41 protein-coding genes and 5 pseudogenes are annotated in these 45,191 nt (G+C 68.6%); 33 read left to right on the top strand and 13 right to left on the bottom strand.

Annotation, left to right across the window (positions count from 1 at the left end; translation table 11 throughout):
• Window positions 1–117: 117 nt before the first annotated feature.
• Window positions 118–576 (bottom strand): GNAT family N-acetyltransferase, encoded by a 459-nt coding sequence (locus SNE206_RS22110; protein ID WP_407915200.1) that lies wholly within the window; start codon window positions 574–576, stop codon window positions 118–120.
• Window positions 577–893: 317 nt separating this feature from the next.
• Between SNE206_RS22110 and SNE206_RS22105 the strand changes: the two genes are divergently transcribed.
• From SNE206_RS22105 to SNE206_RS22065, 9 genes and pseudogenes are all read left to right on the top strand, one after another.
• Window positions 894–1,334: a hypothetical protein gene (locus SNE206_RS22105; protein WP_407915199.1), complete on the top strand. Its 441-nt coding sequence runs from the start codon at window positions 894–896 to the stop codon at window positions 1,332–1,334.
• Entirely contained in the window at window positions 1,331–1,756 is a 426-nt protein-coding gene (locus tag SNE206_RS22100) for a hypothetical protein (RefSeq protein WP_407915198.1), read from the top strand. Before SNE206_RS22105 ends, SNE206_RS22100 begins: the two co-directional genes overlap by 4 nt.
• Window positions 1,757–2,586: 830 nt before the next feature.
• Window positions 2,587–3,342 (top strand): transposase, encoded by a 756-nt coding sequence (locus tag SNE206_RS22095; protein ID WP_407915197.1) that lies wholly within the window; start codon window positions 2,587–2,589, stop codon window positions 3,340–3,342.
• 458 nt (window positions 3,343–3,800) lie between these two features.
• Window positions 3,801–5,583 (top strand): annotated as a pseudogene (locus SNE206_RS22090) (reverse transcriptase domain-containing protein).
• A 108-nt stretch (window positions 5,584–5,691) separates the two neighbouring features.
• Window positions 5,692–5,817 (top strand): annotated as a pseudogene (locus SNE206_RS22085) (IS5/IS1182 family transposase); the annotation flags it as partial.
• 121 nt (window positions 5,818–5,938) lie between these two features.
• The gene (locus SNE206_RS22080) at window positions 5,939–6,403 is read left to right on the top strand and encodes a hypothetical protein (protein WP_407915196.1); all 465 of its coding nucleotides are present in this window, start codon (window positions 5,939–5,941) and stop codon (window positions 6,401–6,403) included.
• Between the two features lie 1,318 nt (window positions 6,404–7,721).
• Window positions 7,722–8,525, top strand: a complete 804-nt coding sequence (locus SNE206_RS22075) for an HNH endonuclease (RefSeq protein WP_407915195.1) — start codon at window positions 7,722–7,724, stop codon at window positions 8,523–8,525.
• Complete coding sequence (locus SNE206_RS22070) at window positions 8,518–9,816, top strand: GNAT family N-acetyltransferase (protein ID WP_407915194.1); 1,299 nt, start codon at window positions 8,518–8,520, stop codon at window positions 9,814–9,816. Before SNE206_RS22075 ends, SNE206_RS22070 begins: the two co-directional genes overlap by 8 nt.
• A gap of 214 nt (window positions 9,817–10,030) precedes the next feature.
• Entirely contained in the window at window positions 10,031–14,731 is a 4,701-nt protein-coding gene (locus SNE206_RS22065; protein WP_407915193.1) for a hypothetical protein, read from the top strand.
• 92 nt (window positions 14,732–14,823) lie between these two features.
• On the opposite strand, the pseudogene SNE206_RS22060 reads toward SNE206_RS22065, so the two are convergent.
• Together SNE206_RS22060 and SNE206_RS22055 are read right to left on the bottom strand one after the other, a co-directional pair.
• Window positions 14,824–15,609, bottom strand: a pseudogene (locus SNE206_RS22060) (tyrosine-type recombinase/integrase); the annotation flags it as partial.
• 32 nt (window positions 15,610–15,641) lie between these two features.
• On the bottom strand, window positions 15,642–15,791 hold the full coding sequence (locus tag SNE206_RS22055; protein ID WP_407915192.1) for a hypothetical protein: 150 nt from the start codon (window positions 15,789–15,791) through the stop codon (window positions 15,642–15,644).
• 208 nt (window positions 15,792–15,999) lie between these two features.
• Here SNE206_RS22055 and SNE206_RS22050 point away from each other — a divergent pair, with 208 nt between their 5' ends.
• A complete protein-coding gene (locus tag SNE206_RS22050) occupies window positions 16,000–17,547 on the top strand; it encodes a hypothetical protein (RefSeq protein ID WP_407915191.1) in 1,548 nt (515 codons plus the stop codon).
• A 324-nt stretch (window positions 17,548–17,871) separates the two neighbouring features.
• On the opposite strand, the gene SNE206_RS22045 is transcribed toward SNE206_RS22050, so the two are convergent.
• Window positions 17,872–18,588 (bottom strand): TetR/AcrR family transcriptional regulator, encoded by a 717-nt coding sequence (locus SNE206_RS22045; protein ID WP_407915190.1) that lies wholly within the window; start codon window positions 18,586–18,588, stop codon window positions 17,872–17,874.
• Window positions 18,589–18,788: 200 nt separating this feature from the next.
• On the opposite strand from SNE206_RS22045, the gene SNE206_RS22040 reads away from it, so the two are divergent.
• From SNE206_RS22040 to SNE206_RS22015, 6 genes are all read left to right on the top strand, one after another.
• Window positions 18,789–20,249, top strand: coding sequence for an MFS transporter (locus SNE206_RS22040; RefSeq protein ID WP_407915189.1), 1,461 nt, complete (start codon window positions 18,789–18,791; stop codon window positions 20,247–20,249).
• A 284-nt stretch (window positions 20,250–20,533) separates the two neighbouring features.
• Entirely contained in the window at window positions 20,534–21,292 is a 759-nt protein-coding gene (locus tag SNE206_RS22035) for a hypothetical protein (protein WP_407915188.1), read from the top strand.
• Between the two features lie 65 nt (window positions 21,293–21,357).
• Window positions 21,358–22,023 (top strand): VanZ family protein, encoded by a 666-nt coding sequence (locus SNE206_RS22030; RefSeq protein ID WP_407915187.1) that lies wholly within the window; start codon window positions 21,358–21,360, stop codon window positions 22,021–22,023.
• A 71-nt stretch (window positions 22,024–22,094) separates the two neighbouring features.
• Complete coding sequence (locus tag SNE206_RS22025) at window positions 22,095–22,409, top strand: hypothetical protein (RefSeq protein WP_405009642.1); 315 nt, start codon at window positions 22,095–22,097, stop codon at window positions 22,407–22,409.
• A gap of 146 nt (window positions 22,410–22,555) precedes the next feature.
• The gene (locus SNE206_RS22020) at window positions 22,556–22,792 is read left to right on the top strand and encodes a hypothetical protein (RefSeq protein WP_407915186.1); all 237 of its coding nucleotides are present in this window, start codon (window positions 22,556–22,558) and stop codon (window positions 22,790–22,792) included.
• Window positions 22,793–22,854: 62 nt separating this feature from the next.
• The gene (locus SNE206_RS22015; protein WP_407915185.1) at window positions 22,855–23,856 is read left to right on the top strand and encodes a YdcF family protein; all 1,002 of its coding nucleotides are present in this window, start codon (window positions 22,855–22,857) and stop codon (window positions 23,854–23,856) included.
• Between the two features lie 117 nt (window positions 23,857–23,973).
• Here the strand turns inward: SNE206_RS22015 and SNE206_RS22010 are convergent, their stop codons facing one another.
• Window positions 23,974–24,360, bottom strand: a complete 387-nt coding sequence (locus tag SNE206_RS22010) for a TetR-like C-terminal domain-containing protein (protein ID WP_407915202.1) — start codon at window positions 24,358–24,360, stop codon at window positions 23,974–23,976.
• Window positions 24,361–24,465: 105 nt separating this feature from the next.
• Here SNE206_RS22010 and SNE206_RS22005 point away from each other — a divergent pair.
• From SNE206_RS22005 to SNE206_RS21985, 5 genes and pseudogenes are all read left to right on the top strand, one after another.
• Window positions 24,466–24,843 (top strand): annotated as a pseudogene (locus tag SNE206_RS22005) (SDR family oxidoreductase); the annotation flags it as partial.
• Between the two features lie 149 nt (window positions 24,844–24,992).
• A complete protein-coding gene (locus SNE206_RS22000; protein WP_407915184.1) occupies window positions 24,993–25,439 on the top strand; it encodes a nitroreductase family deazaflavin-dependent oxidoreductase in 447 nt (148 codons plus the stop codon).
• A gap of 397 nt (window positions 25,440–25,836) precedes the next feature.
• Window positions 25,837–26,142: a GNAT family N-acetyltransferase gene (locus SNE206_RS21995; protein WP_407915183.1), complete on the top strand. Its 306-nt coding sequence runs from the start codon at window positions 25,837–25,839 to the stop codon at window positions 26,140–26,142.
• Between the two features lie 21 nt (window positions 26,143–26,163).
• Window positions 26,164–26,655, top strand: coding sequence for an OsmC family protein (locus tag SNE206_RS21990; RefSeq protein WP_407915182.1), 492 nt, complete (start codon window positions 26,164–26,166; stop codon window positions 26,653–26,655).
• On the top strand, window positions 26,648–27,607 hold the full coding sequence (locus SNE206_RS21985) for a pirin family protein (RefSeq protein WP_407915181.1): 960 nt from the start codon (window positions 26,648–26,650) through the stop codon (window positions 27,605–27,607). Before SNE206_RS21990 ends, SNE206_RS21985 begins: the two co-directional genes overlap by 8 nt.
• A 198-nt stretch (window positions 27,608–27,805) precedes the next feature.
• Here SNE206_RS21985 and SNE206_RS21980 read toward each other — a convergent pair whose 3' ends face one another.
• The 5 genes from SNE206_RS21980 to SNE206_RS21960 all read right to left on the bottom strand — a co-directional run bounded on the left by SNE206_RS21980 (window position 27,806) and on the right by SNE206_RS21960 (window position 31,534).
• Complete coding sequence (locus tag SNE206_RS21980; RefSeq protein WP_407915180.1) at window positions 27,806–28,483, bottom strand: DUF4232 domain-containing protein; 678 nt, start codon at window positions 28,481–28,483, stop codon at window positions 27,806–27,808.
• Between the two features lie 632 nt (window positions 28,484–29,115).
• On the bottom strand, window positions 29,116–29,328 hold the full coding sequence (locus SNE206_RS21975; protein WP_407915179.1) for a hypothetical protein: 213 nt from the start codon (window positions 29,326–29,328) through the stop codon (window positions 29,116–29,118).
• A 198-nt stretch (window positions 29,329–29,526) separates the two neighbouring features.
• Entirely contained in the window at window positions 29,527–29,940 is a 414-nt protein-coding gene (locus SNE206_RS21970) for a spore-associated protein A (RefSeq protein WP_407915178.1), read from the bottom strand.
• A 152-nt stretch (window positions 29,941–30,092) separates the two neighbouring features.
• The gene (locus tag SNE206_RS21965; RefSeq protein WP_407915177.1) at window positions 30,093–30,482 is read right to left on the bottom strand and encodes a peptidase inhibitor family I36 protein; all 390 of its coding nucleotides are present in this window, start codon (window positions 30,480–30,482) and stop codon (window positions 30,093–30,095) included.
• A 107-nt stretch (window positions 30,483–30,589) separates the two neighbouring features.
• Entirely contained in the window at window positions 30,590–31,534 is a 945-nt protein-coding gene (locus tag SNE206_RS21960) for a hypothetical protein (RefSeq protein WP_407915176.1), read from the bottom strand.
• Window positions 31,535–32,463: 929 nt separating this feature from the next.
• Here SNE206_RS21960 and SNE206_RS21955 point away from each other — a divergent pair.
• The 6 genes from SNE206_RS21955 (at window position 32,464) to SNE206_RS21930 (ending at window position 37,295) form a co-directional block, all read left to right on the top strand.
• Window positions 32,464–32,874, top strand: coding sequence for a spore-associated protein A (locus SNE206_RS21955; protein ID WP_407915175.1), 411 nt, complete (start codon window positions 32,464–32,466; stop codon window positions 32,872–32,874).
• Window positions 32,875–32,971: 97 nt separating this feature from the next.
• Window positions 32,972–33,415, top strand: a complete 444-nt coding sequence (locus tag SNE206_RS21950) for a peptidase M23 (protein WP_407915174.1) — start codon at window positions 32,972–32,974, stop codon at window positions 33,413–33,415.
• A gap of 241 nt (window positions 33,416–33,656) precedes the next feature.
• Entirely contained in the window at window positions 33,657–34,409 is a 753-nt protein-coding gene (locus tag SNE206_RS21945) for a hypothetical protein (RefSeq protein WP_407915173.1), read from the top strand.
• 433 nt (window positions 34,410–34,842) lie between these two features.
• Window positions 34,843–35,007, top strand: a complete 165-nt coding sequence (locus SNE206_RS21940; protein WP_407915172.1) for a hypothetical protein — start codon at window positions 34,843–34,845, stop codon at window positions 35,005–35,007.
• A 229-nt stretch (window positions 35,008–35,236) separates the two neighbouring features.
• Window positions 35,237–35,743 carry a hypothetical protein gene (locus SNE206_RS21935; RefSeq protein ID WP_407915171.1) on the top strand — a complete coding sequence of 169 codons (507 nt, stop codon included), beginning with the start codon at window positions 35,237–35,239 and terminating at the stop codon, window positions 35,741–35,743.
• A gap of 277 nt (window positions 35,744–36,020) precedes the next feature.
• Window positions 36,021–37,295, top strand: coding sequence for a hypothetical protein (locus SNE206_RS21930; RefSeq protein ID WP_407915170.1), 1,275 nt, complete (start codon window positions 36,021–36,023; stop codon window positions 37,293–37,295).
• Window positions 37,296–37,319: 24 nt separating this feature from the next.
• Here SNE206_RS21930 and SNE206_RS21925 read toward each other — a convergent pair whose 3' ends face one another.
• Together SNE206_RS21925 and SNE206_RS21920 are read right to left on the bottom strand one after the other, a co-directional pair.
• The gene (locus tag SNE206_RS21925) at window positions 37,320–38,573 is read right to left on the bottom strand and encodes an IS701 family transposase (RefSeq protein ID WP_407915201.1); all 1,254 of its coding nucleotides are present in this window, start codon (window positions 38,571–38,573) and stop codon (window positions 37,320–37,322) included.
• A 169-nt stretch (window positions 38,574–38,742) separates the two neighbouring features.
• The gene (locus SNE206_RS21920; protein WP_053647573.1) at window positions 38,743–39,093 is read right to left on the bottom strand and encodes a DoxX family protein; all 351 of its coding nucleotides are present in this window, start codon (window positions 39,091–39,093) and stop codon (window positions 38,743–38,745) included.
• A 96-nt stretch (window positions 39,094–39,189) separates the two neighbouring features.
• On the opposite strand from SNE206_RS21920, the gene SNE206_RS21915 reads away from it, so the two are divergent.
• The 3 genes from SNE206_RS21915 to SNE206_RS21905 all read left to right on the top strand — a co-directional run bounded on the left by SNE206_RS21915 (window position 39,190) and on the right by SNE206_RS21905 (window position 43,034).
• Window positions 39,190–39,621, top strand: a complete 432-nt coding sequence (locus tag SNE206_RS21915; protein ID WP_407915169.1) for a winged helix-turn-helix transcriptional regulator — start codon at window positions 39,190–39,192, stop codon at window positions 39,619–39,621.
• Window positions 39,622–39,666: 45 nt separating this feature from the next.
• Complete coding sequence (locus SNE206_RS21910) at window positions 39,667–39,957, top strand: hypothetical protein (RefSeq protein ID WP_407915168.1); 291 nt, start codon at window positions 39,667–39,669, stop codon at window positions 39,955–39,957.
• 1,103 nt (window positions 39,958–41,060) lie between these two features.
• A complete protein-coding gene (locus SNE206_RS21905) occupies window positions 41,061–43,034 on the top strand; it encodes a BTAD domain-containing putative transcriptional regulator (RefSeq protein WP_407915167.1) in 1,974 nt (657 codons plus the stop codon).
• A gap of 68 nt (window positions 43,035–43,102) precedes the next feature.
• On the opposite strand, the gene SNE206_RS21900 is transcribed toward SNE206_RS21905, so the two are convergent.
• A complete protein-coding gene (locus SNE206_RS21900; protein ID WP_407915166.1) occupies window positions 43,103–43,252 on the bottom strand; it encodes a hypothetical protein in 150 nt (49 codons plus the stop codon).
• Between the two features lie 455 nt (window positions 43,253–43,707).
• On the opposite strand from SNE206_RS21900, the gene SNE206_RS21895 reads away from it, so the two are divergent.
• The 3 genes and pseudogenes from SNE206_RS21895 to SNE206_RS21885 all read left to right on the top strand — a co-directional run.
• Window positions 43,708–43,854: a hypothetical protein gene (locus tag SNE206_RS21895; protein WP_407915165.1), complete on the top strand. Its 147-nt coding sequence runs from the start codon at window positions 43,708–43,710 to the stop codon at window positions 43,852–43,854.
• A gap of 281 nt (window positions 43,855–44,135) precedes the next feature.
• Entirely contained in the window at window positions 44,136–44,567 is a 432-nt protein-coding gene (locus SNE206_RS21890) for a hypothetical protein (RefSeq protein ID WP_407915164.1), read from the top strand.
• Between the two features lie 337 nt (window positions 44,568–44,904).
• Window positions 44,905–45,191, top strand: a pseudogene (locus tag SNE206_RS21885) (hypothetical protein); the annotation flags it as partial.

Genomic DNA, 45,191 nt, shown 5'->3' with positions numbered 1-45,191 from the left:
GGCCCGGGGGGCGGCCCCCCGCCCCGCGCCCCGCCCCCCCCCCCCCCCGGGGGGGGGCGGCCCCCCCCCCCGGGCCCCCCCGACCGCACCTCTCACCTCTCACCGGACCCTCTCGACTCAGACCAAGTCCTTCTGGAGAACCACGCTCTCGTAGTTGGTCACATCCCACCGCCACGTCCCGACCGGCCGGTAGCCCCGTCGGCGGTACCAGCCGACCAACTCGGCCGCCTCGACCGACGTGTCGATGACTGCCTCGGTCGCGCCGAGGGCTGTGATACGTGCCTCAGCCAGGGTCAACAGTCGTTGCCCGAGGCCCGTCCCTCGGTAAGTGGGAGCCACCGCCAGTTGCCAGAACGAGCCCGCTCCGGCCGGGGCTGGGTACCCATCCGGCGCCTCGCATAGGGCTGTCACTGTTACGGTTCCCACCAGCTCAGTCCCCTGCAGTGCCAACCAGCACTCACCCTTTCCTAGTCGGATAGCCGTGTCCTCCACCGACTGGTAGGAGGCAAAGAAGGCCCGCCCTGCGGCAGCGTGATCGGCATAGGCACGGTGCAGGAGGCTCGTCAGTTCCTTCACCGAGTCACCCTCAGCGAAGAGTCGCAGGGCAAGGGCCGCCGCAGGGTCGGAGGATGCCGAAAGGCGGGCTGGACGAGTGATCACGAAGTCAAGTGTCGGCCAGATTGTGGGTAGCTGCCTGTCGCACCGCGAGCGCCCTTTCGGCGGCAAAGGTTGAATACGCAAGCATGGCTCAGCCACCAAGACTGGCGACGATCGCAGATGTGACGCGCATCACAACGAAGGGCTTGTTGTCGATACGGGACTCGGCGGGTCGACGCCAGCGGTAAGTTCCTGGCTGTATCGGATCGACCGTGCCACCCGGGGGGAGACCGGAGATGCTAGATCCCGATCTAGTCGCGATAGCAACCGGCGCAGGCGGCAGCATTGTTGCATCGGTGATCACCGGGGGAGCCGTCGCCGCCCGTGCGCGGATCGCGACACTCTTCCGCAGAGGAACCCCTGGCGAGCAAGCCGCAGCCATCGATGCTTTCGACAATGACACGCGAGTCCTCGCAGAGTGGGCCCGCGCCACAGATCAGAACTCTGAGCTCGCGGCGGAGCTCGCCCGCGCCACAGACCAACTCTCACAAGAGTGGGCTCACCGTATGGCCGAATACGTCGCGGCCCATTCAGAGGCCCTTCCTGATCTCGAAGCCATCGCCACAGCGGCACCTTCCTCCAATTTCGGAGGCCAGCAAAACAATGGGTCGGGGACTTTTGTCAACGGGACCGTCATTGGAGGGGTGCACAACTCTTACGGCAAGGGAGCCCAATGATGCCTGTCGCCCCGGATGGTGAATTCTATGAGCAGCACAATACGGGACCTGGCACGTTTGTAAACGGAAACGTATTCGGCGGAGTACACAACTACGAGCTGCTCGACAAGGAGACAAAGGCCAACCTTGCACGGATCGCAGATACGTCACCCGGCCTGGCAAGCCTCCTTGCCGAAGCAGCCGCTCGAAGCGCACAGGACACTGAAACTGCCAACCTGATCGCCATGACTGCTAGCCGATTCCATCTCGCTGATTCCGTGGAGCTTTTTGCATCTGCCACTGGAGCCCTTCAACAAATGTCATTTACTGATTCCGTCGAGTTGCTCGCCTCTACCACGAGGAGTCTTGCGCTGCTTGCACCCAAGCTCCTCAATGCAGCCGACCAGCTTGGCCGGTGGGCTCATCGCGGCAGGGAGCAGTAGGCGCAGTGCCTGACTCCCAGCCCAGTGAGCAGCGCAATGAAGGTCCAGGCACCTTCATTAATGGAAATGTCGAGGGCGGCATACGGAACCTCTTCTTTTTCGGCTCCGCGGCGAGAAATAGCTCCAATCCCCGTCGGCCAGAAGGTCAAAGTCCGAAAGAGGAAAGCGAGGAGCAAGAGGATGACAGCCCCGGCAGTGCCCTGCTCGGTGCAATAGCACTGGCGTCAATGCCGTTCGGAGCAATCGCGCATTCCGCTGGCTTGATGTCGATAAGTGGCTGGTCAGATCACCCATCCATTCTCGAACGAATCATTGTCGGACTAGGCGGAATTGCCGGACTATTGCTTTGCGCAGCCTGCGCCCTCGCCAGGCTCGCCCAGATATTCGCACTGTGGGCAGGCAGGGCTTCTGGCTCGGCAAAAGCCAATGCACAGAGACACTGGCGGATTGCGGCTGGGAACGCGAGGACCGCCAGCTCGGCGGCATGGCTCGCCCGCACCGCGGCAGCACTCGCATCCGCACTCGCCGTACTCTTCGCATGGTTTTCTCTCGGCGGCACCGTCTCCACTAGGGCTCACGAAGCCAGCAGCGAAGCTACGGTGTGGGCAGCGGGGGCATGGACCCACGTACGGCGACACGCCTCCACCAAGGGCCAATAGGGAGCCGTTGAGCAGCGAGGCTTGGAGATCGCCGCTTCTGGCGACTGGGGCAGGAGCACCCCAGAAGGGCGCAGCGCCACTTAGGGCGTCCGCCAGTAGGTGCTGGCAGCAGGGCAGGCACGGTTCACCCGATCATGGAGTTCTCTACGCTTCATGATCACCGGGGGACCCGTGCCTGCTGTCCCATCATGCATTCTCGACCCGATCCGCGACCAGTTCCTCGCGCTTCTTCCCGTGCGCGAGGACCGGCACCCGCTGGGCTGCCACAACCCGAGGATCAGCGACGCCCTCGTCTTCGACCGGCTGGTACAGGTCCTGGTCTTCGGCTGCGGATACGAACGCGCCGCCGACGAACACTGCTCGGCCACCACCCTGCGCCGACGCCGCGACGAGTGGATCGCCGCCGGTGTGATGGAGAGCCTTCGGCTGCTCGCACTCGCCGCCTACGACCGCATGATCGGCCTCGAACTCGACCGCCTGAATGCCGACGGCTGCATCACCAAGGCGCCCTCCGGCGGTGAATGCGCCGGCAGAAGCCCGGTCGACCGCGCCAAACTCGGCCTGAAACGCTCACAGTTGACCGACGGCACCGGCATACCCCTGGTCACCGAGCCGGCACCGGCCAACACCCGCGACCACACCCTGCTGCCCGCCACCCTCGACCGCTTCACCGCTCTCGAACAGGCCCTCGGGCCGCTGCCGGAGCATCCGCGCCTCGCCCTGGACGCCGGCTACGACTACCGGATCGTCCACGACGACCTGGCCGACCGAAGGATCGACGCCCGCATCGCCCCGCGCGGCGCGAAGACCCCGATCCGGACCGGCGGCCGGTGGGTCGTCGAACGCACGAAGTGCGCCACGAGGCGCTCTGTTTGTATCCCCGGCTCAGCCGGGAGGAACTCGGAAGGAGGTTCCTGGGCCGAATGACTCACCTGGATCCGAAAGGCGAAGGGGACAAGAGCATGTCAGAAAACCGGTGATTGGGCCCAGTTGTCTGGGGCGATGTGCCGGGCGGCCCGCGCGATATGGCGAAGACTGGATTGTTTGAAGCCCAATCTCCAGAAGATGCAAGTTCCCATCCGTCGGAAAGGCAGCTGAAACCGACGCCGACCCTGCACCGGTTTCGATTGTGTCAACTGGTGCAACTTCCGGGGTTCGGAGCGATGTCCAGCGAGGACATTCAAGGAGATGAGTGGGACGCCTGTGTCGCGCTAGAACGTACAGACAGAGACGAACGTGGGATCGCCTACGGGACGCGAGTCCTATGGCGACGGAGGCCCCGTAGTAGTCGCCGGAGTCACGCCCGGCCAGGGAGGGCGGGAAAGCCGTCCGCAGGGCGAAGGGGGCCAGGTGATTCGGACACCCGGATATGGGAGGTATGCGAAATGCAGAGCGCCGCAACGGTGCTGGGTGTCCTGCGTGAGCGCGGCAGGCGCCACCTGCCGTGCGACGAACTGTATCGACAGCTGTTCAACCCGCAGTTGTATCTGCTGGCCTACGGACGCATCTACGCCAACCACGGCGCGATGACGCCCGGGGCCACACCGGAAACCGTGGACGGCATGTCCCAGCGGGAAGATCGACCGGATCATCGAGGCGATGCGCCACGAGCGCTACCGCTTCAAGCCGGTCAGGCGTGTGCACATCCCGAAGAAGAACGGGAGCACGCGCCCACTGGGGCTGCCGACCTGGTCGGACAAGCTCGTCGGCGAGGTGGTCCGCCTGCTCCTGGAGGCGTACTACGAGCCGACGTTCTCCGACCGGTCGCATGGATTCCGTCCCCGACGGGGCTGCCACACCGCACTGCGGGAGGTGGCCCACACCTGGACCGGGACGTCCTGGTTCATCGAGGGGGACATCGCCGACTGCTTCGGCAGCCTGGACCACCAGGTGCTGCTGTCGATCCTCGGCGAAAGGATCCATGACCAGCGGTTCCTGCGGCTGGTGCGCAACATGCTGGGCGCCGGATACCTGGAGGACTGGAAATGGGGAGCCACGCTCTCCGGAGCGCCGCAAGGCGGAGTGGCCTCCCCGATCCTTTCCAACGTCTATCTGCACCGGTTGGACGAATTCGTTGAGAAGGTTCTGATCCCGGAGTACACCCGTGGAGAGCGCCGGGCCAGAAACCCGGCATATCTGGAGTTGCAGAATCTGCTGGCGAAAGCCCGCCGGCGCGGCGACCGGGCCCAGGCCCGAACACTGCGTCAGCGGATGGTCAGCCTGCCGAGCGCGGATCCCAACGATCCGTCATACCGCAGGCTTCGCTATGTCCGCTATGCAGACGACCATCTCCTTGGATTCACCGGACCGAAAGCCGAGGCCGAGCAGATCAAGCGCCGTCTGGCAGATTTCCTGCGTGACAAACTCATGCTGGAACTCTCCTGGGAGAAGACGCTGGTCACCCACGCCCGCACCCGGGCAGCACGGTTTCTCGGCTACGAGATCACGACTCAGCACAACGACACGAAGAAGACCGGCCGCTACCGCAGGGTCAACGGTCAGATCGCTCTTCGTGTCCCAAGGGACGTGATCAAGGCCAAGTGCGAGCCCTACCTGGCTCGCGGCAAGCCCGCGAAGCGGACGGAACTGACCAACGGCAGCGATTATGCGATCGTGGCCACGTTCGGGGCCGTCTATCGGGGCATCGTCCAGTACTACCTGCTCGCCGGAGACGTCTTCCGGCTGCACAGGCTGCAGTGGGTCATGGAGACCTCCATGCTCAAGACCCTTGCAGGCAAGCACCGTTCGACGGTGACGAAGATGGCCGCCAGGCACAAGGCCAGAATCGACACTCCAGGCGGGCCCCGAGTCTGCTTCGAGGCCCGCATCGAGCGGACGAACAGGAAGCCGCTGGTGGCGAGGTTCGGTGGAATCCCTCTCCAGCAACAACGGTCGGCGAAGGTCGTCGACCGCCGGCCTGTCTGGGTGGACTATCCGCAGAAGGAGCTGATCACCCGGCTCCTGGCGGACACGTGCGAGGTCTGTGGGGCCACCGGTGATGTCCAGGTGCATCACGTCCGGGCCCTTGCCGATCTCGCCCGTGCCGGATGGCCGCCGTCCGACTGGGCGCGCGTCATGCTCGACCGGCGGCGCAAGACCCTCGTGGCCTGCGCTGCCTGCCATGACCGCATCCACGAGGCACGAACGGCCAGATCACACACGCCGTGATCACTGGAGAGCCGGATGACAGGGAAACCGTCATGTCCGGTTCGGCGGGAGGCCGCGCGGAAAAGGACCTGCCACGAGCAGGCACCTCGCCGCGCGGCCGACCCAACGTCCTGGCTGACCGGCTACCACCGACTCCACCACCGCTACGAACGCGATCCCCGCAACTACCTGGCCTTCCTCGGCCTCGCCGCCACGCTCTGCTGCTACAAACGCCTGATCCGCCTCACCACATAGGACACGGTCTTAACCACTCCAGTGGCGCCGGTCTACGGGAGTGTAGAGGCCTGCACCGGTGAGCGAGCCAGATATGTCCGAAGACGTGCACTAGGCAAGCCGCCAGGACTACTGTTCAGCTATGGCCACATCGTCAGCTGTCATTCGCCCCATTGAGTCGCCGAATAGTGCCACCCCACTTAATCTCCAGCACGACGTCGTAGTCCTCCCTCGCGAGGTTTCCGACAGTGGAGTTGGGGTCTACCATGACTCTGTCATCGACCTAGTGAAGGCCCTCCGGGCCGAGAACGTCGATGCAGACTTTGCACACGCCAAAGATGAGCGCCAATGGCTTGGCGAAAAAAGCGCCACTCAGCACCTGATCGAAGTTGCTGTAGGGATCGCTTCGAATGCAGGATGGGCCGGGATCTCTGCCGTATTCCGGCGACGCCATTCACAAGGCACCGTGCGGCTTAAATTGGTGCGCCGTATCAACGGCCCCGTCGGCGTGACGGAGGAATGGTTCGAGGTTGAGGGAACCGGAGCTGATGTTGCAGACGCTCTCGACCGATTCAACCAATCACACTTGCCGGAGCTGCCCGAGTGAAGCGACAGCAGCGTAAAGCACCCCAAGCATCCAGGGGGTACCGCATCGACGCACACGATGCCCCCGCCGAGGGCAGCGATGCTGGCCCCAGTGACGACCTCGACCACAGTTACCTGGCTCGCCAGATCGGCAAGCATAGATCCAACGCGCTGCGAGCGTTCGGTGACGCGCAGCGCCTCCTTTCGCACGACAGGAAACGGGCGGAGACTAGGGTTGTCGAAGCTCTGGATAGTGCAGCCAGAGCTTTCTGGTGGGCCGAAGAATCACCCTTCGAGGAGCGACAACACGAACTCCTCCATAAGATCGGTAGATGGCGGCGAAGAAATGAGATGGGCTGCTCGCTAGATTACGACGGCAAGTCATATTCACAACGGTGCCCCGCCGCGATCGCGCATAAGAAAATTGGATTTTCGATAGGATTCACAGCGGAGCGACTTTGCTCCATCTGCGGATTCGACCTTTCAGAGTGCCCCCATTTGCGCGACCGCAGCTATTGGGTGCGCGGAGGGTGTGCGATACGCGAATATTGCAGGGTGTGCGCCCAGCAAAATTGCCAGAGTCACCACCCGGATAGGCTCTACCGGGCTCGGCCGATTTCCATAATTGTCGAGGGCGAGATCCGCGAAGTAAGTATTGTCGCCAAACCGGCGCAACCGGAGGCGAGATTGAGTGCAGTCCCGATAGACATGAACGGACTGGCCGATCAGCTCGGACCCGGATTCATTCCCGGAGTACAGGTTTCGTGCGATCAATGCCTTGGCGGGTGCGTCGGCTTTTCCGGGATAGACGCCTAGATTGACCAGGACGCAACGAGTTAGTGCCGATGAGGGGTCGAGCATGGCGACGGGCATGCTGGCGCACGCCAGGAAGGCGACCCGACACGCGGCACGAGGTCGGCCTCAATGCAGCCGCTCAGCATCGGCAGGCCGACGCGGCGGCCGGACCGGACCCGTCTCAGTTTCCGTCTCATTCAGCTCCGTTCGCGGGCGTGCGGACGCACAAGCCAGACGGAACGACGCCCCGGTCGGAACCACTTTGGACACCCCTGAACGGCCACCCGGAGAATTGGAAAGCGTGTTGGGGGCAACCCCTCACGAGTTCGAATCTCGTATCCTCCGCCTTCGCCCGCCAGGGCAAACGTCGGCCCGGACCGCTGAGCGGTCCGGGCCTTCGTCGTCTCGTGGTTGCAGTTTTGGTTGCAGTTCCCGGGATCCACCGGGTACGGCTGGCCGCACGACCGCATCCGGCGGGCGAGTTCTCTGTCTGAGCCATCGCATTCGCACCCGCTGGGCACCGCTCCTCTGGCAGGGTGGTGTCCATGGCCGTGTCCGAAAAGACCCGGAAGATCATCTGGGGTGAAGCAGGCGGCAGGTGCGCGATCTGCCGGGTGCAGGTGGTGACACCCGGGACTGCCTGGGACGACCCCTCGGTCTTCGGCGAGGAGGCCCACATAGTCGCCCGCTCGAAGGGCGGACCGAGAGCCGGCTTGCTGGACGACGCATCCATCGACAGCCATACGAACCTGGTCCTGCTGTGCAGCAAGCAGCACAAGCAAATCGATGACCAACCAGGGCACTTCACGGTGGATCGACTGCGCGAGATCAAGGCCAAGCACGCCGCTTGGACGCGCTCGCTCGGCGAGTCAACGCCAGGCCGGCTGAAGTTGGTGCCCGACCCGGGGTTCCCGCAACCTCGGATCCTGAAGCTGATCACCCGCGGCAACCCGCTGTGGAACATGATCAAGTCCAGCGTCACCTTCGAGTACGCGCTGCCAGACGGTCTCCCCGAAGAGGATGAGGACCTCATTCTGGAGTTCCTGGGCCTGGTCCAGGACTACTGCGACATTGCAGCCGAGCTGCACAGTGTGCGCGAGAACCGCGACGCCGAGAAGGGGTTGCAGAGCTACCTGAGCAGGCTCGCCGAGCGCAACTTCCTGGTGGGCGCCTTCGTACGCCACATGCTCTTGGTCGATGGCCTCGATCAGGAGGGCACGCCCTGGCCCATGCTCCGCGTCGAGGTCCAGCCAGCTTCGCACGCCACGATCACGGACGAGGGCGGTAGGCCCTATCCCAACGAGCAGCCGAGCACGGGAGTACCTGGCGAGGAGAGAGCGCATGACTGAGCGAACGATCTACCTCGACCCCGATCGACGCGACCCCAGTTCTCGGAAGATCAATGTCCGGGCACACCGTTGGTACGCCATGGTCGAACTGGACCGAGATGGGTACGTCGATGCCTTGACTTGGCGGGGAGACTCCCCAGATCTTCCTACCGCTTACACGGAGGCCGTCACCAGGGCGCAGCACACGTCTTTCGATCGCATCCGGTACGACGGGAACCGGGGCACGCTCTCGTGCGGCAGCGGGCCAAGCTGGGTCAGTCTGCCTGTTCCCTTTGCCCAGATCGGGGTGGCAGTGGAAGCGCTGTGCAGTGCTGAGCTCAACCATGACTACAGCGGACTTCACGCCCTCGCTGACCGACTGGCGCTTCCCATCGAGGACTGGCTTGCGCCTGGCGAACGGGAGCTGGTCCGCGGCGTCGACTTTTCCGCACCACCCAGCGTTTTTCTGCACTTTCTGCGCGTCAGGGCCAAGCGGCACGGAGTGCGCCTCAACGGCCGGGCGACCGCAGGCAGCGTCTGGGTTCGCCCGACACTGCCTGCGTTCGAGAAGCAAAAGCGGGAGCTGTTTCCCGAGCAGCACCCCGGCTGGGTGGACCGATGGACCGGGTATGTCGAGCAGGACGGCACGCCGGTCCGGCCTTGGGTGGGCGGCGGAGATCGCAATCTCAGTTACGGCGCCGTTCCTGTCCAGTTCCGCAGCGTGGAGACCCCCAACGGAGGCAAGTGCCCCTGCGGCATGAGCCTGCAGGGCGACTTGGACGGCGGCAAGGAACACGCCTCTCACCATGGGGCATGGGCGTTCGGCGTCCGGGTGCCGAGGAACCTGGATTGGTGGGCCGACTTGGCCGTCGTAACGACGGAATCGCCAATCGCTTGGCGGAAGCTGACTCACCAGGTGGGGCAGATGCCGCAGAGGGAGAACCACTACGACTTCAACTCATGGTCCGACCTTGCTGAGCCCAGGAAGTCCCCAGAGAACGTACGGGCGTACTTGCTGAAGGCCAACGAGTACGTCATCGGTTACCTGGCCGCTCGCGACACCAACCAGCACCGCCCCTGGGATCTCGACGGCTCCGAGTTCGGCGACGAGGACGGCACTCTGCGCCCGCTCATCGACCTGATCTGGGTGGCGGACTCCTATCGCCGACAGGGCGTTGGCGCCAACCTCGTACAAGCCCTCGCCGACGACTTCGGGTGCCGGGTCACCGACGTGTCCTGGTCATGGCCAGTCAGCGCCGCCGGCCGCCGCCTCGCGCGCCGGGTTTCACCGGGCGGCATCTGGATCGGTTGAAGCGCCAGCATGCATCTTTCGCCAAGCCGCCGTCCGCCAATTGGGTGGCGCAGAGGGATGCTGCCTCCGTGACTCACCCATCGAAACCACAGGTCGGTTACACAGCTCCAGTCAGGTCCATCGATCTGCCGGCCTTCGACGACGACACCACATAGATCGTCCGGCGACGGAGATAGAGTCGACGCCCCGGGTGAAACTGATCGAGGAGCGGCCCGTGAACGAGAACTCGTCAGCGCGCTCGGACGCAGGTGGTAGTGCCGGAGCTGGCGGCTTTGACTTCCAGGAACGCGTCGCTGCATGGTTCGCCGTCGCCATCCTCGCCGGCGAGGCCGCAGCACAGGTGCAGGGCCTGTGGACCGGCGCGGTCGATCAGGTCGCGTGCGAGACCGGTGAGCCTGTCGACGACTGCAGGGTGCACACCACCGATGGCGTCACCCTGGTGCTCCAAGCCAAACGATCAATCACCTTGGGCACCACGGAAACCAGCGAACTAGCGAAGACCGTAGGCCAGTTCGTCACTCAGCACCTTCTACCTGGGCACGATGATGACCGCCTTGTCCTCGTGACAACCTCAGAGGCTTCCGGGGCAGTCAGGAACGACCTTGAACGAGCCCTCCAGCGACTGAGGAACAGCCCGGTCGGCTCCGACCTCGCCGCGCTCCAGCTCAACGCAAAACAGATGGCCGCGTACAAGGTGTTCACTGCTCATGCGGCAAGGGAGTGGCAGCAGCAGCGCGGCACAGCGCCTTCTGCTTCTGAGCTTGAAAGCTTCCTGGGGCAGTGCTACGTGTGGACCCTCGATGTGGAGGTGGGGGGCGTAGCTGAAGTAGGAGCTCTCGACCGGCTTCGCACATCTGTGGTCACCGAGACCGGGCAGGCAACCGCCGCATGGAATGTCCTGCTCAGCACCTGCAGACAGCTGGCCATCAACCACGCGGAAGCGGGACTGGAACGGCTGCAGGAATCGCTCGTCTCCAGTGGGATAGCTCTCGCGACACTCCCAGACTTCAAGGCAGACGTGGCTCGGCTGGTACAGCTCACCGACGAGACCATCGACCAGCTGAGCAGCGGGCTGACCACAATCCCCACGCCACAAGGAGCTGTGGCAATCAGGCGCAGCTCACTCTCGGGACTCGCCGACCGGTCCCGGGCGGAGTCCTTCGTTGTCGTCGGTGATCCCGGTACGGGCAAGACCGTCGTCCTCCACGAGATGGCATGCGCGGCGCGTGATACCCATCGCCCTGTTCTGTTTCTGCAGGTAAGCAGCCTTGCTGCGACCAGCAAGGGAAACCTGCAGTCCGAGCTGAGGCTTCAGCATCCGCTTCTGGATGTCCTGGCCCAGTGGTCCCCTGGTGAGACCGGGCTGCTCGTCATCGACGCTCTCGACGCGGCACGAACAGACTCGGCTTCCGGGCTCTGGAGATCGATCATCGTGGACGTGGGCCGTCGGCTCCCTCACTGGCGAGTCGTCGTCTCGATCCGCACGTGGGACCTGTCCCGCTCTCCCCAGCTACGCGCTGCCTTCCCGAGCCCAGCCGACGTGAACAACTTCGACGACGAGGAAGTCGCGCAGGTCAGCAGCTCCTTCCCTGAGTTCGCCCACCTGGTCGACAGCTCCGACGACCATCAGCGACGCCTTCTTCGGAACCCCTTCAACCTGCGGCTGGCAGCCGAACTGCTGCTGAACGGCGTATCCACTGCCGGACTCGCCGGCATCGGCAGCCGACTCGACCTCTTGGACCAGTACTGGCAGAGCCGGGTCAGTGACGGCCAAGAGGGAACCACACGTCAAGCCCTGCTCGCAAAGCTGTGCGCGGCCGCAGTGCGCGAACGACGTATGACCGTGCCTGTCCAGCAGATCCTTTCCGGCGACACCGCCGGAGCCACCGTTCTCGACTCGCTGATGTCTCGGTCTGTCCTGACCTCTGCGCCCAGCATCGCGGGCGGATCGACCCGAGGCCCACTGCAGTTCGCCCACCACGTGCTCTTCGACTATGCCATCGCGCTGGTGTACTTCGATTCGTTCGGCGGAGGCCTACCCGAGTGCCTGCAGGAAGACCCCGATCTCCTCCTGTTCGCCCGCCCCAGCATCGACATGTACCTGGACATGGCCTGGAACCTGGGGCCGGCAGTGTTCTGTGAGCTGGCCTTGAAGCTCGCCGCACAGGGTATGAGCCCGATGGCAGCGACCGCCGCCGCCGAGGTTGCGGCCCGCAACACGCTCAGCACCGCGGACCTCGAGCCCCTGCTCGAACACGCGTCGAATGCCATCCCCGCAGCAAAGCGCCTCATGCAGGCAGCTGCCATCGCCGTCTCCCTCAGGATCGCCAGCAAGTCGCTTCCAGATACGGGGGCATGGGCTGCCGTCGCCGAGCGACTTTCGCGCCATCCCGCGGCCACCGTCCAGGCCCTGGGCGACCTGGTCAGAGACCTTGCAGCGCAGTACGAGAGCCTGACACCCGACAATCAGCGTGCGTGTGGCCTCGCCGCTCGTAGGCTGCTGGAGTACCTGTGGACCCAGCCGCCCGTGCCTGGGACACGGCTAGTGATCAATGCCGTCCGCCAGACCGCAGCCAGCGATCCAGCTGCAGAGGCTTTGCTTCGCAAAGCCATCGCACCGGAACAACTCGCCGAACGCGGCTACCACGACCTCTTCGCCCTGACGGACAACGTCGCCCAGCTGGTCGAGCAGGTACCCGGAATCGTCGAGGATCTATATGTGGCGGTACTGGGTCACGAGGAGACCTCCTCCGACCCCACGCGAATCGGCTCTGGCGCAGTCCTCACATTGCAGTCCACACGCCAACAGGACTTCGACTCGTCCAAGTACAGCCTGGTCCAGAGCTACCACAAGGTATTGCAGTGGGACATCGCAGTCGCCCTGTCCATCCTCACCAGGCTCAGCCTCAAAGACCGCCCGGATGCACCGACCGCGTCGGTTCGACTTGCTGGCAAGTCCACCCAGATCATCGTTGACGACTCACGGCTGTGGGACTTCCCATTCAGTCCCGCAGGACGGGATCTACCGGAACTACTCGACACATTCCAGAGCCACACTGCCCATACGGACGAGGAGGGCTCCCAGACCATCATCGAGGCCGCGATATCCGCACCGTGCACTGCCAGTGTGTGGCGGCGCATTCTGCTGGCCGCAGCCACGAACCCGGCTCTGCGGCGACTCCTGGTCGAAGAGCCCGCCGCCTTCGTGACAGACCTGGTCCTCCCCGACCTCTTTGGTCCCGCAGCAACACTCGTCCGGGCAATCCACCCCGACCTCGATCCTGCGCAATCAGCCGCACTCAACGATGCTGTCCAGGCGCTGAAGCCCGCCGATGCGGATGGAAAGGAGGTCGAAAGCGACGCAATGGCCAGGCGCTACCAGATGTTCGCCGAGGCCATGTCGGTGGACCATCCCGCTAGAAGCGCCGACTGGTCGCATGAGCAGGACAGCTGGGACGACTGGGACAACACAGACCAAGCCTCATGGAAACCGACTCCCGCGGGCTCCCACGCAGATGAAGTCAGCTCGACTGCGGCTGCCGGAAACCTCATCGCTGCGCTTCACGAGTTCACCGAGCGGCACCTCAACGACGTTCCCGAGGTGTCCGACGTTATGTCCAGCCTCCCCGAGGCCACCGAGCTGTGGGGCATGCTCGACAGCGTCTCAGACGCGGTCCGCGACAGAGTTGAAGACCACCTCGCACGAGCAGCGGAGATCTGGACACGCAACACACAGGCCCCAGCCCACGTCCTGACGCTGGCACGGGACATGCTCCTGTTGTTCGCAACAAATCAGCGCCCCGAACCCACCGCGGAAAACGCCCACTTCGATACCTTCATCCCCCAAGGACCCCGCACCGACGCCGTGCGCGGCCTGCTCCAGCTGAGTCGACTGCCGGAGCAGTACGATCCGCAGCTCGCATCGGCCCTTCAGGAACTCGCTGCGGATCCGGTCGGTTGGATCAGACTCACCACCGCCCGGGCGGCAGGCTATCTACGCCACACCGACCCGGCCCTCGCCTGGGAGCTTCTGAACCGCTTGGCCGACCAAGACAGCGACGAGGCCGTACTCAGCGCGACAGTCGAATCGGCTTGCCGCTCCACGGGCGACTGGCGACGTGGAATGGAGTTGCTCACCCGCGTCATGGCGCGCGTCGCCCCGACGGCCAACCGAATCTCTGCAGCTGCCACATGTGCAACAACGGCTGGTCTCCTGTGGGTCTACCACGCGATGCCGGAGGCCGATAGCGCCGTAGCCCGCATGAGGGAATGCTGGCCAAGCGGAGAAGCATGGCTGACGTGCATTCATAGTCTGCGCGGTGCGCTCACCGACAGCCAACCTGCGGTCAGGACGCGAGCACTGGGCCTGTTCTTTCAACTGGCCGAGCCAGCCATGGCCAGAATCGTGTCCCTGCTCGGACGAGCCGAAGCGCTGACGGACGCCGAGCAGCAGGATCTACGGACACTACTCTTCCTGGCCGACACCATCGCCCTCCAGATCTACGCGGCCACCAAGCCGAGTGAATCCGGTGACGGCGAGCCCACACAGGAGCAGGTCAAGCTGGTCGACGAAGCCGCACCACTGATGCGCCTGCTCATGGCGGTCCCGATCGCAAAGGTCATCCACCACCTCGTCCAGGTCTACGAGCACGTCCTGGACCAACGCCCTCAGCAGGGCCTCATCGGCGTGCGAGACATCCTCACCAAGACCGGTACCCAAAGCGGGTACACGGCCGACTCCCTCGCCGTCGCCACCTGCGTCAGGTTCGCGGAACGCATCCTCGCCGACCACCGAGACATCCTCAAGGTCCCCGAAAACCTGACTGCCCTACGCGAAATCTGCGACATCTTCATCGAGGCCGGATGGCCCCAAGCCCACCAACTCGTCTTCGGCATCGAACAAGCATTCCGCTGATTCGACCGCTGCGGCTGCACTCACCGCCTTGGCAAGGCGAATGCTGCGGACCCGGACCACCAAGCTGATGGTCCGGGGCCGCATTACCAGTGCTACCAGTCGGAGCTGTCGCCGTACCTGCCCGGATTCTGGGCTCGGTCGGCCGCTTGCTCCCGTGCCTCCACGAACGCCGCCGCGACAGCGGACTTGTCCGTTCCGCGGACCTGAGCCTCGACAAAGTGCTCGGGACCGGGCCGGCGTGCCGTACGCCAGGGGACCGGGCGATCGGTGTAGAGGTCCACCTCGAAGTCCCACGCGGCCACCGCCCACTGCTCGGGCAGAGACAGGTCCACCTGTTCACCGCCTGGGCGGAACGCCGCGTAGTAGCGAACCTCTGCGGCCTTCAGCAGGTCCTTCCACCGGTGGTAGTCGGTGTTGAGGTTGAGCGGTTCGCCCACCTCTGAGGTAAGGACGTACCCCTTCTCGACCCACAGGTCGCGGGCACGCAGGCGCTCGCGGTCCTGCATCTCCTTGTCCTGGGCCAGGAGCTTCATCAGCTCCTGGGGCACGCCGATCGGCCGCTTGCCGGCCTTCGACTTGGTGGACTTGGTCTCGCGCCAAATATTGATCTTCGTCGGGCAGTAGCAGGGCTTGCGCCCGCAGCGGTCGCCGCAGCCGTGCTTGTAGCGGGGCCGCAGTCGTCCACGCCGCACCAGAATGACGCCGACCTCGAAGTCAACGTCCTCCCACTGCAGCCCGAGCACCTCGCACTGGCGGAGGCCCAGCGCGAGGGCGATGACCCAGCGGGCGGTGTTGCGAACCTTTGCCGCTTCGAGCAGGAGCCGCTGGACCTCTTCGACCGAGTACGGCTCGACCTCCGTTTCGTCCAGCTCCGGGGCGGCCTCGCACACGGTGCTCTCAGGCGGCAGCCTCACTCCCTATCCATGAGTTGGGCCAACAGCGCAACCACCGCGGTCGCTCCCACCATCGCGAACCCGAAGGTCGGTGCGCGCACGATGAGAACGACGGCGAGGATGCCCACCAGGAGAAGGAGGACGGTGCGGACGCTGAGCTGTTCCATGGGACTTGCCTTCCGTCTATGAACGGCCTACTGCCATTGCCACAGCCAGCGTGGGTCACCGGAAGCTGCCTCTGACGGCCCCGGACAGTCCCTGACGACATTGGCCAACCGGGGCCGCGAGCGCGCGGCCTGTGACAGAGTCTGATGATGGCTAGCGCCGTCGAGTGTTGGGCTGACGGCTTGTGAACTCCACCCCCGGGACGGAACCGTGAGTGCTCAGTTGTGGACGAGGCCGGATCTCTCCCATCAGCCCTGCCTGGAAAGGCTGAACGGCGATCTCCACGACCTCAGACTAGACGCGGGACTCCCGTCCGCACGAGGCATCCGCGATCGGATCGGCAAGGACGCACAGGGCTTCTGGATCGTCAACCACCAAGCGGTCCTGGATGCCTTCCAGAAGGCCGACCTGCCACCGCTAGGCCGCCTCGACCTCATCATCCGCGCCCTTGCCGAGATCGCCCGCCATGATGTCGACGCTGTGGCCGACCGGTTCAAGGAACTGTGGAAGCTGGCCGTCAGCGAGACGGTCGCCCAGGCGCACGCGAACCTCCAGGACGACGACACGGAGTCTGATGAGGAAGCGGACGACAACACGCCGGGCGACGCCGCCTTGGAATCATTGAAGGCCCTGATCATCAATGCGGCACAGTCGCTGTGGGACGACAAGGACGCACTCAGGGTCTTCCTAGGCGTGGTCCGCCGTAGCGAGGGATTCGCCAGGATGGCCGACGCGTTGGAAGAGCACCGCCCGGCGAATGCGACGTTCTACGGGGTGCAGAGCCATGAGTTCGAGGTGGCCCGCTCCCCCGCACGTCGGGAACTCGTCGCGGTGCGTCACTGCCTCGAAGAACACCGACTCAAACGCCGTTGGTCCTTCACAGAGCTGGAACAACAGACACGGGTCTCTGCAGACAGGTGGATCCGCTGGTACACCCACAGCGAACTGCCCGACCGCGACGCACTGGTCGCCTTCTCCAACGCGGCGCACCTGCAATTGGAGGACCACACGCTGCTGCTTGGGCTCTGGAGCGTGGCCTATGAGGCTCTGGAGCGACAGCGACGCTTCAACTCCCTACCCTCGGACATCGGCTTTGACGAAGCATGGGCGATGCGACCCCCAGCGGTACCACGGCTGTGGGCGCTCGCAGGTGTCGGAGGCGACCCCCTCTCCGCCCACGGGCCGGATCTCGCAACCGGATCCGCTCCCGCCTTCACTATTGCCGGACCTGCTGGTTCGGGGCGCTCCACCGCACTGACGACCATCGCGCGATCCTTGCTGACGAGCGATACCAGGCTCCTCCTAGTCGCCCCACGGCCTTCGCCGCTGCGCGAACTAGCAGAACAACCGTCTGTGCTGGCCTGCCTCGTTCAAAACGACGTCGAGCGTCAGACGCTTGAGGAGGTATTGGACACAGCCACGCGGGACGATCCCGTAGTGGTGGTGATGGATGATGCCGAGGCGCTGGCGGACTGCGGTGCATCCCCTGTGCTGAGGCAACTACTTCAACACGGATCGAGCGAAGGCGCAGCTCTGGTCGCAGCCGCCAACGAACGGGAGATCGACCACCCGATGAAGTGGCTGAGCGAACTGACCAACGCACGCCGGGGCCTCCTCCTCGCGCCGCAGACCTACGCATCCGGTAAGTTGATCGGTAGCGCCTCGGCAACCTCTCTCGCCGGTGTATCGTCCAGCCCAGGCCGCGGCTGGCTGCACCTCGGCGACGGCAGCCTCACAGCGGTGACCGTTCCCCGATAACAGGGCCCCTCGGCAAGTACGCCACCTCACCGGGCTCCGGCTCCAAAACCACTACCTGGCGATCAGCCTGAGCCCGGAGCCTGAGCCCGGAGCCTGTTCCCTCCGCAGCGCCACCGGGCTGGCCAGCGGTCGATGACGGGTGGTTTCAGTTTTGGTCTCATTCATCCCCGTCCAGCGGGGTCCAGGGGCACACCGGCGGTCGCTCCGCCGCAGGTCAGAACGGGTCCGAACCCCGGCGGACGCCGTTCGGGAGAATTGCAGAGCATGCGGCCGGCTCCTGCCCGACCGCCACGAACTCCCTGGTCACCGTCCCGAAATCCCGGGTCAGTGCTCGATGTAGGACTCCAGCCCCCGCAGGAAGACCTCGACCTTGAAGCGGAAGCGGTCGTCGCCGTCGCCGGTCGTCATGGTCTCCGCCATCGCGCTGATGCGGGGGAACCTGTCCTTGGGCAGTCGGCGGAAGTACTGGCCGACCTCGTCGAAGTAGGCCTCCAGGTCGATGCCGCTGCCGGCCTTCATGCCGTAGACGAAGGCCTCGTAGGCGTCGACGTCGATGAGCTGGCCGAGTCCGTCGAGTGCCCAGGCGGCGACCTGCCCGGGGATTCCGGCGCGGATCATCAGGTCGAGCATGAACTCGGCCGGGAGGAGCTTGTTGGGGCCGACGGGCATGCTGCCGAGCGAGACGACGGTGATGTCCCGGTGCCGGGTGTACACGTGCTGGGCGTCGAGGCAGAGCTGCAGGATCTGCTCCTTCCAGCGGTCCGGTTCGGGGTGGTCGGGCAGGGTGATCTCGCCGGAGATCTCCTCCAGCATGAGCTCCAGGAGCTCGTCCTTGTTGGAGACGTGGGCGTAGAGCGAGGCGGGCCCGGTGCCGAGTTCCTGGGCGACGCGTCGCATGGTGACGCCGGCCATGCCCTCGGCGTCGAGGATGCGGATGCCCACCTCGACGATGGCGTCCCGGGTGAGGGGCTGCCGTGGATCCGTGCGGCGCGGCTTGTGCCAGGGCACGGCGGGCATGTCCGCGTGGCCGTCCGAGGTCATGCGCGCCTCCTTCGTCGGGTGCGGGCGGGCGTGGTCGCCCGGTGCGTGCCCGGTGAACCCGGGCTGTCACGGTGGGCGACGAACATCGTACCTGTGGCGAACAATGTTCGGGGCGCCGACCTGCGGGCTTGACGGAACGAGGATCGCTCCGTAGAACAGTGTTCGTCAGCCAAACACCGTTCCAGACTCGGAGACCCCTCATGACCGACCCGTCCGCGCCCTACCGATGGCGGTGGGCCGCGCTCTTCGTGATCCTCGCCGCCGAGGTCATGGACCTCCTCGACTCGCTGGTCACCAACGTCGCCGCCCCGGCCATCCGGGCCGACGTCGGCGGCGGCGAGAGCACCATCCAGTGGCTCGGCGCGGCCTACACCCTCGCCATGGCGATCGGCCTCATCACCGGCGGCCGCCTCGGTGACATCTTCGGCCGCCGCCGCATGTACCTCGTCGGCGCCGTCGGCTTCACCCTCGGCTCCATCGCCTGCGGCCTCGCCCAGGGCCCCGAGCAGCTGATCGCCGCACGCGCCTTCCAGGGCCTGCTGGGCGCGATCATGCTGCCGCAGGGCCTCGGCATGCTGAAGGAGATCTTCTCGGAGAAGGAGCAGGGTACCGCCTTCGGCCTGTTCGGCCCGGTCATGGGGCTCTCCACGGTCGGCGGCCCGATCCTCGCGGGCTGGCTCGTCGACGCCGACCTCTGGGGCACCGGCTGGCGCATGATCTTCCTGATCAACATCCCGCTCGGCCTGTTCGCCGTCGCGGGCGGCCTGGCGTTCCTGCCCGAGTGGAAGAGTGCCCGGGCCGTCCGGCTCGACCTCGTCGGCGCCCTGCTCGCCGCCGTCGGCGCCGCGATGATCATCTTCCCGCTGGTGCAGGGCCGCGAGCACGGCTGGCCCGCCTGGTCGTTCGCGATGATCGGCCTCGCCCTCGCGGTCTTCGCCGTCTTCGCCTGGTACGAGAAGCGCATCAGCAGCTCCGGCCGCGACCCGCTCGTGGAACCGAGCCTGTTCCGCAAGCGCGGCTTCAGCGGCGGCATGGTGCTCGGCCTGTTCTTCTTCTCCGCGATGACCGGCTTCTGGCTGACCTTCAGCCTCTACACCCAGATCGGCCTGCACTACTCGCCGACCAAGGCGGGCCTGGCGGGCATCCCGTCGTCGATCGGCATGGTCGTCGCGTTCGTCGCCTCGCAGGGCCTGGTGAAGTTCGGCCGCAAGGTCATGCACGGCGGCCTGATCGGCATGGCCGCGGGCGTCGGCGGCGTCATCCTCACCCTCGGCCTGGCCGGGGAGAGCGTCACGCCGTGGCAGCTCGCCCCCGCCCTGGCCGTCACCGGCCTCGGCATGGGCTTCGTCATGGCGCCGTTCTTCGACACGGTGCTCGCCTCCGTCGAGCCGCACGAGACCGGCTCGGCCTCCGGCACCCTCACCTCCGTGCAGCAGCTCGGCGCCGCCCTCGGCACCGCGATCCTCGGCACGGTCTTCTTCGAGCAGATCAAGAGCGCCAGCTTCGTCCACGCCGAGCAGTTCACGCTCGGCGTCGAGATCGCCATGCTCGCGGTGGTCTTCCTCGCCGTCTTCCTGCTGCCGCAGCACGCCCGGCCGCAGGGCGACGAGGCCGCGGAGACCGGGGCCTCGGAGACCGGGGCCGAGAAGGTCCCGGCCTGACACGGGTTCCGGCCCGACACCGGCACACCGCCGCTCCCGTCCCGCACCGCAGGGGAGCAGCACCACCCGCACCGGGCCCGGGCCTGCTGCACGGCCGCACCGGCCGCGCGGCAGGCCCGGGCCCGTCGGCGTCCGCGGGCGGCCGGGCTCGGTGGCGGGCGCCGGGCAGGGGGGCGGATGCTGGAAGGAGCCTTGCCGAGCGGGAGGAGATCCTCGTGAACACCGCCACCGAGACCCGGACCGGCCGCAGAACCGGAGGCTTACTGGACAGCCCGATCATCGGGATGTCGCCGTGGATCGTCTTCTCGGTCGTCGTGGGTCCTGGCCGGTTCGAGATCGCCGTCGGCGCGGCCCTCGCGCTCGCGGTGGCCCTCGTCGTGATCGGCCGCATCCGTGCACCGGGCACCTCGTGGAAGATCCTCGAAGTGTCCGACGTGGTCTTCTTCGCCGGCCTCACCGTGATCGGCGCGCTCGCCTCGGCGGGCACGCTCGCCTGGCTGGAGACGTACGCCGGCGAGGTCTCCAACATCGCCCTGGTGGTGATCGCGTTCGGGTCGATGGCCGTCGGCACCCCCTTCACCCTGCAGTACGCCCGCGAGCAGGCACCCCGCAACCTCTGGCACACGCCCGCGTTCGTCCGCACCAACTACCTGCTGACCGCCGCGTGGGGCGCCGCCTTCCTCGTCGCGGCCCTCGCGGGCCTGTACGGCGACCTCGTGCTGCACAACCCGAACAACCTGTGGACGGGCTGGATCATCCAAATCGGCGCGATCATCGCCGCGGTGCGCTTCACCGGGTGGTACCCGGACGTCGTCCGTGCCAGGGCGGCCCGGGCGCACGGTGAGGACGTCGCGGTGCCGACCGTCCGCGGCTTCCTCCTGCCGCTCGCCGGCTACCTCGTGCCGGTGGGCATCGTGCTCCTCGCCGCCGACGAGGGCCCGGCGTGGATCGGCATCGCCCTCGTCGTGGGCGGGGTCGTCCTGACCCGCTCGCTGCGCCGCGCCGAGAGCGAGGAGGAGGGCCGGCAGCCGGGCCGCGTGTGAACGGCCTCGCGCCGGGTACACGGCCCGGGCGCCCGGTGGAGGCGCGGTGCAGACGAGGAGGGGTCATGGCGGCATTCCGCACGGCGAGACCGGTGGAGGCGGCGGTCGGTGAGGCGGGCGGCGGCGAGGCGGGCGGCGGGGGCGGCCCGGCGCCGAAGGGCACCGCACCCGGCCGCAGGCCCGGCCGCACGTGGCGCTCCCGCCGCACCGCACCCGAACCCGCCGGGGTGAAGCCCCCGCTGCTGCAGCGCCGCGGGCCGATCGCCGCGCTGCTGCGCGCGGTGGTGCTGCTGGTCGCCGTCGCGCTGACCGTGCTGTTCGCGGTGGCCCTGGCCCGTGCCACGCTGTCGCCCTCCCCCGCCTCGCGCGGCATCGCGCACACCAACCTGCAGCCCGGCGCCTCGCTCAGGGCCTACCTCGACCGGCCGGCCGTCCGCGAGGCCGCCCGCCAGGTGGGCGGCAACATCCTGCTCGGCGCCCCCTTCGGGGTGTTGCTGCCGCTGCTCTCCCGGCGCGCCGGAAGCCTGCTGCGGGTCACCGGCCTCACCGTACTGACCATGGTCACCGTGGAGGTCGCGCAGGCCGCCCTGGTGCCAGGGCGCGCCTTCGACGTCGACGACGTCATCCTCAACACCGGCGGGGCCCTGCTCCTCTACCTCCTCGTGGGCCGCCACCTGTCGAAGGCGCTGTACCGCTCCCGCTCCCGTCCCCGCGGCCCGGCCGAGGTCTGACCGCACCACCCCACCACGTGCCGCAGGCCGCCCGGAGGTTTCCCGGCGCCGCCTGCGGCGAGAAGGAAGACATGGGCAGCTACGTGATCACCATCCCCGGCACACTCCACCGGCCGCTCGACGACGGTGCCCGGAGAAGCCTCGTCGCCGGACTCCGCGGCGTGGACCCCGAGCAGGTCGGGGCCGAGGTGCCCGACCTCGACGTGCTGACCGTCGGCGAGCCCGAGGGCACCTTCGTCCTGCGCCTGGAGGTGGAGGCGGCGGACCGCACCGCCGCCGGCGACGAGGCCCTGCGACTCGCCCGGGACGCGTTCGCGGCGGTCGGCTTCACCGGTGACGACGTGGCCACCGGACGGCCCGCGATCACCGGCATCGACGTCGGGTAGGCGACGGATTCGCGGATCCGGGACCTTCGTCCCGCCGTGCCGGGCCTTCCGCCCCGGCGCGGCGGGGCGGCACGTCCGGGACGATGGACCGGCGGGGTGATCCCCCGCCGACCCCACCGCACCCGGACGAAGGGCCACCTCCTGCCGTGACCGACGCGATGAACGCCCACCGCCTTGTGGACGCCTTCTTCACTCACTGCGGGAACTGCGGCGGCCCGGCCGGCCCGCAGGGCCATGCGCACGCGGTCTGGCGCCTGTACTGCGACCTGGAACCCGCCACGGTCGACCGGCTGCGGGCCTGGGCGACGAGCCAGGAGTCCGGCCCGCTGAGGCCCGCCGAGCGCGCCGTCCTGCTCAACTGGCTGGACGCCCAGGAGGAGTGAACCGGCCCGGCGCGGCAGGAGCACCGGCCGGACCGTCGGCCCGCCCCCCTACGATCGGGCCCATGGTCGCCTACCTGCTCGCCGCACTGATGCTCGTGCTGTTCGCCGTCGGGGTACGCCGTGACCGCCGGAGGTTCAGCAACGCCGTGCTGCTCGGCCTGGCCGCCGTCCTCGCGGTCGTGGGCCTCGCCGGCGAGCTCGACCGGCTGCCCGACGAGGTGATCGACGCCGCCACGGCCGCCCTGCCCGCCGCCGCCCTGCTCGGTGCCGCCGCCACCGGGGCACTCCTGGTCGCCAACGGCGTGCACATGGTCCGCCAGGAGGGTGGCCGCCCCGCGAACCTGCTCTCCCTGCTCGCCGGACTGGCCGTGTTCGCCCTGATCGGCGTGTTGTGGGCCGCCGTACGCGTCGACTCCCCCGTCCTGCACGCCGTCGCCGCGAGCGCCCTGCTGCTGGCGGGCTACCTGTCGTTCCTGCTGCTCTGCTTCCTCGGCTACGCCGTCCTCTACCGCCGCCTCGGCACCCGGCGCGACGTCGACTTCGTCGTCGTACTGGGTGCGGGTCTGCTGAACGGCGACCGCGTGCCGCCGCTGCTGGCCGCCCGGCTCGACACGGCGCTCGGCGTGTACGAGGAGCAGGCCGCCCGGGGCCGGGCGCCGGTGGTGGTCGTCTCCGGCGGCAAGGGCGACGACGAGCAGGTGTCGGAGGCCGAGGCGATGGCCCGCCACCTCGCGGCCCGCGGCCTGCCGCCCGGGGCCGTCCGCCTGGAGGACCGCTCGGAGAACACCGCGCAGAACATGGAGTACAGCGCCGCCCTGATGGCCGCCGAACGGCCGGGCTACCGCTGCGTGGTCGTGACCAACACCTTCCACGTGCTGCGCGCCGCCCTCGCGACCCGCCGGGCGGGCGTCACCGGCCAGGTGATCGGCGCACCGACCGCGGGCTACTACTGGCCGAGCGCCGTGCTGCGGGAGTTCGCGGCGGTGATCGTGTCGTACCCGGCGACCAACGCGACGCTGGGCGTCCTGCTGGTGGCCCTGGGCGTGGAGGCCGGACGCCCGTAGCACCGGTGGCCCGGCGGCCGGGGACCGGTACGGCGCGCGTCGGGGCCGACCGGCGCGGTACGCGTCAGGGCCGACCGGCGCGGTACGCGTCAGGGCCGGTACGGCGGGGCGCCGTGTTCAGGCCAGGGCTGCCGCCGCGAGGTGGTCGGCGAGGGTGTCCGCCGCGGCGTCGTCGAGCGGCGCGTGGCCGACGAGCAGCCGGTACCAGAGGAATCCGTAGCCGAGTTCGACCAGGAGTGCCGGGTCGGCGCCGGCCCGCAGTTCGCCGCGTTCCCCGGCGCGCCGGAACAGTTCCAGCAGGGCGGCGCGGCGGCGGGCCGTGAAGTCGCCGAGCACTGCGGCCACGGCCGGTTCGCGCTGGGCGCCGGTGACGACCTCGCCGAGCAGCCGGACCATGCCGCGGTCGCGGAGGGCGGCGAAGCTCGCGCGGAAGAACGCGGCGAGGTCGCCGGTGAGTGCGCCGGTGTCGGGGAGGCCGACGGCTGCGGTCGCGGTGTCGGCCATGGCCTCGGCGACGACCGCGCCCTTGGTGGGCCACCAGCGGTAGATGGTCTGTTTGCCGACTCCGGCGGCCCGGGCGATCCGGTCGATGGTGAGCTCCTCCGCGCCGCACTCCCCACCCTCCGCGCGGACGGCTCCGCCACCTTCGTCACCGCGGCCTCCGCCCGGGCCGCCCTGCCCGGCTCGGCCGGGCTCGCCGCGGTCAACGACGCCCTGGAGTCGGCCGTGCCGCCGCTCGCCGCCGAGCTCGCACCCCTGCGGATCAACGCCGTCTCCCCCGGCGTCGTCGACACCGCCTGGTGGTCCGGCCTGCCCGAGGCCGACCGCACCGCGTTCTTCGCCGACATCGCCTCCCGCCTGCCGGTCGGCCGGGTCGGCACCGCCGACGACATCGCCCAGGCCGTCACCTACCTCGCGGGCAACGGCTTCACCACCGGCACCGTCCTCGACTGCTCCGGCGGCGCCGTCCTCGCCACCGGCCGCTGACACCCGCCGGCACCCGTTGCCGGGTGTCCCGGCCCGCCACGCCGGGACACCCGGCAACTCCGGTCACCCGAGGCCGCGGTGGTAAGCATGGTCGGGGCGGGCGGCCGCCCGCCCCGACGGCAGCCAGGCACGAACGGAAGTGGGGCGACATGCCGCTCAAGGGCGAGTACGAGCCGAGCCCGACCAAGTGGGTCCGCGACCAGGTGGAGCAGTACGAGAGTTCCGGAGGCACCGAGGGCACGACCATGCGGGACATGCCCGTCATCGTGCTCACCACACTGGGCGCCAGGAGCGGGAAGATCCGCAAGACGCCCCTCATGCGTGTGGAGCACGACGGCCTCTACGCGGTCGTCGCCTCCCAGGGCGGGGCACCCACGCACCCGGTCTGGTACCACAACCTGGTCGCCGACCCGCGGGTCGAGCTCCAGGACGGCCCCGTCCGGCAGGACATGACGGCCCGTGAACTCTCCGGCGACGAACGCGCGGTCTGGTGGGAGCGCTCGGTCGCGGCCTACCCGGACTACGCCGACTACCAGAAGAAGACCGACCGGATCATCCCCGTCTTCGTCCTGGAGCCCGCCGCCACCCCGCACTGAGCCCACGCCGCGGGAGGCACCCCGTGACGCCGCCGGCACCGCCGCTCCGTGCAGCCGTGCCGGCGGCGGCCACAACCCCGGCGCGCGGCAAGGCGTCCGGCACCCGGCGCCGCCGCCCTGAACCTTCCGGGCCCACTACGGGCCGCGGACAACCGCCACCGGACGCGGCGCACCAAGCCCCCCACCTCCGTGCCCCATCTCCGCACGCGGCCGACCGCTCCGGCGGTCAACCCCCCTGCCAGGGGCTCTTCTTGGCGGACACTTGGGCGACCACCTGGGCGGCCGGCCGCCCCACGGCACGCACGATGCAGTCCCCGACTTGATCCACAAGTAATTGAAGTCTAAACTACATCTGCGGCCACCGGGCCGGCCGGACGACGACGGAAGAGGGACCACGATGGGCATCCACGTGACGGACAACCAGGCCGCCTCACGCTTCGAGATCTTCGAGAACGACGACCTCGCGGGCTTCGCCGAGTACAACCGGCACGAGAGCGAGATCGCCTTCATCCACACCGAGATCGACCCCCGCTTCGGCGGCCTCGGCCTCGGCGGACACCTCGCCCGCACCGCCCTCGACACCGCCCGGGAACAGAACCTCACCGTACTCCCCTACTGCCCCTTCATCCGCGGCTGGATCGTCAAGCACCCCGAGTACGCCGACCTCGTGCCCGCCGACCAGCACGAGCGCTTCGGCCTCTGACCCGCCCCGGAGGCAAAACCGATGGACACCACCACCACGACCACCGAGGCGCCGCGCTTCGTCCGCTCCGCCGCGGCCATCGCCACCAGCGCCGGCGACGACTACCACGTCGACATCCGCAGCGGCCACCACCACCTCGCCGCCGACGAACCCGAACAGGCCGGCGGTGGCGACACCGCCACCACCCCGATCGGCCTGCTGCTCTCCGCCGTCGGCTCCTGCACCGCCATCACGCTGCGCATGTACGCCGGACGCAAGGGCTGGCCGCTGGAGACCGTGCGCGTCCACCTCGGCTACGAGAAGGGGCCGGACGCCACGGCCCGCATCACCCGCCGCATCGACCTCCTCGGCGACCTCGACGACACCCAGCGCGCCCGCCTCCTGGACATCGCGGACCGGACCCCCGTCACCCGCGCCGTCAGCGGCGGCACCCCGATCGTCGCGGCCGGCCCGCGGCCCGCCGCACCCGCGAACGCCGGAGCGAACACGAAGGAGCACGACGGCCATGAGTGACCTCGACCTGCACCCCACCGCCGCCCGCTGCGGCGGCCAGGCCACCGAAGGACCCGTCCGCGACCTCCTGCCGCCGCGCGAGACCGCCCTCGGCGGCTCCACCGTCGTCCGCCGGCTGCTGCCCTCCCTCGGGCGGCGCATGGTCGGCGCCTGGTGCTTCGTCGACCACTACGGGCCGGACGACATCGCCGACGAACCCGGCATGCAGGTGCCCCCGCACCCCCACATGGGCCTGCAGACCGTCAGCTGGCTCCACCAGGGCGAGGTCCTCCACCGCGACAGCCTCGGCAGCCTGCAGACCGTCCGGCCCTACGAACTCGGTCTCATGACCTCCGGCCGCGCCATCTCCCACTCCGAGGAGTCCCCCCGGCCGCACGCCCGGCTCCTGCACGGCGCCCAGCTCTGGGTCGCCCTCCCGGACGGCCACCGCCACACCGACCCCACCTTCGAACACCACCCGGACCTCCCCCGCGTCACCGCCGCCGGCCTCGACGCCCGCGTCATCCTCGGCACCCTCGACGGCACCACCTCCCCCGGCACCGCCCACACCCCGATCGTCGGCGCGGACCTCTCCCTGCGCGAGGGCAGCCGCCACCAGGTGCCCCTCGACGAGCACTTCGAGTACGCCGTGCTCACCATGAGCGGCCTCACCGAGATCGACGGCGTCCGCCTCGAACCCGGCTCGATGCTCTACCTCGGCACCGGCCGCCGCCACCTCCCCCTCCACGCCCACTCCGACGCGTCCCTGCTGCTCCTCGGCGGCGAACCCTTCCGCGAACAGCTCGTCATGTGGTGGAACTTCATCGGCCGCACCCACGACGAGATCGCCCAGGCCCGCGACGACTGGGAGAAGAGCTCGCGCTTCGGCGAGGTCCACGGCTACGACGGCGCCCGGCTGCACGCCCCCGAACTGCCGCCGCTCCCCCTGAAGCCACGCGGACGGGTGCGCTGACCTGCGGCTACGCCCGCATCGAGGTACGCGTGGAGGGTCGCAGGAATGACCGGCAGGGAAGCACCGGGCGACGGCCGCGCCGACCGGCCTGCGACCCTGCGGGTGTGCAGGTCGCGGGATGCCGGTCGGGGCGCCCCGTTCGGGGCGGGAGGATCCGACCGGGCATCGACGTCCGCGGAGCCGGCCACGGGCGTGCTGCTACTTGTTGTGCGTGGGGTAGACCTTGACGTCGGTGTAGAAGCCCTTGATGTTGCCCGCGCCGGCGGGCCACTTCACGTTCACGTGGCTGGTCTGGTTCGGGGGCGTCACCTGGATCTCGGTCGGGCGGGTGAGGCTGTTGGCGCTGTTGTCGATCTCGTACGAGAGATTGAAGATTGCGGCTTCGCCGGGCTCCAGGTTGGTGATGCGGGGTTCGGCCTTGCCCCGCTCGATGGGGTTCGTGGTGGTGTCCTGGTCGGTGATGCCGATACCGGCGAAGCCCGTTGCCGAGCAGGTGGTGGTGCCCCGGTTGGTCATGGTGATGTCGATGGTGCCGGTGCTCGTGTCGGGCGAGGCGTTCTTGGCTTCGACGGTCAGGTTCTGGGTCTTGCAGGGCTCGACGTTCTGACCGCCCTGGGGTGCACTGTCCCCGCTGCTGCCGGACGTCGTGCTGCCGGAACTCGGCTTCGCGGTCTGAGATTTGCCCTTGTCCGCAGTGCCGCCGCTCGGGGACGGGCTGGTCTTCGCGGGGTCCGAGGGCTGGGAGGAGGCGGGCGGGACGCTTCCCTTGCCGGCGGTGTCCTTGCCCGAGTCGTCACCGGCGCAGGCAGTGAGCGAGAGGGCGGCAGCGACGCCGAGGGCCGCGAACGCGCTGGTGCGGCGGGTGTGGTTCTTCATGGCGCTTCCCCGTAACTGGTGTGGTGCGTAAGGTGCTTGCGGTCGAAACATTCGTTCCTGTGGTCGAAACAATTTTTATCACGGTGGGTGTGACAACTGGCTGCGGATGAGGTCCGGATCCTGTCACGAGACTGTTGTGGCCCATGCCCTGACCTTGAGATTTATCCGGTGCGGCGTGGTTTGTGCCGACCTTGTGGTGAGCCGGTCGGCGGTAGGGCTCGCCGGTGACCAAGAGCGGGCCCACGTCATAACGGTTCGCCGGACGGTGGCTCTTCGAGCCCGGTGGGCGGCCGAGACCGAGCCGGGAGGGTTTCGGCACTTCGGCCGGCGTTGAGGTTCGAGCGCGCAGGTCAGCCCGCACCCGGCTGCGCTCCGCGGCCGGACGAGATGCGACCACCCTGCGACCACTCCCCTGAGACACGCACAAAAAGGCCGTCCCCATCTTCAGATGAGAACGGCCTCCGACCTGCGAAAACGCTGGTCGGGACGACAGGATCTGAACCTGCGGCCCCTTGACCCCCAAGCGCTCGATCAGCCCCATACTCCAGCATGGCCTTGCGATCGCGTCCGACCCGCGCGACGGATGGAACGGCCATCGCGTAATCGCCGGGGGTTGTGTGGACTCCTGAAGATCATGCGATGGCCGCGGGCCACAGCAGAGACGCCGCCCACTGGCGGGCGATGTCCGACCAGGCCATGGCCCGGATCGTGGGCCGGTTCCGACGGGCGGAGCCGCAGGCGACCGCCCGCGCCTTCGTGCTCGGCCTGCTGTCCGGTATCGAGCGGAAGAACTGCCGGCGGCTGGGGCACTCGCCGACCGACGCCTCGTCACTGCCGCCGGGCACGGGCCACTCCCGTGCCCGGCGGCAGTCGACGGTCGTCCCACCCGCAGGACCTCACCCGCCGTCCGCTCGTCCGAGCCGAAACCACGGACGTCTGTGCCACTTGGCAGGATGGCTTTGACTCCGTTCAGCAGCAGGCACGTTGGCCGACGGGCGCGGTCGCACCGTCAGAACGACCTGTGCCGACGAACCTCCACGACCTCAGCCGCAGTGGGAATCGAGCTGCTGTGCCGAGTCGTCGTCGATCTGGGCAACCCAGTCGATGCACTGGCCCGGCGCGTACACGTAGACCGGTCCGGCGTAGGTGCCGTAGTAGTCGCCGTCCTTGTGCCAGAGGCTTCCCCCGACGGCGACCCTGATGGATGCGAGCACGTACACCGGACTGCCGGTGCTGTTGCGGACCGTCACGGCACAGTTCTGCCCGGTCGAGCTGTTGTACGTCAGGAACGCGGTGCCACCCGCGAGCGACATCGAGTCGACGACGCGGTAGCCCGAACCGCAGACCCCGTTGTAGCCGGCGGCCTGCGCCACCGAGGGGACGGCGACCACGGCGGCGGCGGTGGCGACCACAGCGACGCCCACCCGGGCGAGATTCTGCTTGATGCTTCGCTTCATGGCGTTGATGCTCCAAATATGGCGGTAAATCAGGTGCGGGATGGTCGGGCGCGATTCGGCGCTCCTGCGGTGGTGTTGTCGCGGTCATCGCCAAATCCCGGCTCCGGTACGCCGGAACGCGTACCGGAGGCCGGTTGCCAGGTGGGTGAGGCTCAGCAGTCCTGGGCGAACTTCACCGAGGCGTTCTCGTTGTACGTGTTGACCAGGTTCGCGGCATTGCGGTAGTTGAACATGTCGACCGGGCCGCTGTAGTTCGAGTTGTAGTACACCCGGACCGTCACGCACACGTTGGAGACAGCCGATGCGGCGTTGTTCTTGACGTGCTGGCCCTGGCCGTTGCCGGAGCTGGTGAAGGTGTACCCGGCGAGGTCGGAAATGCTCGTCGACATCGTGAAGTGGGAGCCCTGCTGGTTCGAGTTGTAGAAGAGGCAGAATTTGCCGTCCGGGCAGTCGCCGACGGCGGCCTGCGCGGAGGTGGCGAGGGTGGGGACGAGCAGGGCAGCGCCCAGGGCTGCTGCGGCGAGCTTGAGGGTACGGTTCATTTCTTCGGGTCCTCTCGTGACGGACGTTCCAGGCGTGTGTGCAATCCCCTCGGCCTGCCTGGGGAAGGGTGGGCGCGCCCGGACGTGAAAAGTGTCAGCCCACTACTTCACTGATCGCGCAGCACGGCGTCGGCCTTGGCGAGTTGCCCGGTCTTCGCCGCGAGCGCCGCCGTGAAATCGGCTTGTTGCCGTGCGATCAATTCCTTCTGCAGGGAAGTCTCGACCGCGAACCAGGTGTCGATCAGATCCACTTGCTGCTTGCAGGTCACGTCAGCCGTCGCCACCTGGAGCTCCAGCGGCGTGGGCGAGTCCCCCAGGAAGCGGCGGTCGCCGATCGCATCCATCGGATTGGGGTAGGAGTAGCCCTTGTTCTTCATGCATCCGGACCACGCCTCGAATGCCTGCGTGACCTGCGGCACCGACATACTGGCCTTGAAGGTCTGGAAGTTGGCCTGCTGAGCCACGCTGCTCGGGCCCAGTTCCCCCGAACCCGCCAGGCCCCGCTTCGCCTCCTCGTAACAGCCGCCGGGTGGTACCGGTACGCCGTTGACCTCGAGCTTCGTGTCGTCCGCACCGGTCTTCCCCGGGAGGCGTCCGGTGAGCACCTGCTGCTGTTCGGCGGAGAACTGCGTCGGGTGGACCGGGTGGGTGCGCGGGTCGCTGTCGCCGAGGTGGTAGCCGTTGGCCGCCACCTCAGCCTGGTCCGTCACGCCGTACCGGCGGTCCATGAACGTGCGCGGTCCGGTCGGCGGGCCGGCGGGGCTGATGGCGTAGTCGAGACCGAACCGCTGCAGGCACGCCTTGCGCAGCACGGCTCCCGCCCTGGCCAGCTTCTCCGACTCCGCCTCGGAGAAGAGATACGTCTCGACAGGAAGATGCGGATCAGCACTCGCCGGGAGCGTGGACGGAGACTGCGTGGTCGGCACCGCCTCGGTGGCTGGATCCCCGGATGACGAACAACCCGCCAGGGCAAGGCATATGAGCCCGGCCAGGCCGGCCAGCCGTACTCTCGCACGGCTGCCGGCCAATCGCTGCTGCACGGCGGAACTCATACGCCGACAGCCTCGATCGCGGTCACCGTTGCACTCGTGGCCAGGTGCTTGCACATCTTCCGCATCTCGTCCTGCGTCCTCTTCCGGTCCGTTGGCAGTGGGCCGCCGGGTGGGCCCTCGTCCTGGGACGCCATCGTGGTGCGCGGAGGTATCGCGGTGGTCTCATCCCCGTGATACCCGATGGCGCCGGCCGGGAGCCTCGGCGCCCGGGCCGGTCGTGCCGGGCGAGCCGGTTCAGCGCGTTGTACCTGCCGACCTGGACTTTCGTCCGGTCAGCGGGGCTCCGACGTCACTGTCGGGACGACAGGATCCGAACCTGCGCGGGACATTCCGAAGTCGCGCACCTCGTCCCAAGTCGGTCGGCAACCTCACGCGGTGTCGACGGTCAGTCAGTTCACCGCCCTGAACGCCATGTGATGGGCCAAGGGAACGGCGGTGCCGCGACCGTTGCGGACATGGGGACGGTGGCCGCGCGTCGAGATTCCCATGACGCCGGAGGTCGCCCGCCTCCCGATTGCCGGGCCGCCGTTCGTACTGGTCAGGGCTGTCCGCCGCAGACATCCCCGACCACGGGACGTTCAGCGCTCGACCGGGGGTCGAGTCGGGCGTGCGATGGAAGGTGGGCGGGGAGGGCGCACGATGCCGGTTCCGTGGTGGACCGGGACGGCTGAAGGCGGAGTCCGTCGGGCTGCTCTCCGGCCGGGCCGGCTACCGGGGTTCAGCATCTTCTCGGACCGGCGGCCCGGAAAGATCCGGCCGGGTTCGTGGTGGGAGAGCGGTCCGGGCCCGGGGGCGGCCGGATCTCCGGTGCGTGTACGCGATACCCCCGTGATACCTGCACGCGATCATGGTCAACTAGCGTCGCCGCAGGTCGCGCCACCGCCCGAGCCCGGGCGCCGCACGGACGCGGCCCGTGCGAGGGAGTTCTCATGCGCCAGCTCGTCCACCGTGCCACCACCGCCGTCGCGGTCGCGGCCGCCGCCGTGGCCGGAGTGGTCCTCGTGCCCGGCTCGGCCGAGGCCGCCATCTACAACGGCGTCTGCGGGAGCGGCTACACCGTCATCGACTCCCTGGAGGTCGGCGACTACGGGACCGTCTACCTCACCTACAGCCGGTCCACCGGCAAGAACTGCGTCGTGAACGTGCGCGACAACCCGGGCGCCCGGCTGTACATGAACGCACTGGTCCGGGTGGCCGGTTCGCCGGACTGGATCGGCAACTACGGCGATTTCACCACCTACGCGGGCCCGGTGTACGTCTCCGCGGCCGGCACCTGCATCGACTGGGGCGGCGAGATCGAGACCGTGTACGTCTACCGCCAGAACGTCCACTGCGGCTGACCGCCGCTGGGTGCGCTTGGGCCACCCAAAAATGATCAAGAACATGGGAGATTCAATGCTTGTTGCCCGTAAGGCACTTGTCACTGCGTCAATAGCGATGTCAGCCGTTGTCGGCACCCTTGCCACAGCTTCTCCGGCGAGCGCAGGAATCTCGACCGGCTCGTACAACGTCGGCGACTGTGACGCCCAGTGCGTGGTCCTCTACTACAACACCGGCTACGGCGGCTCGCACACGACCATTCACTCCACCACCCCCAACGGCGGCGAGGGCGTCTACGACCTGTCGGGGTACACCTTCCAGAGCAGCGGTGCCGGGCAGGGGCAGAGCCTGAAGAACAACGCAGCCTCGGCGAAGGCCCGGATCTGGGGTATCGACTCCAGCGTGACGGTCTACTTCAACAGCGGCTACGCCGGCCCCTGCGACAAGTTCCACAAGACCGAGTACCCGGTCGCCTGGCAGCTCTCGAACACGTACAACGAGAACGCATCGGTGTACTTCCGGAACTCTCCGGTCAACCAGGGCTGCGTCAACTTCGGTTGATCGGAGTCGTGAATCCGTGGCGGCCGCGTACCCACGCGGCCGCCACATTCCTTGTGGAGAGAAGTGGATGACTGTGGGGAGACGAGGCTTGCCGACCGCGGCATCACGCGCTCTTGTGTTTGTCGCGGCCGCGCTCATGGCGACGGCCGCCTGTTCGGCAGCCGAGGACCGAACCGGCGGTGAGCCCGGCGGTCGGAGCGTGGACTTTCACCCCTCGGCCGTGCCCCCGGGCAGCGTTTCCATGCCTATCGAGAGGTTCGCTCTCACTGCCGAGGAGTCCAGCGCGGTCGACCGGGCCAAGGTCCTCCTGGCCAACGAGTGCCTGGGAGGCTTCGGTCTGGACTACCGGATACCGGAGCACCCGCCGCTGGTCACCGAATCCTCCAGGCGCTACGGGATATCGGACCGCGAGGTCGCCCGCGACCTCGGATACCACCTCCCGCCACCGGCCGGCGGGGCAGGCGCCACCACGCAGCCCACCGAGGCGCAGGAAGCGATCCTGTTCGGAGCGACTCGTGCGGGAGTGCCGCAGTCGACGAGCCCCGACGGCCGCCCGATTCCACCCGGCGGCTGCTACGGGGATGCCGAGGCCCGGCTGGACGGCGGCCCGCGCCCTGAGTCCGACATCGCCGCCGCGGCGGCCATCGACAAGGAGAGCTTCAAGCGGTCCCTGGCGGACCCGGCGGTCGTATCCTCCTTCCACGCGTGGTCGACCTGCATGGAACACCACGGCTACCGGTACCAGGACCCCATGGCCTCCGTAGGGGATCGGGCGTTCGACACCGCGGAGCCGACGGAGCGCGAGAAGGCCGTGGCTCTGGCGGACATGGACTGCAAGACCGATACAGGTCTGCTGAAGACCTGGAGTGCGGTCGAGGCGGAGACCCAGACGCGCATGATCGAGGAGAACTCCCCGGCCCTGAACAGGCTGAGCTCCTTCCAGAAGCGCAAGATCGGCCTTGCCCGCGAGGTGATCGCACGCCTCGGCAGCTGACAGCACCCCGACACGGCGAAAGCCTGTGTGCGGCCTCCGGAGCGTGAGGATCCCCACCCACGTCCCCGCTGGCGCGGCCAGGAGGATCGTCGACAGCAACCGGCAGACCGTCGGTCGATCTTCCCGTCAGCGCACTTGCGACGGCGGGGGCCGGGGTCCCGGGACAGGCAGCAACGGGCCGCGGCCCGGACTTCCACCCGCCCCTCCAGGAGCGCCGACTCCCGGCCGTCCCGCGGGACGAAGCCCATCGCCCCTGTCGGGTTCGCCACCGGGCCCTTGGTGGTGTGACAGCGGCGTTATCCGGCTGATACGCGCCCTTCCTAGGTTGGTCCCGAACCGGACCGGTCCCACCGATTCCGGACCGTAGCTCCTCGGCGGGACCACGCGGGACCACGTGCACCTCCGCTCCCCTGCTCGAATTGAAGGATGTCTCTTGCGAATCAGCCGGCTGCGCGCGTCGCGGCTGCGCAAGGCCGCAGTGCGAACCGCCCTGGTCTGCACGGCGGCCGTCACCGCGCCGGCCACGTCCGGTACCGACGCGACGGCTCTGCCCGGCGGCATCACGGCCGCCAGGCTCACCCGCTCCCAGCCCGGCTGACACACGGGCGCATCCGCAAGCGCGGGCTACAGCGAGAGGCCGACGTCCCTGTCCGACGGCAACTTCGTCTTCCACGACACCGACGGCCGCCCCACCTGGGCCGACGGCACCTGCAACCAGAGCGTGGGCAACCGGGACCACTGCACCACCTGATCGACCCGCAGCACCGCGACACCCACAGCCTCCGCCGCCCCACGCCATTGTGCGGCGGCCTTTCGGAAGGACCCTCGTGACATCCAGCAAGCCCGGTCGCTCCACGGCCCACAGGCGCATCCTGCGCACCGCCCTCGTAGGCACGGCGATCGCCTGCGCGCTCGGTCTGACCGCCACCAACGCGTCGGCCGCCGGCTTCGTCGCGAACTTCACCCTCGCCCAGTCCGACTGGACCGCCGGGCACAGCGCGTCGGCGGACAACGGCATGTCGCAGTTGATCCTCCAGTCCAACGGCAACCTGGTGCTCTACAAGTTCACCGGAGCCGATGCCTACCCGGTCTGGGCATCGGGGACCAACGGCCACGGCGTCGTGCGGGTCGACTGGTCGCGGTCCGGATACGTCAAGCTCCTCAACTCCTCCGGTGGCATCGTCTGCACCATGGGCGCGCTCAACCCGGCGCCCGGCGGCCACGCCGAGCTCCGGAACGACGGCAACCTCGTCTTCCTCAACAGCAGCGGCAACGCCACCTGGGACACCGGCACCTCCCACGGGACCGGCAACCTCAACTACTGCTACACCTGATCGGCCCTACCCGCCGGACACCTCCGCGACACACACAGGGCGCTGCCCCGGGATGCCTCTGCTCCCGGGGCAGCGCCCTGTGCGTCCCCGGTCAAGGACATCCGCCCCCCTGTGCAACAATCTGACGATCAGCCATCTGGTGCGCGTTCCATATTGCCGCAGGTCAGCAGTGGGGCCGGGGGTTCGTGGCAGCGAGACCGGCTACGGCTGACGGCAACAGAGCTGAAGGGGAATCCGGGGATGTCGGTACCAATCGTGGGCGGCGAAGGGGAGTCCGTTGCCCCGTAGGCCACGACCGCTCGACCCCGACGACGGCCCACTGCAGGCGTTCGCCCACGAGCTGAGGTGTCTGCGGCAGGCCGCCGGGAACCCGACCTACCGGGCACTCGCAGCTACCGCAGGCTTCAGTGCCACGACGCTGAGCGACGCCGCCGGCGGCGTGCGCAGGCCCACACTGGACGTGACGCTGGCGTATGTCGGCGCCTGCAGCGGCGATGTCGAGCTCTGGGAGAAGCACTGGTACGCACTCGACCGCCGGCTCGCCGGCAGCACCGGAGCCGACGCGCGGGTCCGGCCGTCGGGTGTGCAGGCCGCACTGACCGTCTCGGAGGTGATCGAGCCGACGCAGGCGGACGCCGGGACCCGAGCCCCGATGGTGGACGCGTTCCGGAAACAGGGCTTCGAGCCCGAGCCGGTCGACACCGAGGAGCCGGGAGCACCGCATCCGCGCCCGTGGTACTCACGGGCGTGGCTGCCCGTCATGGCCGTCGCCCTGGTGCTGGTGCTGGTGCTGGTGCTGACCGACCTGCTCGTGGGTCTCGAGCGCGGGTCCGGCGACACACACACGGGCTCCGGATCCGGCTGTCCGGCCGGCCCGGCCGGCGGGACCGCCTTCCAGGGCACGACCTACAGCGGGAGCACCCGGGTCCGCAGCAGCGCCACCCGCAGCGCACCGGTGATCGACCAGATCCCGCCCGGGTGCAGGGTCCAGTTCGTCGGCTTCTGCATCGGTGACGCCGAGACGGACGAGACGGCCGGGACTCCCGATGTGCGCTGGTTCAAACTGGGCAGCGGCGGGATGGTCTCGTCGGCGGTGGTGCACGGCAATCCGCCGTGGGGGTTGAGGCCGGACCGCTGCCCGGGTGAGTTCCCGGCTCCATCGTCGATCTCCCTGGCGGTCGCGCCACGGCCCTCCGACCCCGAGGCCGTGGAACTGCGCGCCAGCGGTTCCTACCTCGGCATCGTGGGGTTCGCCGGGTACTTCTCCGACAGCGGCCAAACCGTGCCCGTGCCGCGCTGGCACCAGCTCGGCCTGATCGGCGTCGGCGTCGGCGTCGACGGATTCGTGTTCCCCTGGCGGATCGCGAAGCCAACGGCCGATCAGGGCCCGATCCAGCTGGTCGCCGTCGCCTGCCTGGGTGGGGACGGCCCCACCGATGTGCTGGACGCACTGACCCTTCCCCCTGCGGCTCCCACCCGGACGCGGCCGCTGTCGCTGGGCGAGGACGACCGGAGCACGGCCGCACGGACCGCCTGCCGCTACCCCGTCTAGCACTCCGGCTGTAGACCGTGATCTTCATGGTTGTTGGGTGGCTTGTCGCTGGTAGTGGCTGGTGCGCGAGCGTGCTTGGTGCTGGCGGCGCCATGCGGACCGGTGCAGGCGGTGGGCGAGGTCGCGGGCCGGTGCGAGCAGGGCTGCGAACAGTCTTTGGATCTCGTTGCAGGTCAGCGGGCTGAGCTCGGGGGTCGTGGTGGTCGTGGCCCGTTCGATGGCGGCTGTGACGGCGAGGAAAGCGTGCGCGAGCATGGCCAGGGTGGTCCAGCGGTGCCAGGAGACCCAGCGGCGGACCTGGTGCTCGTCCGGTCCGGCCAGGCTCTTCGCGGCTTGGAAGGTCTCCTCGACTGTCCAGCGGCGGCCGGCCACCTTGACCAGTGCGGTCAGGGGGACGGGGCGGGGTGAGTAGCAGCGGTAGCAGGCGAGTTCGCCGGTGCGTCGGTTGCATCGCACGAGCAGCCACCGATGCCCCGAGGTGCCGCTCGGGCTGGTGATCTCGACCTGGGCCCAGTCGTAGAAGCGGTGGCCCTTGGCTCCGGCTCCCGCCGACAGCCGCTGCCAGGCTTTCTTCGGCAAGCCGGGGGCCAGCACGCCAGCCGGGAAGATGCCCGCGTGGGTGGGGACGGGCCGTTTGCGCGAGATGGCCAGGCCGTAGCCGATCTGACGCTGTTCCAGGTCGGCGCTCAGGTGCGGGTCGCCGCCGTAGACCTCATCACCGGTGACCCACCTGGCCCGGACTCCGGCGTCCAGGGCCTGGGCCTGGGCCTGGGCGATCATCTCGGTGGCCAGGGCGGGCTTGGTCGCGAACCTCAGGTCGTCGGGGATGCCGACCGAGCGGCACCGCTGCGGGTCCTGGGTCCAGGACCGTGGGATGTAGAGGCGGCGGTCGATGGCGGCGTGCCCGGCCGCACTCGCGTGGACGAGGTAGACGGCGACCTGGGAGTTCTCGATCCGGCCCGCGGTTCCGGTGTACCGGCGCTGGACCCCGACGCTCGCGGTGCCCTTCTTCAGGTCCCCGGTCTCGTCGACGACCAGTACGGCGTCCTCGTCGCCGAGGTGCTCGACTACGAAGTCCCGTATGTCGTCACGCACTCGGTCGGCATCCCAGCAGGCCCGGCTGAGCAGGTGCTGCATGCCGGCCGGGCTGGCGTTACCGGCGTGCTCGGCGGTCGTCCAGCAGTTCTTCCTCGGCAGGTCCGCGAGCAGCCCCAGCACGAACGCCCTTGCTCGGCGGCGGGGTTCCACCCGGGCGAACCGGCCCGCCACCTTGCGCATCAGGCCCTCGAACACCGATTGCCACCGAGCAGGATCTACGCTGTGGCCCACGGCCACCGGCTGATCTTCGTTTGTCGACACGACTCACGATGATCAACGGTGGCCGTCCTCATCGGAGACCAACCTCACTCAGCACGATCAAGGCCAGCGTCAGACCGGCTGTCCGCAGTCAGAGGGTGGCAGCACGCAGCACGATCAGGGCGACGGAGGCCACAGTGAGGACCACCGCCGGAGACGCGCCCTTGCGGTCGCCGACGCGCAGGTGGAAGGCGACCGCCCCAGCGAAATAGAGCGTCAGGCCGATCGCGGCGGCGATTCCGACGGGTCCCCACCAGAGTCCGGCGATCACACCGGCCGCGCCCGCGATCTGAGCGCCGATCAGGAAAGCCATCATGCTCTGCGGCACTCCGAGGGTGGACATCTGCTCGGTGATGTGCCGCGTCCGCAGAGACTTGGCCCCGGCCGATACCAGGAGAAGCGCCGACATGAACACGGTGACGACGGCAAGGGAGACGAACATGGCTGAAACCTCAATCGTGCGAGATGCGAGTAACGGGGCGTGCGCACCTCGACGACGATAGGCGGCCACCAGGTACCTCCAGGTAACCTTCGGGGCATGAGCCTGCGACCCGGAATTGTCTTCCTCGCCGACTGTCCCGCTCTCCTGGCCATGGAGATCATCGCCAGCAAGTGGTCCATGGTCACGCTCTTCGCGCTGACCGACGGCCCGTTGCGCCACGGCGAGCTGGTCGAGCTGAGCGGTGGCATTTCGCGCAAGGTACTGACCCAGACGTTGCGCCGGCTCCAGGCCAACGGGCTCGTCGAGCGGCACGCGTACGCCGAGGCGCCGCCGCGCGTGGAGTACGGCCTGACCGATCTCGGGCGAACCCTGGAGGAGCCCATCAGGATGCTCACCGCATGGGCGCGGGAGAACGGCGAGGCGGTCGTCACCTTCCGGGAAGCAGCCGAGGCGGCCAGGACCATCGAGGCGGATCAGGGGACCCCGGTGAAGACCCCTCATGTTGATGAGAACCCGAGCCGTTTCTGATCAATAGAAGAGGCTGGACCTGTAGACCCTGCCGTCGCCGGAGACTTGGCCATCCTCGTGATCGGGGCCCTCCTGCAAGAGGCCGACGACGACCGTCACCTCAGGGTCAAGCCCCTGGTCCTGAAGGAGCTCCCGCAACCGAACCCGGAGGGCGCTCGTACCAGTCCGCAGATACTCGGTGTACTGGAGACGATGCTCGAAGCCATGAGCTCAGCCTTCCAGTCCGCCCGGCGCAGCGGCACGGACGAGGCCACCCACGATCGACGACGGGCGGCGGCAACGACAGGTCGCTCCGCAACAGTGATCAAGAACTACAGCTGGAGTACCAGGGCCTGATCCGGCCCGCCGGGTGCGACAGAAAAGTTACCGCGCACGCGAAGAATGTCCGACGCGGCGCGGCTTGGTTGCCGGACGGCACCGCCGGCCGCGCCGGGGCCACGTCCTGTCCCTCCCTCACAAGGAAAGCAGTGAGCCGCCGTCACCTTGACCGCCTGGTGGGGTGGATGGTCGGCTCCGCGGTCGCAACCGTCGCGTTCGTTCTGCCGAACCTCGCCAATGTTTCCGCCCCTCCGCCGCCACGGGCGCGGCCGCCGCTTCGCTTGCTGCCGCCACCATCGACAAGACGGCCGGCACCTGCGCCAACACGCCGACTCACAACAGCCTCGGCGGCTCGCAGTTCGAAACCAGCTGCTCCGGTGAGGGTTCGGGCGGTCCCGAGTACTGGTGCGCCGTCTTCGTGCAGTGGGTCCGGCGGAACTCCGGTTTCCACACCGGCGGGTCGGACGCCGGTGCTGCCGGCCTTCACACCTACGGCCGGAACAACGGCACCCTGCACACCTCCGCCTCCTACCGGCCCGCAGCCGTCAGATCCTGCCGGGCGACGCGGTCGTCCACCTGCTGAGCAACGGCTCCTCCACTCAGAACTGCGTCACCACCGTGGCCACCGACCCGGGTGGCAAGGTGGCAATGGACGCGACACCGGCCGCGCAGGGCGGATCTCGGCCGGCAATCCGGACAACTTCACGTACGACGCCGGCTCGGTCACCCTCAGCGCGGCGAACACCTGCGTGCACCAGGGCGGCTTCTGCACGGGCACCTCGTGGACAAGCGGCTGGAGCCACTGCGGCCGACTTCCGATCGTCCCTGCGCACGGTGGTTGTCCGGCTGGCCCGACGGTGCGCTCGGCGTTGTCAGGGCGCTGTCAGGACGTTGTCAGGACGTTGTACGGACTTTGTCAGGACAGCGGAACACCGTGCGCTTGTACGGAATTGATTGTCCATCGCCAACTCAGCTGTCCTGACAACCAGTCGTCGCACAAGATCATGTCCGTCAGCACGGTGCACCCGGCAAACCCGCGTGCACCGTTCGGAACACCGACGACGCAGGAGAACAGACGAGTGGAATTCGGGATCCTGGGGCCCCTTGTGGTCCGTGACGGAGTGCAGACCCGCACCGTCCCCGGCGGCAGGCAGCGGGCGCTGCTCGCAGCGCTCCTGATCCGGCACGGGCAACCGACGTCGGCGCAGTTCCTGACGGAGGCCATCTGGGACGAGCACGCGCCCAGGAGCGCCTCCACCGCCCTGCGCAACTACGTGATGCGGCTGCGCAAGACGCTCGGCGCGGCAGGCGAGCGGATCGAGACCACCGCCGGCGGCTACCAGATCAACGTCGACGCGCAGGAGTTCGACCTCCAGAGCTTCACCGTCCTGCGCGACGAGGGCATCGCCGCGCTGCGCCGACAGGACTTCGAGCGCGCCGCCGCCCGGCTGGACACTGCCCTCCAGCTGTGGCGCGGACCCGCGCTGGCCGACATCCCCTCGGACACGCTGCTCCGCAAGGAGGCCGGGTGGCTGGCCGAAGCCCGCCTGGACGCCGTGGAGGCGAGGCTGGAGGCACAGCTGCGGCTGGGCGGCGACGTCCGGGCGCTCGCCGCCGAGCTACAGGCGCTCACCACCGAGCACCCGGAGCGGGAACTGCTCTGGGCCCAGCTCATGACGGTGCTGTACCGCAGCGGTCGGCAGAGCGAGGCGCTGGCCGTCTACCAGCGGGTGCGGCAGACATTGATCGAGGGGATCGGCGTCGAGCCCGGCAGTGAACTGCGCGAGGTTCACCAGCGTGTCCTGCGCGGTGACCCTGCCCTTGACGGGCCGACACGGCCCCGCCCCGAGCCGATCAGCATCAACTCCGCGAGCGCCGGCGCGGCAGCAGACGCCGGAGCCGACACGGAGGCCGGAGCGGGCACGGGGGCCGGAGCCGACACAGGGGCCGGAGCGGGCGCAGGCGCGGCCGGGCACCCGGCACCCGACCGGACCGCGCGCGGTCGACCGGCGTTCGCCGTGACGCCATGTCAGCTGCCTGCGGCGCTACCCGACTTCACCGGCCGTGCAGGGGAGACGTCCCTGCTCACCGGCCGACTGACCGCCGTGGACCGCACGGCACCGTTCACCGCCGTGATCTCGGGCCAGCCCGGCGTCGGCAAGAGCGCGCTGGCCGGCCAGGTCGCGCACGCCACCCGGGCCGCGTTCCCGGACGGCACGCTGCACGCCGAGCTCCGTGGGACGGGCGACAGCCAGGCCCTTCCCGCCGCCGTGCTCCGGACCTTCCTGATCGCGCTCGGCGTTCCCGCCGACCTGGTGCCGGTCGGGCTGGAGGACCGGATCTCGCTCTACCGCTCCCTACTGACCGGCCGTCGGGTCCTGGTGGTGCTGGACGATGCCCGCGACAGCGCCCAGGTCCGCCCGCTGCTACCCGGCGACCCCGGCTGCGCGGCGCTGGTCACCAGCCGCTACCGACTCGCCGACCTGGCCGGGGCACTGCCGCTCGAACTGGACGTGCTGTCGGCGGCGGAGGCCGAGCTGCTCCTGCGGCAGCTGGTCGGAACCGCACGGTTGGCAGCCGATCCGCAGGCGGCCGCCCAGGTGATCGCCGCCTGCGGACGACTTCCGCTGGCGCTGCGGATCTGCGCGGCCCGGCTGGGCGCGCGCCCCGGCTGGAGCATGCGGCACCTCGCGGACCGGCTGGCCGACCAGCTGATGCTGTTGAACGAACTGCGGGTGTGCAGCCTGGACATCAGGGCCAGTGTCGAGCCCAGCTACCGGGCACTCGAGCCCGCCGCGGCCCGGGCCTTCCGGCTGCTCGCCACGGCCACGAACGGCCCCCTCTCGACCGTGCAGGCCGCCCAGGCACTGCACCTTCCGCTGCCCGCTGCAGAGCACTTGCTCGAACAGCTCGTCGACGCACACCTGCTGCTCACCGACGCGCCCGGCCGATACCGCTACCCGGCCCTGTTGCGGGCTTTCGCTCGCGAGCAGGGCGGCCTGCGGCCCGGGATGGTGCCGGCGCAGCAGGACAGGCGCGCCGCCGCCGAACGGCCGGTCACGCTCGCCGACTCCGGGTACGCGCTGGGCCACTGAGGTCTGACGCGGCGTCCGGCCACCGCGTGGCCCGGCCCGGCGGCGGCCGGACGCTGCGTCAGGTCGGCTCAGCAATGGAACACCGGGCGGCGGTGGTCGGCCCTCGTACCGTCGGTGTCGTAGGTGATGCCGGTCACCATGGCGCAGCGCCCTGCGCCGCACACGGCGACCGGACCGGCGCAGGAGCTGTAGTAGATGTCGGAGCGGCCCGGATCCATCGGGCACTCGATGGCCGTGCACCGGCCGGGCCGCCGCTCTTTGGGCCGTCCTGGCGTCAGGCGATCAGCGCGACCTGGGTCAGGGCCGGCGTGCCGGAGAGGCTGCCGGTCTTGACGTTTACGGCACAGTTCCGTCCCGTGGAATTGTGCCGTTCATCCAGGAGGGGGGGGCAGATCGGATTGCCGGCCGCCACGCGAGCATGACGACTCCGCGTACCACCGCCGTCCCGGACCGGTATCGCGCCGCTCGGCCCGAGAAGCGAGCTGCAAATTCGCTTGTACACGGAGTTCACGGCCTGGCGGCACCTGCGACGTGGTCATATCCCGAGTCAGAGGCCGAGTTACTGACCAATGACGGGCGTGATACGCGCAGCATGGAGGATTCCCTTGGATTCGCGACCAGCCGGCCGCCACACCGCCCCCACTCATCGAGGACCTTGGGCATGCACGCCCGTATGCGCACGAAACTCATCCGCACTCTCACTTCGCTCCTCGCGGTGGCCGCCGCGGCGCCGGGGACACCCGTCCTCGCCGCCGCTCCCGCGGCCGCCGCTACGATGTTCGGCGGCGAAATCGCCGTCAAGACCGACGTCCGCTGCTGACCGTCCGGCCCACGGCGACCGCCGCGGGCCGGCCCCGGAACAGCTGTCGCCGACTGCCCGGCGGATCCTCCGAAGCCGGTCATGTCCATCGAGCAGTACCGGTCACCCGGCTTCGCCGGGCAGCGGCAAGCGTGCCTGCGCCGGCACCGCCCTCCTCAGCGCCCCGTCCGGTACCGGGGGCTCGGCAGTGCGGTCTGTCCGCGGAAGAACTCACTCCAACGCCCCGGCTGCGGCCGGGGGTACCTCCTCCATTCCCTTTTCCTGAAAGAAGGATGTCCACCATGCGTGTCTTCGCCAAGATCGCTGCCGTCGCGGCCCTTGCCGTGCCGATGCTCATTGCCGTTCCCGGGATCGCCAGCGCCACCACCCCCGGCGGCTGCTCCAGCGTCACGCAGATCGGCAGCACCGCCTACCTCAACGTCGGCGGGCAGACGATGGCGTCGGTGAAGCAGTACAAGGGCTGCGGGAAGAACTACTCCTACCTGTACGTGTGGGAGGGCTACCGCTCCTCCCACAGCAGTTGGGACGTGTGCACGGCCATCGTCACCACCGGCGGACACGTCCAGGACCCCCAGTGCGACCACAACTCCGTGGAGATCTGGTCCTCCGGCGCCGCCACCCTGTCGGAGTGCACCCAGGCGCTGGGTTGGAACGGGACCGGCCCCATTCCCTACTCCGGCGAAATCGCCGTCAAGACCGACGTCCGCTGCTGACCGTCCGGCCCACGGCGACCGCCGTGGGCCGGCCCCGGAACGGCTGTCGCCGACTGCCCGGCGGATCCTCCGAAGCCGGTCATGTCCATCGAGCAGTACCGGTCCCCGAACCGGCACCGGAACGGGTACCGGCCACCCGGCTTCCCCGGGCAGCGGCACGCGCACATGCGCCGGCGCCGCCCTCCTCCGCAGCAACCACGTCAGCGGCAGCAGCACCCACCAGCGGCGCCGCTGAGCACTGCCCGGGAGCCCTCCCATCGGAGCCCTCACCCGCCCGGTGCCCGACACCGGGACGAGGTCAGGGCCGATCCTCCATCACACCAGAAGGAATCACCGCATGGCATCCACCAGCAAGACCCGGAACACCTCCACCCGACTGCTCACGGCCGTCGCCGTCCTGAGCGGCCTGGTGCTGGGCGCCGCACAGGCCCACGCCACGACCCCGTCGTCCCCCACCGAGGCGCCGGCGGCCACCGCTGCCGCGCTGCCCGTGGTGAACATGGAAGCCACCGTCCTGGCCGCGCAGATCGATCCCCGGCGCGCCGACAGCACACAGACCCCGGGCGCCCACGACTCGGTCCTGGCCGTCGAGCAGGCCCTGCAGGCCCGCGGCCTCCTCGACGC

This window comes from Kitasatospora sp. NE20-6, from assembly GCF_045862635.1.
The sequence above is the reverse complement of the archived record's forward strand: the minus strand, read 5'-3'. Positions and strand labels throughout refer to the sequence as shown.

What these genes read in the sequence shown, in the direction of transcription:
- SNE206_RS22105 (WP_407915199.1), top strand. Translation starts at nt 894, where the DNA reads ATGCTAGATCCCGATCTAGTCGCGATAGCAACCGGCGCAGGCGGCAGC.
- SNE206_RS22100 (WP_407915198.1), top strand. Translation starts at nt 1,331, where the DNA reads ATGATGCCTGTCGCCCCGGATGGTGAATTCTATGAGCAGCACAATACG.
- SNE206_RS22080 (WP_407915196.1), top strand. Translation starts at nt 5,939, where the DNA reads ATGGCCACATCGTCAGCTGTCATTCGCCCCATTGAGTCGCCGAATAGT.
- SNE206_RS22075 (WP_407915195.1), top strand. Translation starts at nt 7,722, where the DNA reads ATGGCCGTGTCCGAAAAGACCCGGAAGATCATCTGGGGTGAAGCAGGC.
- SNE206_RS22070 (WP_407915194.1), top strand. Translation starts at nt 8,518, where the DNA reads ATGACTGAGCGAACGATCTACCTCGACCCCGATCGACGCGACCCCAGT.
- SNE206_RS22055 (WP_407915192.1), bottom strand. Translation starts at nt 15,791, where the DNA reads ATGGAACAGCTCAGCGTCCGCACCGTCCTCCTTCTCCTGGTGGGCATC.
- SNE206_RS22045 (WP_407915190.1), bottom strand. Translation starts at nt 18,588, where the DNA reads ATGACCTCGGACGGCCACGCGGACATGCCCGCCGTGCCCTGGCACAAG.
- SNE206_RS22040 (WP_407915189.1), top strand. Translation starts at nt 18,789, where the DNA reads ATGACCGACCCGTCCGCGCCCTACCGATGGCGGTGGGCCGCGCTCTTC.
- SNE206_RS22035 (WP_407915188.1), top strand. Translation starts at nt 20,534, where the DNA reads ATGTCGCCGTGGATCGTCTTCTCGGTCGTCGTGGGTCCTGGCCGGTTC.
- SNE206_RS22030 (WP_407915187.1), top strand. Translation starts at nt 21,358, where the DNA reads ATGGCGGCATTCCGCACGGCGAGACCGGTGGAGGCGGCGGTCGGTGAG.
- SNE206_RS22025 (WP_405009642.1), top strand. Translation starts at nt 22,095, where the DNA reads ATGGGCAGCTACGTGATCACCATCCCCGGCACACTCCACCGGCCGCTC.
- SNE206_RS22015 (WP_407915185.1), top strand. Translation starts at nt 22,855, where the DNA reads ATGGTCGCCTACCTGCTCGCCGCACTGATGCTCGTGCTGTTCGCCGTC.
- SNE206_RS22010 (WP_407915202.1), bottom strand. Translation starts at nt 24,360, where the DNA reads ATGGCCGACACCGCGACCGCAGCCGTCGGCCTCCCCGACACCGGCGCA.
- SNE206_RS22000 (WP_407915184.1), top strand. Translation starts at nt 24,993, where the DNA reads ATGCCGCTCAAGGGCGAGTACGAGCCGAGCCCGACCAAGTGGGTCCGC.
- SNE206_RS21995 (WP_407915183.1), top strand. Translation starts at nt 25,837, where the DNA reads ATGGGCATCCACGTGACGGACAACCAGGCCGCCTCACGCTTCGAGATC.
- SNE206_RS21990 (WP_407915182.1), top strand. Translation starts at nt 26,164, where the DNA reads ATGGACACCACCACCACGACCACCGAGGCGCCGCGCTTCGTCCGCTCC.
- SNE206_RS21985 (WP_407915181.1), top strand. Translation starts at nt 26,648, where the DNA reads ATGAGTGACCTCGACCTGCACCCCACCGCCGCCCGCTGCGGCGGCCAG.
- SNE206_RS21980 (WP_407915180.1), bottom strand. Translation starts at nt 28,483, where the DNA reads ATGAAGAACCACACCCGCCGCACCAGCGCGTTCGCGGCCCTCGGCGTC.
- SNE206_RS21970 (WP_407915178.1), bottom strand. Translation starts at nt 29,940, where the DNA reads ATGAAGCGAAGCATCAAGCAGAATCTCGCCCGGGTGGGCGTCGCTGTG.
- SNE206_RS21965 (WP_407915177.1), bottom strand. Translation starts at nt 30,482, where the DNA reads ATGAACCGTACCCTCAAGCTCGCCGCAGCAGCCCTGGGCGCTGCCCTG.
- SNE206_RS21960 (WP_407915176.1), bottom strand. Translation starts at nt 31,534, where the DNA reads ATGAGTTCCGCCGTGCAGCAGCGATTGGCCGGCAGCCGTGCGAGAGTA.
- SNE206_RS21955 (WP_407915175.1), top strand. Translation starts at nt 32,464, where the DNA reads ATGCGCCAGCTCGTCCACCGTGCCACCACCGCCGTCGCGGTCGCGGCC.
- SNE206_RS21950 (WP_407915174.1), top strand. Translation starts at nt 32,972, where the DNA reads ATGTCAGCCGTTGTCGGCACCCTTGCCACAGCTTCTCCGGCGAGCGCA.
- SNE206_RS21945 (WP_407915173.1), top strand. Translation starts at nt 33,657, where the DNA reads ATGCCTATCGAGAGGTTCGCTCTCACTGCCGAGGAGTCCAGCGCGGTC.
- SNE206_RS21925 (WP_407915201.1), bottom strand. Translation starts at nt 38,573, where the DNA reads ATGCGCAAGGTGGCGGGCCGGTTCGCCCGGGTGGAACCCCGCCGCCGA.
- SNE206_RS21920 (WP_053647573.1), bottom strand. Translation starts at nt 39,093, where the DNA reads ATGTTCGTCTCCCTTGCCGTCGTCACCGTGTTCATGTCGGCGCTTCTC.
- SNE206_RS21915 (WP_407915169.1), top strand. Translation starts at nt 39,190, where the DNA reads ATGAGCCTGCGACCCGGAATTGTCTTCCTCGCCGACTGTCCCGCTCTC.
- SNE206_RS21900 (WP_407915166.1), bottom strand. Translation starts at nt 43,252, where the DNA reads ATGGATCCGGGCCGCTCCGACATCTACTACAGCTCCTGCGCCGGTCCG.
- SNE206_RS21895 (WP_407915165.1), top strand. Translation starts at nt 43,708, where the DNA reads ATGCGCACGAAACTCATCCGCACTCTCACTTCGCTCCTCGCGGTGGCC.
- SNE206_RS21890 (WP_407915164.1), top strand. Translation starts at nt 44,136, where the DNA reads ATGCGTGTCTTCGCCAAGATCGCTGCCGTCGCGGCCCTTGCCGTGCCG.